Source organism: Pseudomonas sp. SWRI77 (genome assembly GCF_014269105.1).
Classification (GTDB): Bacteria; Pseudomonadota; Gammaproteobacteria; order Pseudomonadales; family Pseudomonadaceae; genus Aquipseudomonas; species Aquipseudomonas capeferrum.
This window is the reverse complement of record NZ_JABWRV010000001.1, coordinates 171,464-227,173: the sequence shown is the minus strand read 5'-3', so window position 1 is coordinate 227,173 and position 55,710 is coordinate 171,464. Positions and strand designations below refer to the sequence as shown.

Sequence of the window (55,710 nt, the reverse complement as noted above, 5' to 3'; positions counted from 1 at the left end):
TGCGCGTGATCCATGCCTGCGGCATGGTCGAGGCCATCGACGGCTTGCAGTTCTCCGAAGGGGCAGGCCGCGCCGGGCGCGAGGCCCTGGCCAAGGGCGCGCCGATTCTGTGCGATGCGCACATGGTTGCTGAAGGCATTACCCGCGCCCGGCTGCCGGCGAACAACCCGGTGATCTGCACCCTGCGTGACCCGAGCGTGCCTGGCCTGGCCAAAGACGCCGGCAATACCCGTTCTGCCGTGGCCCTGGAGCTGTGGCGCCCACACCTGGAAGGCAGTGTGGTGGTGATCGGCAATGCCCCGACCGCACTGTTCTACCTGCTGGAAATGCTCGACGCCGGTGCGCCCAAGCCTGCGCTGATTCTCGGCTTCCCGGTCGGCTTCGTGGGTGCGGCCGAATCCAAGGCCATGCTGGCCGCCGACAGCCGCGGCGTGCCGTTCGTGATCATGCAAGGCCGCCTGGGCGGCAGCGCGATGGCCGCTGCCGCGGTCAACGCCCTGGCCACGGAGGTGGAATGATGACCCCACGTGGACGTCTGCTCGGCCTGGGCGTAGGCCCCGGCGACCCTGAACTGATCACCGTCAAGGCCCTGCGCCTGCTGCGCGAGGCGCCGGTTGTCGGCTACTTCGTGGCCAAGGGCAAGCGCGGCAACGCGTTCGGCATCATCGAGGCGCACCTACAGGCCGAGCAGACACTGCTGCCGCTGGTCTACCCGGTCACCACCGAAGCGCTGCCGGCGCCGCTGTCCTATGAACAGGTGATCAGCGATTTCTACGATGAAGCCAGTGTGCAGGTTGCCGAGCACCTGGATGCAGGCCGCGACGTGGCGGTGATCTGCGAGGGCGACCCGTTCTTCTACGGCTCCTACATGTACCTGCATGACCGCCTGGCGCAGCGCTATGAGGCCGAAGTGATCCCTGGCGTCTGCTCGATGCTGGGGGGGGCGTCGGTGCTGGGCGCGCCGCTGGTCTACCGCAACCAGAGCCTTTCGGTGCTGTCGGGCGTGCTGCCGGCCGAGGAACTGAAGCGGCGCCTGGCCGATGCCGATGCTGCCGTGATCATGAAGCTTGGCCGCAACTTCCCCAAGGTGCGTGAGGTGTTGGCCGAGCTGGGCCTGGACAGCCGTGCGCTGTATGTCGAACGGGCAACCATGGCCAACCAGAAGATCGTGCCGCTGGCGGAGGTCGACCCGCTGTCGTCGCCGTACTTCTCGCTGATCATCGTACCGGGTGAAAAATGGCAGGGATGAGCATGCACAAGGCACCGGCAATCGTCGTGCTTGGCCCTGGCAGCCTGGCCACGGCGCAGCGCATTCAGCTGTGTTATCCACAGGCCTCGATCCATGGCCTGAGTGGCCGGGTCGAGGGCGCCGATCAGCTTTACGCATCGTTTGGCGACACCCTGCGCACGTTGTATCAGCAGGGCACCCCGATCATCGCCCTGTGCGCCGCTGGCATCGTTATCCGCAGCCTGGCCAGCCTGCTCAGTGAAAAAGGCGTCGAGCCGCCGGTGCTGGCAGTGGCCGAGGATGGCAGTGCGGTAGTGCCGCTGCTCGGTGGCCTGGGTGGGGTGAATGTGATGGCGCGTGAGATCGGCGAAGCACTGGGCGTGGCCGCAGCCATCACCACCAGTGGCGAACTGCGCTTTGGCACCTGCCTGCTGAACCCGCCACAGGGCTATGCCCTGGCGGACATCGAGCAAGGCAAGCGCTTTGTCTCTGACCTGCTGGCCGGTGAGGCGGTGCGCGTCGAAGGCGATGCACCTTGGCTTGAGCAGGCGCAGCTGCCCGCGAGCGAGAGCGCCCGGCGCACCATCCATGTCGGCCATCAGGCACGCCCGAGCAGCCGTGATGAGCTGTTGATCCACCCGCGTTCGGTCGTGGTGGGCGTCGATACCGCTGACCTGCAAGGCATCCGCGCCGCGCTGCAGGCGGCGGGTATCGCCGAGCAATCGCTGGCCTGCCTGCTAGCTGGCGAGCACGCCATGGCCGATGCCGCCCTGCACGAGGCTGCACAGGCCCTTGGCGTGGCGCTGCGTTTTGCAGCCAAGCCTGGCGACCTGCGTGACATGTTGGCCCAGGCGCTACCCGGCGCCGAGTTGATCGCGCAGGCGGGTACCGTCATCGCCGTGGCCCCGGCGCCGGTGGATGCCGCGCAGGTCGGCCGCCGCCGTGGTCGGCTGGCGGTGATCGGCCTTGGCCCTGGCGCTGCCGAGCTGATGGTGCCGGCGGTCAAGGCCGAGCTGGCCCGCGCCGAGGACATCCTCGGCTACGAAACCTACGTGCGCATGGCCGGGCCGTTCCGCGCCGATCAGGTGCAGCATTGCACCGACAACCGCGAAGAGATGCAGCGCGCTCGGCATGCCTTCGAACTGGCCGCCCAAGGGCGTTCGGTGGTGGTGGTGTCGTCGGGTGACCCGGGCGTGTTCGCCATGGCCGCAGCGGTGCTCGAAGCGTTGCACGAATCCAGTGACCCGGCCTGGCATCGGGTCGATCTCGAGATCCTGCCGGGGGTTTCGGCCTCGCTGGCCACTGCCGCTCAGGCGGGGGCACCGCTGGGGCACGACTTCTGCGTGATGTCGCTGTCGGACAACCTCAAGCCGTGGTCGATCATTGAAAAACGTCTGGACCTGGCCGCCCAGGCGGACCTGGTGCTGGCCTTCTACAACCCGATTTCCAAATCCCGACCGCATCAGCTTGGGGTGGCACTGGAGGTTGTGCGTCGGCACCGCGATGGGAGCACGCCTGTAGTCCTTGGCCGTGACATCGGTAGGCCGGGGCAGACGCTGAAGGTAGTCACTTTGGCCGAGCTGCTGCCGGAAATGGTCGACATGCGCACCATGGTCCTGCTCGGGTCGTCCACGACCTGCCAATTTCCGAGGGCCGATGGCGAACAGTGGGTGTACACCCCGCGCTGGTACCCGGCCCCGGGTTGAGGCACCGAGGGAACCTGTTCATGCCTGTTACCCGGCCCTTTGCAGCATAGGGTGAAGGCCCCTCGACGATACCCGTCGGGGCCTTCAAGGACCCTGCAAATGACCGATGAAAACACTATCAATGGCGATAGCATCGCCGTTGTCGAGCAATCGCTGCTCGCGCTCAGCGCAGGCATGTCGGTGCAAAGCCGGCGCGATGCCAAGACAACGTTCCAGTTTGCCTCTCGTGTAGCGTCCAAGCTGCATGATCGCGATGGCGAATCCGAAGCCTGGTTCAACAAGTTCGTGGAGGTGATGCTCACCTTGGGTTGGGCGGTGGGTAAACGCTCCTACGAGCGCGACTATGACCAAAGCCGATCGCTGACGTTGGGGCCGATTGCTTTCAAAGTCGCCAGCACCGCAGGCCAGGCCTTGCTCGGCGGCCCCATGGGCGCGGCCATGGCCAAGCTGGCGGGCAAGGCCCTTTCGGCACTGGGCAACATCGAGGAAGCCCAGCAGATCTACAAGCAAAACCTCAAAGGCCACCCTGTCTCGACCACGGGGCTGGCGGCCTGCATCGAAACGCCTGAAGGCGAACTGTTCATGCTGGTGAATGCCTTCAGTGCCTCGCCGAGTGAAAACGACCTGAATACCACCGTGTTCGAATGGAAGAGTTCGAGCAAGGAGCGCTATTGCGGTTCGGTTGTGCTCAGTCTCAACGAAGTGGTCTACACCGACGAGGTGCGGGCAACGACCGAGCAGAAGCTGATCGACAAGGCGGTCAAGGCTGTCAGCGAATTTGAAATCTGACAGCGGAGCGGGGCTTTCAGGCCCCGTTTTTCTTCTCATGTGATTGAACATCGAGGTATTGCGATGAGTAAGGATGCCTATTCCTTATGGCTCGTTGGCGGCACGGCTTTGTTGGTCGCAGAAGTGGCATTGCCGTCTCGGCAATATGCACTGGACTCGTTGCTGTTTGCACAGTTGCGTTCGGACAAACTGAATGGCTCACGCTTTGCCGATTATGCACGCTGGTACAGCGGTTACCGTGAAGCGTTGGAAGCGCGTGGGTGGGTCATCCCAGGCAGTCGCAGTGATTATCAGCCCTTGCAGGGCAGCGTCCCGCTGACTCAGCGTCTTACCGATGAATTGCAGGCCCGTCATCCGGGGCTCACGCCCTATTTGCAGGCAGCCATCGCCAGGCTGTCTCAGAAAGAGGTGCAGCAGTACCTGCGGCCTTTCACCCTGGACGAGCACGGTCAGGCAACCCATGTGGTCTACGAGCTGGGGGTGATGCTGCCAGGCCCTTCCCTGGATCTGTGTGGGTTGGCCTTGACCACTGCCACGCCTGCCACCCAGATCCACCCTGGCGCGGTATTGGCGTCGTCACCCACCGATAAGGTCGATCTGCGCACTACCCTCGCAACCCTGGGCGAGCAACTGACCGAAGTTGACCGTGAAAGCCTGCACGTGCTGCTTGAGCGCAAGCAGTACGCAGAACGCATCAGGAACTTGGGCGTGCTGAACCCGGAGGGCAGCCATGCAAACCTATGAAGCCGCAGTGGTCGGTGCCAGCCTGGTCTCTTTCATCCCCGGTATCAGCTTAGGACAGCGCAAGGCCGTCAAGCTCGCCGCACTGTGGGCTGAGACTGTGACGTTGCAGGATATGGCCAAAGAGACTGCCCAGGAACAGTATCAGTACTACCGCAAGAAGTTGATGTACCTGGGGTGGGACGCGAAGTCGGCTGAAGAAGTGCATTGGCCGGACCCTGAGCGGCCGAAAATCGTTGATCAGGCGCTGAGCAAGATCGACGCCATCGCCGGGGTTCGGCATTCCAGCCATATGGCACTGGCGCTTGAGGCACTGAATAAGAACAGCAAGCCGTTGCTGCATTTTGAAGCGCGCAGTATGGATAGGGCGCAGTTTCAGCTTCTGTCCTGCGCGCCGGTGAGTGGTAGCTACGTGGACATCGTGGTGTATCACGAGGCCGGTAAAACCGCAGCGTTCACGGCAGGATTTGTGTTTCGTGAGCGCCGCGACATGCGCGTGAACGCAGAGCTGGTGCGGTTCAATACACGTCTGTTCGACCAGGAACGCCGCAGTGCGGTTGAGCGTGCGTTGGTGAGCATCGCGCTGAAGGAAATCCATGAAATGGAGGTCTAGAGCACGAGGTAACCCTTGATCCCGGTAAAGATGATCTGCGCCGCCAGGGCACAGACGAACAGCCCCATCAGGCGGCTGACGATCTGCAGGCCCTGGTCGCCGAGCAGCCGCTCGATGCCGTGCGACAGGTACAGCACCAGGCCCACGGTAAAGCTGGCCAGCGCGATACTGACGATGGCCAGCAGCTTGTCGTCCCAGTGCGGCTGGCCCACGCCCATCACCAGCAGCGCACCGATGGTGCCGGGGCCGACGGTCAGCGGGATGGTCAGCGGCACGATGGTCACATCCTGCTGCACGTTGTCGGCTTGCACGGCGGGTTTGCCCTGGGCCATGCCCAGCGCAGAGATGAACAGCACACTGCCGGCGCCGATGCGGAAGGCGTCGGCGGTGATGCCGAAAATACCGAATATCGCCCGCCCGAACAGGTACAGCAGTATGCTGGCGACCAGTGCGGCGAAGGCCACCTTCCAGGCCAGTTGCTTGCGTTCCTTGCTGGAGTGGCCGCGGGTCAGGCTGATGAAGCAGGACAGCACGAAGAACGGGCTGTAGAGCACGAGCATCTTCAGGTAGACGCTAAACAACTCATGGAGCATGGGCGTTGATCCTCGGCTGCGGTGCAGGCCTGTTGGCACTTCATCGGCATGGGTTACGGGATAGGCGCAGGGTCCGTCTTGGCTTCCCGGTGATTCGCCCAATACTGGATCAGCTCGCGCAACTGCGACAGCTCCACCGGCTTGGCCATGTGCCCATCCATGCCCGCCAGCTTGGCGCGCTCCTTGTGCTCGGCAAGGATATGCGCAGTCAGCGCCACCACCGGCGTGCGCTGGCGCTGCTGTGCGGCTTCCCACGCGCGCAGTTGCTGGGTCGCCGAGAAACCGTCCAGCACAGGCATCTCGCAGTCCATCAGCACCAGGTCATAGCGTTGCGCTTTCATCGCTTGCAACGCCTCTTCACCGTTGCAGGCCGTGTCCGGCTCAAGGTTGAGCTTGCCGAGCATGCCACGGATGACCTTGGTGGAAATACTGTTGTCCTCGGCGACCAGCACGCGGAAGTCGCTGGGCAGGTCCAGTGCTTGCGGGGTACCGGGCAGGCTGGCGGGCACCGCTTGCTCACGGCCGCGTTGGGCCAGCTCTTCAGCCAGCGTGGTCTTGAGTGTATAGCCCGCCACCGGTTTGGCGAGAATCCGCTTGACCCCGGCATTGCGCGCGATGACCTTGCTCGGCGCATTGCTGATGCCGGTGAGCATCACCACCAGGATGTCGTGGTTGAGGCTGGGGTCTTCCTTGATCTTGGCCGCCAGTTGCATACCGGTCATGCCGGGCATGTTCTGGTCCAGCAGCACGGCATCGAAGTAATCACGCAAGTGGGCCTTGGTGCGCAGCAACGCCAGCGCCTCCTTGCCTGACGGCACCGCGCTGACATTCATGCCCCAGGCGCTGCACTGCTGTACCAGCACCTTGCGGCAGGTGTCGTTGTCGTCCACCACCAGTACCCGAGCGTCGCGCAGCGGGCCGTCGAGGTCGGCGGGTGGCTGTTCAAGGCGCGAAGGGTCCAGCGGCAGGGTCAGCCACAGGGTGTTGCCCATGCCGCTGCTGCTCTTGATGCCGAATTCGCCCTGCATCAGGCCGATCAACTGCTTGGCGATGACCAGCCCGAGGTGGCCGCCCAGCTTGTTGCTGGAGAGGAAGTGGTGGCTGTGCAGCTCGGCTTGCAGCAGCGCTTCGCGCTCGGCGGCGGGCAACGGTTCGCCGCTGTCTTGCACGGCAATGCGCAAACGCGGGGTCGCGCCGCGCTGGTCGAGCGCCACCACCAGCAGGATCTCGCCCTGGTCGGTGTTTTTAAGAGCATTTTCCAGCAGGCTCGACAGCGCCTGGCGCAGGCGTGTCGGGTCGCCACTGATCACCCGTGGCACTTGCGGCTGGGTAAAGCTGATCAGCTCGATGTTCTGCTGCTCGGCCTTGGCCCGGAAGATGTTCAGGCAGTCCTCGATCAGGGCGTTGAGGTCGAACTGCACATCGTCCAGCTCGATCTGCCGTGACTCCAGCTTGGAGATGTCGAGAATCTCGTTGATCAGCGTCAGCAACTCGTTGCCGGCACTATGGATGGTTTGCACATAGTCGCGCTGCTTGACCGACAACGGCGTGCCGAGCAGCAGCTCGGTCATGCCCAGCACGCCGTTCATGGGCGTACGGATTTCGTGGCTGATCTTGGCCAGGAACTCGGCCTTGGCGTTGATCTCGGCATCGCTGGCGGCCAGTGCACGGCTGGCGCTGAAGCGCTCTTCGCTCATGCGCCGCAGGCGTTCGCTGACCGCCAGGTTCAGCAGCAGGCCGCTGATGACGGTGAGGCCCATGAGCACGCACAGCAGCCAGGGCGTGGAGGTGCGGGTCAGGCCCAGCAGCGCCGGCAGCAGTACCAGCCCGCCAAGGTTATAGACCACCATGGCGAGGCTGAACAGACGGGCTGGCGCATAGCCCTTGTACCAGTGGAAGGTGCTGACCAGCAGCATGCTGACGCTGCCCAGGGCCAGCAGCGCATAGGTCATCAGGTTGAGCGGCAAGGTGTCGACGAACAGCAGCACCAGGCCACTGACTGCTGCCACCAGCATCTCGCCTTGCAGCAGGCGGTTCAGCCGCGGCGAATTGCGCGGCGAGAAGAAATGCAGGGTGAAATACAGCCCGGCCAGGCCCGCGAGCACCAGGGTGAGATAGGCAGCGGGCGTTTGCGCACTGTGCCACACATGCCACCAGGGGCCGCTGAGGTTGAGCAGGATCAACCCGCTGAGCAACATCAGCCCGTGGTACAGGGCCAGAATCAGGGTAGTGCTGGAGCGGCTATAGAGGAAGCGGATCAGGTTGTGCAGGATCAGCATCACCAGGCCGCCAAAGAGCATGCCGAACAACAGTGGCCGGCTTTGGTCCGAGGCAGCCACGGCGGCGGGCTCCAGGCTGATCGCCGGGCGCAGTTGATGCTCTGAGACCAGGCGCAGGTAGATGTCCAGCGGCTGCTTGCTGTTGGGCAGGGGCAGTACATGGTCGCTGCCGCGCAGGGTCGGGCTGGCATTGCCGGCCTGGCGCCCGTGGTGCAGCTGACGGAGTAATTTGTCGCCCTCGAGGGCGTAGAGGTCCAGGCCAGACAGGTCTGGCGCGAAGACCCGCAGCAGTTGCTCCTGATCGCCGGGTTGCAGGCGATAGTGCAGCCACAGGGCTTGTTCTGCGGGGGCAGCGTCCAGGTCAGCGAGCAGCAGGGGGCTGAACTGGTTGCGGTAGCGGTCGGAGCGCACGTCGCTCAATTGCAGGTTGGCCTGTTCGTCGAGCAGCACGGACCAGCCTCCGCCTTCTTCGGCCGAAGCCGGGAGCAGGCAGAGCAAGGTCAGCAAGCTGACGATCAGAGCTGTGGCAATCCGAAGCCGACGCACTACGAAATCCCTTCTTAGCCGATGTGCCGGATACTAACTATGCGCGGCGCGCCAAGTCGAAGGCAAGGCCCACACAGGGCCCTGTCGACGAGCCGAAGGCCGTGGGCGCAAGGCGTCACGGCGCTTCGGTAAAGGTTACTGCTGGTGTTCACCGCGCTCGCGGGCGATGGCCCGGTAGCCGATGTCGGTGCGGTAGAAGCTGCCGTCCCATTTGACCTGCTCTGCCAGGCGGTAGGCCTGCTGCTGAGCGGCTTCGACGGTCTCGCCCAGGGCGGTCGCGCAGAGCACACGGCCGCCGGCGGTCACCACCTGGCCATCTTTGAGGGTGGTGCCAGCGTGGAACACCTTGCCTTCGAGCTTGGCAGCCGCGTCCAGGCCGCTGATTGCGTCACCCTTGGCGTAGTCGCCCGGGTAGCCGCCGGCGGCCAGTACTACGCCCAGGCTCGGCCGTGGGTTCCACTGCGCTTCGACCTTGTCCAGGGCCTTGGCGAAAGCGGCCTCGATCAGCAGCACCAGGCTCGATTCCAGGCGCAGCATGACGGGCTGGGTTTCCGGGTCGCCGAAGCGGCAGTTGAACTCGATGACCTTGGGGTTGCCCGCCTTGTCGATCATCAGGCCCGCGTAGAGGAAGCCGGTGTAGACGTTGCCTTCCTCGGCCATGCCGCGCACGGTCGGCCAGATGACCTGGTCCATCACGCGCTGGTGCACGTCGGCGGTGACGACCGGGGCAGGGGAGTAAGCGCCCATGCCGCCGGTGTTCGGGCCGGTGTCGGCGTCGCCGACGCGCTTGTGGTCCTGGCTGGTGGCCATTGGCAGCACGTTGTGGCCGTCGACCATGACGATGAAGCTGGCTTCCTCGCCGTCCAGGAACTCTTCGATCACCACACGCGAGCCAGCGTCGCCAAAGGCGTTGCCAGCCAGCATGTCACGCACGGCGTCTTCGGCTTCCTGCAGGGTCATGGCGACGATCACGCCTTTGCCCGCAGCCAGGCCGTCGGCCTTGATCACGATCGGCGCACCCTTTTCCTGCAGGTAGGCCAGGGCTGGCTCGATTTCGGTGAAGTTCTGGTAGTCGGCGGTCGGGATCTTGTGACGCGCCAGGAAATCCTTGGTGAAGGCCTTGGAGCCTTCCAGCTGGGCCGCGCCCTTGGTGGGGCCGAAGCAGTCCAGGCCACGGCTGCGGAACAGGTCGACCACACCGATGACCAGTGGCGCTTCCGGGCCGACGATGGTCAGGTCGACGTTCTTCTCGGCGAAGTCGGCCAGTTGCTCCAGGGCGCACACGTCGATGGCAACGTTCTCGCACTTGGCTTCAATGGCGGTGCCAGCGTTGCCTGGGGCAACGAAGACTTTCTCGACGCGTGGGTCCTGGGCAACTTTCCAGGCCAGGGCGTGCTCACGGCCGCCGCTGCCGATGATCAAAACTTTCATGTCAAAACCTCGAATTCTTTCGGGCGTAAGGCAAAGCCTCACGCTGTACGAGGTCGCAATGAAGCAGATGCCTGCTTCAGTGCGGCCGATTGCCGTAAATCAGTGGCGGAAGTGGCGCATACCGGTGAAGACCATGGCGATACCGGCTTCATCAGCGGCAGCAATCACCTCGGCATCGCGCATCGAGCCACCTGGCTGGATCACGGCGCTGATACCCACTTTTGCTGCATTGTCGATGCCGTCACGGAACGGGAAGAACGCATCCGATGCCATGACCGCGCCTTGTACCTGCAGGCCAGCATGCTCGGCCTTGATTGCAGCAATGCGGGCGGAGTTGACGCGGCTCATCTGGCCGGCGCCGACGCCGATGGTCTGGCGCTGCTTGGCGTAGACGATGGCGTTGGACTTGACGAACTTGGCCACTTTCCAGGCGAACACCAAGTCATGGACTTCTTGCTCGGTCGGTGCGCGTTTGGTGACGATTTTCAGGTCATCGGCGGTGATCATGCCGATGTCGCGGCTCTGTACCAGCAAACCACCGTTGACCCGCTTGAAGTCCCAGCCGGCAGCACGCTCGGCAGGCCACTCGCCGCACTCCAGCAGGCGTACGTTCTGCTTGGCAGCCACCACGTCGCGGGCGGCCTGGGAAATTTTCGGGGCGATGATCACTTCGACGAACTGGCGCTCGACGATGGCCTTGGCGGTTTCGCCGTCCAGCTCGCGGTTGAAGGCGATGATGCCGCCAAACGCCGACTCGGTGTCGGTGGCGTAGGCCAGGTCATAGGCCTTGCGGATGCCGCCTTCTGCTTCCGGTACCACGGCCACGCCGCACGGGTTGGCGTGCTTGACGATGACGCAGGCCGGCTTGACGAAGCTCTTCACGCACTCCAGTGCGGCGTCGGTGTCGGCCACGTTGTTGAACGACAGCTCTTTGCCTTGCAGCTGGATGGCGGAGGAGATGCTCGCCTCACCCTTGCGCGCTTCGACATAGAACGCCGCGCTCTGGTGCGGGTTCTCGCCGTAGCGCATTTCCTGAGCCTTGACGAACTGGCTGTTGAAGGTGCGCGGGAATTCGCTGCGGTCGGACGTCGACAGGGTTTCTTTGGCCTGGTCGATGGTGCCCATGTAGTTGGCGATCATGCCGTCGTAGGCAGCAGTGTGCTCGAAGGCCTTGAGCATCAGGTCGAAGCGCTGGGCGTAGGTCAGGCCACCGGCTTTCAGGCCGTCGAGGACGCTGGCGTAGTCGCTGGCGTTGACCACGATGGCGACATCCTTGTGGTTCTTGGCGGCCGAGCGGACCATGGTCGGGCCACCGATGTCGATGTTCTCGATGGCGGTCGGCAGGTCGCAGCCTGGCTTGGAGATGGTCGCTTCGAAGGGGTACAGGTTGACGGCGACCAGGTCGATCGGCTTGATGCCGTGCTCGTTCATGATGGCGTCGTCGACGCCGCGACGGCCCAGAATGCCGCCATGGATTTTCGGGTGCAGGGTCTTGACCCGGCCATCCATCATTTCGGCGAAGCCGGTGTAGTCGGCCACTTCCACCGCGTTCACGCCGTTATCCTTGAGCAGCTTGTAGGTGCCGCCGGTGGACAGGATCTCGACACCGAGCTGCTGCAGCTCACGGGCGAATTCGAGGATACCGGTCTTGTCGGAGACGCTGATCAGGGCGCGGCGGATCGGCAGGCGGGTAGTCTGGTCGGTCATTTCGGATTCCATAACGCGGTGGAGTCAGCAAAAAAGGCGTCCCTTTGCAGGAGCCGCCTTTTCTGATTGGGATTCTGGCTTACAACAAGTCGTACTGCTTGAGCTTCTTGCGCAGGGTGCCTCGGTTGAGCCCGAGCATCTCGCTGGCCTTGGTCTGGTTGCCCTTCACGTAGTTCATCACGCTTTCAAGCAGGGGCGCCTCGACTTCGGAGAGCACCAGGTTGTACACGTCCGTGACGGTCGCGCCTTCCAGGTGGGCGAAGTAGTTGTGCAGCGCCTTCTCGACGCTGTCGCGAAGGGTCTGGCCCTCTTCGCTCGGCGTGTTGAGGTGCTGTTTCAGGTTGGCGTTGTCGCTCACGGGCGTTGTTCCACTCACAAATGTCTCGGTCATCATCGTCATGCGGCCACCCCTTGTCCGTCCTCTGTCTCAAGGCTCTGTCGACGTTCACTGAAAAACGCGCGAACGTTGGCGCACTGCGCTTGTGTGTCTTCCAAAGCATTGAACCGGGAGCGAAACTCCTTGCCGCCGGGTCGTGTCGCCAGGTACCAGCCAACGTGCTTGCGGGCAATACGTACGCCCATCACATCGCCATAGAAGGCATGCAGCGCGGCCAGGTGCTCCAGCAGGATGCGTTCCACTTCGTCCAGCTGCGGGGCTGGCAAGTGTTCGCCAGTACGCAGGTAATGCTCGATCTCGCGAAAGATCCATGGCCGCCCCTGGGCGGCGCGGCCGATCAACAGGCCATCGACGCCAGTGGCGTCCAGTACCGCCCGGGCCTTTTCTGGCGAAGTGATATCGCCGTTGGCAAATACCGGGATAGACACCGCCTGCTTGATGGCAGCGATGGTGTCGTATTCTGCTTCGCCTGTGTACAGGTCGGCGCGTGTGCGGCCATGCACCGCCAGCGCCTGGATACCGGCCTGCTCGGCGATCTTCGCCACATTCAGGCCGTTCTTGTTCGCCCGATCCCAGCCAGTGCGGATCTTCAGCGTCACCGGGACGTCCACGGCGCCTACCACGGCGTGGAGAATCTCGCTGACCAAGGCTTCATCTCTCAATAAAGCAGAGCCTGCAGCTTTGTTGCAGACTTTTTTTGCCGGGCAGCCCATGTTGATATCGATGATCTGGGCACCCGCTTGTACGTTGGCCTTTGCCGCCGCCGCCATCATCTGTGCGTCACCACCGGCGATCTGTACCGAGCGTGGCTCGGGATCACCTTCGTGGATGCGGCGCAGGCTCGACTTGCGGCTGTTCCACAGGTTCATGTCGCTGGACACCATCTCCGATACCACCATGCCTGCGCCAAGGCGCTTGCAAAGTGTTCGGAAAGGCTGGTCCGTGACCCCGGCCATGGGGGCGAGGATCAGGTTGTTGCGCAGTGTGTATGGGCCGATGCGTACCGCCGACATAGGTGATCCCTGTTGTGGGGCCGAATCTTGGAGTTCGAAAAAGGGTGGGCATGATACCCGCTCTCGGTGACTGGATAAAGATGGATTTGGATAAAATCTGAACAGTTGTCGGCTTATGACTTTGAGCTTCAAGCCGCAAGCCGCAAGCGGCAAGACAAAAGCGGGCGCGGTCTGGGCCTCTTGTCTTGTAGCTTGCGGCTAGCCGCTTGTCGCTTATTCCGGCGAGCGGAAGCTGAGGCTGTAGTTCACGGCCTTGGGGCCCGGGTCGAGGATGTCCAGGGCGATGTGGATCGGGGTCTGGCTGGGCATTTCGCCACGCCCGGCCAGTTCGCCGGAGAGGTACTCGCTCGGCTTGAAGCGCCGGCTGGCGATCAATTGGCCATTGAGGTCGGCGAAACGCAGCTCCAGCAGCGGGAACGGCTGGGCGAAGGGCGCGCGGTTGTAGATGATCGCATCGACGATCAGCGCACCCTTGAAGTCCGGATGGCTGCGCACCACCAGGTTGCTGCTCTTGATGCGGGCGATGTCGACGCGGGTCGGCACCTTGCAGCCCAATACCGGGCACAACTGCTGGAAGATCGGCCGGTACTGGTCTTGGCGGGCCATTTCGTCGAAGTGGAACCAGACGTACTGGAACGCCAGCAGGCCGGCGGCCAGCAGCGTCAGGCAGCCCCACAGCAGGCGCTTGCCCCAGTTCGGCTGGGGTTTTTCCCAGCCCAGTTGCAGCGGGTCGTCGACCACGTCGACCAGCGGCTCCTTGCGCGGTGCACGCTCGGGTCTGCTGGACAGGCCTGGCTCCAGGCGTTCGCCGGGCAGCGGCGCGTCAGGGTCGTCGTGATGGGCCGACAGGTGCAGGTCCAGTTCGTCGTCGTCGCGGGCGCTCAGGCCCTTTTCCGGGGCGGCATCATCGCTGGCGGCGAAGTGCTCGCTGACGAACGCATGGTGCTCGTCGGCCTCGATGTCCCGGCGTACAGGCGGCTCATCGTCGATGTCCAGGTCCAGATGGCCGCCCAGGGTCGGCTCGGTGCGATCGCCCGGGGCCGGCTCCAGGTCCAGAGGTTCCTGTTCCAGCAGCACCGGTGCAGGCGCGGGCGCCTGCTGCGGCTCGAAGCGGTCGTCGGTGGCGTTGCCGAACAGGGCGTCGGCATGCGTGTCCGGCTGATGCTCGTCACGGCGGGCCTGCAAGCCGTTGTCCGGCTTGACCGGGCGAGCGGCGGCAGGGTCGCCGCGACGTTCAAGGCGGGCAAGCTCCTGGTCCAGGTCCAGTTCATCCAGGGCCTGGGCGGTGAGCGCCCAGTCTTCCTCGATGGCCGCTGGGCGCTCGCTGATGGGCGGATCGGGCGTAACCGCAGGCGCGGCGACCGGTTCGGCAGGCGCGGCCGGTGCTGGCGGCACCACGGGGGTGCTGGCGGCATCGGTACGGTTCTGCTCCAGCAGTTGCTTTGCGGCGTTGAACACCTGCAGGCAATGGCCGCAACGCACCACCCCGCGCGCCACACTCAACTGGTGATGGGTGACGCGAAAGCTGGTCTGGCAATGCGGGCACTGGGTGACGAAACTGTCGGTCATGCGGCGATCCGGGGTTGTACAGAGGTTATTCTAGGCCCGCTTAACGGCGGCGACCACTGATGCGCACCCAACCATCGCGTACGGCGATCGGGTCCAGCTCGAAGTCGGCGGCGTAGGCAGCGGCCACTTCCTCGCCTTGTTCGGCAAGGATGCCCGACAGTGCCAGCAGGCCGCCAGGGCGAACCAGGCCAGACAACTGTGGCGCCAGCGAGACCAGCGGGCCGGCCAGGATGTTGGCGACCAGTACGTCGGCTTGCATGGCCGGCATGTGCTCGGGCAGGTACAGGGGGAACTGTGCGTCAGCGATGCCGTTGCGCCCGGCGTTGTCGCGCGAGGCTTCCAGCGCCTGCACGTCGATGTCGGTGCCGACCGCTTCGCGGGCGCCCAGCAGCAGCGCCGCGATGGCCAGAATCCCCGACCCGCAGCCGAAGTCCAGCACGTGGGTGCCTTCGAGTTGCTGGCCGTCGAGCCATTCCAGGCACAGGGCGGTGGTCGGGTGCGTGCCGGTGCCAAACGCCAGGCCCGGGTCGAGCAGCAGGTTGACTGCGTCCTTCTCCGGGGCTTCGTGCCAGCTTGGCACGATCCACAGGCGGCGGCCGAAGCGCATCGGCTGGAAGTTGTCCATCCAGCTGCGCTCCCAGTCCTGGTCTTCGATCACTTCGGCCTGATGCTCGGGCAGCTCGGCGCCGGTCAGCAGGCGGACGTGGGCGAACACCTGCTCGGGTTCGGCATCGGCCTCGAACAGGGCCAGCAAATGGGTGTGCGACCACAGGGGCGTGGTGTTGAGGTCGGGTTCGAAGATCGGTTGGTCTTCTGCGTCCACGAACGTGACCGAGACGGCGCCGACTTCAAGCAGCGCGTCTTCGTAGGTTTCGGCTTGTTCCGGGCTGATGGCCAGGCGTACTTGCAGCCAGGGCATGGCGGGCACCTTTGGTAAATCGACAGGGGCAGCCCGAGGCTGCGCGAAGGCTGGCAGTTTACGCGAGTGCGCAGGGTTTGTAGAGAAGACCAGGCGCGGACCCTGTAGGAGCGGCCTTGTGTCGCGAAAGGGCCGCAGAGCGGCCCCGGCGATGGCCGAGCAAGCACCAGGCAGTTGCTCCCACAGTTTATCGTGGTACCTAGACGAAGCAGAGCGAAAGCGACTCAGCTATATAGGCAGGCTTGTCTTGATCCTCGATTTCCAACGTTGCAATCGCCTTGAGCAACCATTGCCCCGGCTTCTTCTCCACCACTTCAGCCAGGTCCACCTTCAGCCGCACCTTGCTGTTGACCTTGACCGGCTGGATGAACCGTACGCTGTCCAACCCATAGTTCACCACCATCTTCAGCCCTTGCGGCAGGACCAGGATGTCCTCCATCAATGTCGGGATCAGCGACAACGTCAGAAAACCATGGGCAATGGTGCCGCCAAAGGGTGTTTTCGCCGCCTTTTCCGGGTCGACATGAATGAACTGGAAATCGCCTGTGGCCTCGGCAAACAGGTTGATGCGCTGCTGGTCGATCGTCAGCCATTCGGAACGTCCGAGTTCCTTGCCAACGTACTGCGAAAGCTCTGTAACCGGTACATAAGGCATCGCGACTCTCCAGGTTGTCATTTGGTACGAAAGTGCAAGGTCAGCACGGCGAACCGTTTCAGTCAAGTTATGCGTTTTTCGGCGAATATCGGCTTATAGCTGCGGCGTGCTTATAATGGCCGCCATGCCCGAGGGAGATGCTTATGCTGTTGCGTGGTTTGACCTGGCTGGTGTTGTTCCAGCTGTTGGGTACGGCGATCAATCACCTGTTTGTGCCGTTTTTACCGGGGCCGATCATCGGCTTGCTGTTGCTGCTGGCCTTTCTGATGGCCCGGGGTGAGGTGGGCAAGCCGCTCAACGAGGCTGCCGGCAGCCTGCTGCGTTACCTGCCTCTGTTGCTGGTGCCTCCGGCGGTGGGGGTGATGGTGTATGCCAAGGATATTGCTGCCGACTTTTGGGCGATTGCCGGTGCGCTGTTCATTTCGTGCCTGCTGACCTTGGTATTCGTCGGCGTGCTGATGCAAAAGCTCATCCATCGCCAGGGCAAGCGCGAGGAGCAGCCATGATGCTCGACTGGCAAGGCGCGCTCGACGCAGTCATCCACCACCCCTTGTTTGGTATCGGCATTACCCTCGGGGCTTACCAGGTGGTGCTCGCGGCGTACGAGAAGACCCGCTGGATCTTCCTGCAGCCGGTGCTGGTTTCGATGCTGCTGGTGATCGGGGTGCTGCTCGTGTGTGGCATCGACTACAGCGAGTACCGCAAAAGCACCGAGATCATGAACACGCTACTGGGGCCTGCCACCGTGGCTCTGGCTGTGCCGCTCTATCTCAACCTACGGCGGATCCGCCAACTGTTCTGGCCGACATTTACTACGCTGGTAGTCGGGGGCCTGTTCGCCACCGTCTGCTGCCTGCTGCTGGGCTGGTGGTTCGGTGCCGAGCACATGATCCTGATGACCATGGCGCCAAAATCGGTGACTTCGCCGATCGCCATGCTGGTGGCTGAGCAGATCGGCGGCGTGGCCGCACTGGCTGCGGTGTTCGTGTTGATCACCGGTGTGATTGGCGCAATCTTCGGCCCAGCGCTGCTGACCCGGCTGGGTGTGCACAGCCCCGAAGCGCGTGGCATGTCGCTGGGCGTTACCGCGCACGCGGTGGGCACTTCGGTAGCCTTGCAGGAAAGTGACGAATGCGGCGCTTTTGCCGCGCTGGCGATGAGCCTGATGGGGGTGGCCACGGCGGTGTTCCTGCCGCTGGCGGTCAGCCTGGTGGCTTGAGGAGTTGTGATGACGCTACCGCTGTTTCCCCTCAATACCGTGCTGTTTCCCGGCTGTTTTCTCGATTTGCAGATTTTCGAGGCGCGTTACCTGGACATGATCAGCCGCTGCATGAAGCAGGGGGCGGGCTTTGGTGTGGTGTGCATCCTTGAAGGCGAGCAGGTCGGCAAGGCGCCGCCGGTGGTGGCTTCGATCGGCTGCGAAGCGATGATCCGCGACTTCGTGCAGCAGGATAACGGCCTGCTGGGGATCCGCGTCGAAGGGGTGCGGCGTTTCAGCCTGGAGCAGACCGAGGTGCAGAAGGACCAGTTGCTGGTGGGCCAGGTGCAATGGCTGCCGGAGTTGGCGGACAGCCCGGTGGGCGAGCCGGACGAAGACCTGCTGGCGTTGCTGGTTGCCTTGGGCGAACACCCGATGGTCGAGGCGCTGGACATGCCGCGACCGGTGGACGGGCGGCAGGCGTTGGCCAATCAGTTGGCGTACCTGCTGCCGTTCATGGAAGAGGACAAGCTCGATCTGCTGGCGATCGATTCGCCGCAGTTGCGCCTGGAAGAGATCCAGCGGCTGTTGGAGCGCATCCAGGGCGAGTTGTTTGCCTGATGCTGCGGTGCTTTAGCGGGCCTCAGTACTGATAGCGCAGCAGCGCCTGCGGCAATGCATGCATGGCAAAGAACGCCAGCAACGCAATGCACGCCGGCAGCACCAGCCACCACACCCGCAGCGGCAGGGCGGTAAGCGGTTGGCGGTACTGCGACAGGGTCAGGCTCAACGCACAGACGCAGCACGCCAGCAGGGCGCCGGCCAGAATGTCGGTCGGCCAGTGCGCCCCCAGGTATACCCGCGACAAGGCAATCGCCAGGGCGGGGATGCACCCCAGCATCACCCAGGTCAGGCGCATCCGCGGCGGTTGGCCGCGCCCGGCGAGCACCGCCATCACCAGAAAGAACGCGAACGACGCCGAGCTGTGGCCGCTGGGCATGCTGTAGCTCGTCAGCGGGTCGGTCAGCACCTCGGGGCGCGCGCGGGCGAACAGCCATTTCAGCGTGCCGTTGGCTAGCGCCGTCCCCATCAAGGCGCCGCCGGCAAACAGGGCGTGGCGCCATTGCCGGGCGAGCAGCAGCAGGCCGGTCAGCAGCCCGCCGAGAAAGAACTGGGTGCGAAAATCGCCTAGCCGGGTCACCAGCACCACAACGCCGTCGACGGCCTGGCTGCGGTGCTCCTGCACCAGTGTCATCACGCCCTGGTCGAATTCGTGCAGGTACGGCCAGCCGAGGAATACCCCGGCCAGGGCTGCGAAGCTCATGCCGGCGATCAGTCGTGTTCCATGGCGCTGGTCACGAATGCTGGTGGTCAGGCTGAGGCCGATGATGACTGCCAGGGTGCCGGCGATGATGCCGGCATCCAGCCAGAAGCCTTCCGGTAGCGGTAGACGCATGGCCGCGCCGGTGGCCCAGCCTGGCAGCAGGTAGGCGACCGACCAACCGGCGCCGGCCACCAGGCTGACGGCGATGAAGCGCGGCAGCGGCATGTCGAACATGCCGGCGACCATTGGCAGCATGGGCCGCAGCGGCCCGATGAAGCGCCCCACCAGCAGGCTGGCGATGCCATAGCGCTGGAAGTAGGCCTCGGCGCTGCCGATCCATTCCGGGTGATGGCGCAGCAGCGGCAGACGCCGGATGTTCTGATGGAAATACTTGCCCACGGTGTATGACAGCGCATCGCCCAGCAAACCGCCGAGAAAACCCAGCAGCAGGGTTTCGCCCAGGCTGAAGGTACCGCTGCCGGCCAGCACGGCGACCGCGAACAGCAGCACCGTGCCAGGCACGATGATGCCGGCAATGGCCAGGCATTCGATGCAGGCCACCAGGAAAATCGCCAGGCCAAGCCACTGTGGGTTGGCGCTTAGCCAGCCGGTCAGGCTGTCGAGCCATTGGCCCATGTGTCAGCTTCCTTGTTCGAGTATGAAGAAGTCTTGGCCTTCGACTTGGCCACGACGCAACGGGTTCCGCGTACAGACGCGGGCGTATTCGGCGTCGACGAAGCGGTACGGCAGGTGTTCGTCGCGCCCGTGTGGGATGCCCAGGCGGGCGGCCTGGATCACTCGCGGTACGGCGATGCCGCAATCGTCGACGTAGAACCGCTCGGGGTCGAACCGTTGGGCGTCCCAGTGCGGCACTTTCAAGCCCAGTGCGCGGCACAGCAGGGTCTGGCCGGCGCAAAGGCGCTCGGCCGGGCGCAGGTTGCCGCTGGCATCGGGGTTGTTCAACTGCATCTGTGCCAGGCTGTTGGCGCCTGAGGTCGCATCCTGCCAAGGGTAGGCGGATTTGATCAGCACGGCGTTGCCCGGGCCTTGGGCGCTGAAGTTCAGTGAGTCGCCACCGCGGGCGTAGTACATATAGATGTGCCCGCCGTCGAGGAACAGCGCCTTGCGTTTTTCGGTGTAGCCGAGCGAAGCATGGCTGCCTTTGTCGGTAAGGTAGTACGCCTCGGTCTCGATGATGCGTGCCGCCAGCCACAGGTCGCCTTGGCGATGGCGGATGACCTTGCCCAGCAGGGCCTTCGCCAGAATTTGGGCGTCACGGTCGAAAAAGCTGTCGGGCAGGGCTGGCATGCTGGCAGTTCGTCGGTGGAAAGGCGGGGATAATAGCAATGAATGGCTTAATCGAGGCTGAACCAGTGCCCTGATTCATTGGTATCTATATGTTTCGCGCCAGGGTGATGTTTGCCTTGGGAGGGGTGGCGCTCGACCTCACAGGCACCGAAAAACCCAAGTCGTGAACTGCCATTTTCTACCATCCGCCAGCCGCCGCTGGGCGTATACCTGCGCGCCAGTTATAATCAGCCGATTTCCCCTTCGCCAAGACACCGAACCCATGACTGAGTCCGTTCTTGACTACATGACCCGTTTGGGTCGCGCTGCTCGCCAGGCTTCCCGGGTGATCGGCCGCGCCAGCACCGCGCAGAAGAACCGCGCCTTGCAAGCGGCCGCCGACGCTTTGGACGCCGCACGCGCCGAGCTGACCGCCGCCAACGAGCTGGACCTGGCCGCCGGCCGCGGCAATGGCCTGGAGCCAGCGCTGCTCGACCGCCTGGCGCTGACCCCGGCGCGTATCGACGGCATGATCACCGGCCTGCGCCAGGTGGCCAGCCTGCCGGACCCGGTCGGTGCCATCCGCGACATGAGCTACCGCCCATCGGGTATTCAGGTCGGCAAGATGCGCGCTCCGCTGGGGGTGATCGGGATCATCTACGAATCACGCCCGAACGTGACCATCGACGCTGCCAGCCTGTGCCTTAAATCCGGCAACGCGACCATCCTGCGTGGCGGCTCCGAAGCAATCCACTCCAACCGTGCCATCGCCACCTGCATTCAGCGTGGCCTGGCCGAGGCCGGCCTGCCGGCGGCAGTGGTGCAGGTGGTCGAGACCACCGACCGCGAAGCCGTGGGCGCGCTGATCAGCATGCCCGAGTTCGTCGATGTCATCGTGCCGCGCGGCGGCCGTGGCCTGATCGAGCGTATCAGCCGCGATGCGCGGGTGCCGGTGATCAAGCACCTGGACGGCATCTGCCATGTCTACGTCAGCGAGCACGCCGACCTGGACAAGGCCTGGCGCGTCGCCTTCAACGCCAAGACCTACCGCTACGGCATCTGTGGCGCCATGGAAACCCTGCTGGTCGACCAGCGCGTAGCCGAACGGTTCCTGCCGGAAATGGCCCGCCGTTTCCAGGAAAAGGGTGTCGAACTGCGTGGCTGCGAGCGCACGCGTGCGTTCATCGACGCCAAGCCGGCCGGCGAAGACGACTGGCACACCGAGTACCTGGATGCGATCCTGTCGATTCGTGTGGTCGATGACCTGGACCAGGCCATCGAGCACATCAACCACTATGGTTCGCACCACACCGATTCGATCATCACCGAGCACCAGGGCCAGGCCCGCCAGTTCATGGCCGAGGTCGACTCGGCGTCGGTGATGCTCAATACCCCGACCTGCTTTGCCGACGGTTTCGAGTACGGCCTGGGTGCGGAGATCGGTATTTCCACCGACAAGCTGCATGCCCGCGGCCCGGTCGGCCTGGAAGGGCTGACCTGCGAGAAGTACGTGGTGATCGGCGACGGCCAGCTGCGCGGCCAGGAGTCCTGCTGAGTTGAGCAAGGCCCAGGCAGTCCGGCGCATCGGCATTCTAGGCGGCACCTTCGACCCCGCGCACATCGGCCACTTGCGCAGCGCGCTGGAAGTGGCCGAGCTCATGGCGTTGGACGAGTTGCGCCTGCTGCCCAACGCCCGGCCGCCGCACCGCGACACGCCGCAAGTGGCCGCGCAGGATCGCCTGGCGATGGTGCAAAGTGCCGTGCAGGGTGTCGAGCGCCTGAGTGTCGACGCCCGCGAGCTCGCGCGCGACAAGCCGTCGTACACCATCGACACACTGGAGTCGATCCGCGCCGAACTGGGCATGCACGACCAGTTGTTCCTGGTGCTGGGCTGGGATGCCTTTTGTGGCTTGCCAGGCTGGCACCGCTGGGAAGAACTGCTGCAACACTGTCACATCCTGGTGCTGCAACGCCCGGATGCCGACGTAGAACCCCCTGACGAGCTGCGCAACCTGCTGGCTGCGCGCTCCGAGAGCGATCCCACCGCCATGTCCGGCCCGGCGGGAAATATTTCGTTCGTCTGGCAGACCCCGCTTGCGGTGTCGGCTACACAGATCCGACAGCTGCTGGCCAGCGGCAAGTCGGTGAGGTTCCTGGTGCCGGACGCCGTACTGGCCTACATCGAGGCGCACGAACTGTATCGTGTGCCTAACTGACGGTGCTCCGGCACCTCATCCAACAAGTTGAACGAGTTTTATATGAACAAGCAGAAAATTCACGGCGAAGCACTGGTCCAGCTGACCATTACCGCGCTGGAAGACGTCAAGGCCCAGGACATCCAGGTCATCGACGTCAGCGAAAAACACAGCCTGACCGATTACATGATCATTGCCACCGGTACCTCCAACCGCCAGATCAGTGCGATGCTGGAAAAGGTCCGCGAAGCGGTCAAGAGTAAGGGCGTTCAGCCGCTGGGCGAAGAAGGCAAGGGCGACAGCGACTGGGTGCTGCTCGACCTGAACGATGTCATTGTGCACATGATGACTGCCGCTGCCCGCCAGTTCTACGACCTGGAGCGCCTGTGGAAGGGTGCTGAGCTGAGCCGTGCTGCCGATGGCAAGCACCACAACCCGGAGCACGCCCACGAGTACTCCGACAAGCTCAAAGACCGGGAATAAGGAAACGTCGTGCGTCTGCGCCTGATCGCGGTCGGCTCGCGCATGCCCAAGTGGGTCGAGGACGGTTGGCATGAATATGCCAAGCGCCTGCCCCCGGAGCTGTCGCTCGAGCTGGTGGAAATCCCGCTGAATACCCGTGGCAAGAATGCCGACGTCGCTCGCCTGATCCGTCAGGAGGGCGAGGCCATGCTGAGCAAGGTGCAGCCTGGGGAACGCATCGTTACCCTGGAGGTCCATGGCAAGCCTTGGAGCACCGAGCAACTGGCGACCGAGCTGGACCGCTGGCGCCTGGATGCGCGCACGGTGAATTTGATGGTTGGCGGCCCCGAAGGGCTGGCGCCTGAGGTCTGCGCGCGCGCCGAGCAACGCTGGTCGCTGTCGCCGCTGACGTTGCCGCACCCGTTGGTAAGGATACTCATCGGCGAGCAGATCTACCGCGCCTGGACCGTGTTGTCCGGGCACCCTTACCACAAATGAGCCTGTAAGCAGTCCGATGTCGCAGCCGATCCGTCTCAAGGACCACGAGAAAGACGCCCGCCTGGTGCGTAACCGCGTCGTGGTCGGCGCGGTGGCGATCATGCTGCTTATCTGCGTCTTGATCGCGCGGCTGTATTACCTGCAGATCATCCAGTACGACTACCACTCGACGCTGTCGGAGAACAACCGGGTGCATGTGCAGCCGATCCCGCCGACCCGCGGGCTGATCTTCGACCGTAACGGGGTGATCATCGCCGATAACCGGCCCAGCTTCAGCCTGTCCATGACCCGTGAACGCGCAGGGGACTGGCAGGTGGTGCTGGACAACATCGTCGAAGTGCTGGAGCTGACAGCGGACGACCGCGCCCTCTTCGAAAAACGCATGCGCCAAGGCCGCCGGCCGTTCGAGCCGGTGCCCATCCTGTTCGAGCTCAACGAAGAGCAGATTGCCCGTGTGGCAGTGAACCAGTTCCGCCTGCCGGGCGTGGAAGTGGTCGCGCAGTTGGTGCGGCACTATCCGCAGGGTGCGCACTTCGCGCACTCGGTGGGGTATGTCGGGCGCATCAACGAGAAAGAGCTGAAAACCCTGGACCCGGTGAATTACAGCGGCACGCACCATATCGGCAAGACCGGTATCGAGCGCTTCTACGAAGATGCCCTGCACGGCCAGGTCGGTTACGAAGAGGTCGAGACCAATGCCCGCGGCCGGGTACTCCGGGTGCTCAAGCGTACCGACCCGAAGCCGGGCAAGGACATCGTCCTGAGCCTGGACATCAAGCTGCAGGAAGCCGCCGAGGCGGCCCTGGGTGGCCGGCGCGGCGCAGTAGTTGCGCTCGAACCGCGCACGGGTGAGGTGCTGGCAATGGTCAGCCAGCCGAGCTTCGACCCCAACCTGTTTGTCACCGGCATCAGCTTCAAGGCCTATGCCGAACTGCGTGATTCGATCGACCGGCCGCTGTTCAACCGCGTGTTGCGCGGGCTGTACCCGCCCGGCTCGACCATCAAGCCGGCGGTGGCCATCGCCGGCCTGGACAGTGGCGTTGTCAATGCCGGCAGTCGGGTGTTCGACCCAGGCTATTACCAACTGCCCAACTACGATCACAAGTACCGTAACTGGAACCGTTCTGGCGATGGCTGGGTCGACCTGGATACCGCGATCATGCGCTCCAACGACACCTACTTCTACGACCTTGCCCACAAGATGGGCATCGACCGCCTGTCCACCTACATGAACAAGTTCGGCATTGGCCAGAAAGTGTCCCTCGACATGTTCGAAGAGTCCTCCGGGCTCATGCCGTCGCGTGAATGGAAACGCGCCACCCGCCGCCAGGCCTGGTTCCCCGGCGAAACCCTGATTCTCGGTATCGGCCAGGGCTACATGCAGGCCACGCCGCTGCAGCTTGCCCAGGCCACCGCGTTGATCGCCAACAAAGGCGTGTGGAACCGCCCGCACCTGGCCAAGACCATCGAAGGCCAGCCACCGGTGGACGACAACCCCATGGAAAACATCATCCTGCGGGACAAGTCCGACTGGGCCAAGGTTACCCATGGCATGGAGCAGGTGATGCATGGCGCACGGGGTACCGCGCGCAAGGCTGCGGTCGGCGCCCAGTACCGTATCGCCGGCAAGAGCGGTACCGCCCAGGTGGTGGCGATCAAGCAAGGCGAAAAATACGACCGCAACAAACTTCAGGAACGCCACCGCGACCACGCCCTGTTCGTCGCCTTTGCACCGGCCGATGACCCGAAGATCGTGATTTCGGTGATGGTCGAGAACGGTGAGTCAGGCTCTGGCGTCGCCGCACCGGTGGTGCGTCAGATCATGGACGCCTGGTTGCTCGACGAGCACGGCCGGCTCAAGACCGAGTTCGCTCCCGCCACCGTTACTCAGGAATCGGCCCTGTGATGAACAATTTCGATCGCATGCTCTCCAGCGAGGATGTGATGCGTCGGCGCGCCAGTTTTCTGCAGCGCATTCATATCGACGGACCGTTACTGGTCATTTTGCTGGCCCTCGCGGCCGGCAGCCTGTTCGTGCTCTATTCGGCCAGTGGCAAGAACTGGGACCTGCTGCTCAAGCAGGCCACCTCGTTCGGCATCGGCCTGGTGTCGATGTTCGTCATCGCCCAGCTGGAGCCGCGTTTCATGGCGCGCTGGGTGCCGTTGGCGTACCTGACGGGGGTGCTGTTGCTGGTGGTCGTGGACGTCATGGGCCACAACGCAATGGGCGCGACGCGCTGGATCAACATCCCGGGGGTGATCCGCTTCCAGCCCTCGGAGTTCATGAAGATCATCATGCCGGCGACCATCGCCTGGTACCTGTCCAAGCGCACCTTGCCGCCGCACCTCAAGCATGTGGCGATCAGCCTGGTGCTGATCGGCGTGCCGTTCATTCTGATCGTCCGCCAGCCTGACCTGGGCACGGCGCTGCTGATTCTCGCCTCCGGTGCCTTCGTGCTGTTCATGGGGGGGCTGCGCTGGCGCTGGATCGTCAGCGTGGTGGCCGCCGCGGTGCCAGTGGCGGTGGCCATGTGGTTCTTCGTCATGCACGACTACCAGAAGCAGCGCGTGCTGACCTTCCTCGACCCGGAAAGCGACCCGCTGGGCACCGGCTGGAACATCATCCAGTCCAAGGCCGCGATCGGCTCGGGCGGCGTCTTTGGCAAGGGCTGGCTGCTGGGCACCCAGTCGCACTTGGACTTTTTGCCCGAGAGCCACACCGACTTCATCATTGCGGTGCTGGGTGAGGAGTTCGGCCTGGTCGGCATCTGCCTGCTGCTGATCGTCTACCTGCTGCTGATCGGCCGCGGGCTGATGATCACGGCCCAGGCGCAGACCCTGTTCGGCAAGCTGCTGGCGGGCAGCCTGACGATGACTTTCTTTGTATACGTGTTCGTCAATATCGGTATGGTCAGCGGCCTTCTGCCCGTGGTGGGCGTGCCGCTGCCCTTCATCAGCTATGGCGGAACTTCGTTGGTGACGCTGCTGTCAGCGTTTGGCGTTCTGATGTCGATCCATACGCACCGCAAATGGATCGCACAGGTTTGAATAAGGTGAAGAATTTAATGCAAGCAGTGCGTAACTGGGCTGCCCGTTGTACGCCGTGGATCGGTGCGGTGGGCCTGTTCGGCGCTGTCCAGCTGGCCCATGCGGGCGACTACGATGGCTCGCCCCAGGTGGCCGAGTTCGTTGGCGAAATGGCCCGTGACTATGGCTTTGCCAGTGAGCAGTTGACCGGCGTGTTCCGCGAAGTGCAGCGTAAGCAGTCGATCCTCGATGCCATCTCGCGGCCGGCCGAACGGGTCAAACCGTGGAAGGACTACCGGCCGATGTTCATCACCGACGCGCGCATCGCCCGTGGTGTGGACTTCTGGCGCCAGCACGAAGCGGTGCTGGCCCGTGCCGAGCAGGAATACGGGGTGCCGGCGCAAGTCATCGTCTCGATCATCGGCGTAGAGACCTTCTTTGGCCGCAATACCGGCAATTACCGGGTGATCGACGCCCTGTCGACGCTGGGCTTCGACTACCCGCCGCGGGCCGAATTCTTCCGCAAGGAGTTGCGCGAGTTCCTGCTGCTGGCCCGCGAAGAGCAGCTTGACCCGCTCACGCTCAAGGGTTCCTACGCCGGTGCCATGGGCCTGCCGCAGTTCATGCCGAGCAGTTTCCGCAACTATGCCGTGGACTTCGACGGCGATGGTCACATCAATATCTGGAACAACCCGGACGATGCCATCGGCAGTGTCGCCAGCTACTTCAAGCGCCATGGCTGGGTGGCCGGCGAGGGCGTGGTCAGTCGTGCCATGGTGCAGGGCGAGCGTGCCGACGAAGGCCTGACCACCGGTATCGAGCCGGTGAAGACGGTCGGGGAGTTGCGGGCGCTGGGCTGGTCAAGTCATGATGCGCTGCGCGATGATCTGCCGGTTACCGCCTTCCGCCTGGAGGGCGAAAACGGCCCCGAGTACTGGATGGGCCTGAAGAACTTCTACGCGATCACTCGCTACAACCGCAGCGTGATGTATGCCATGGCGGTGCATCAGCTTTCGGAACAGCTGGTCCAAGCACGGGGCGTCAAGTAATGCGCGCAATGATCTCTACCAACGCTTTCAAGCTGCTGACCTGCCTCGCCGTCGGCGTGGCCCTGGCCAGCTGTTCTTCCAGCCGCCCGACCCCGCAAAGCAGCGGTAACACCGTGCGCACGCAGCCCGGGCTGGACATCAACCGTGCCCACAAGGACGGTGCGCCGTGGTGGGACGTGGATGTGAACAAGATCCCCGACGCCACGCCGACGGTGCACACCGGCAACTACAAGGCCAACCCGTACACGGTGCTGGGCAAGACCTACTACCCGATGCAGGAATCGCGCAACTACCGCGCCGAGGGTACCGCGTCGTGGTATGGCACCAAGTTCCACGGGCAGAACACCGCCAACGGCGAGCTCTATGACCTGTACGGCATGAGCGCCGCGCACAAGACCTTGCCGCTGCCGGCCTATGTGCGGGTGACCAACCTGGCCAACGGCCGCAGCGTGGTCCTGCGGGTCAACGACCGTGGCCCGTTCTATTCCGACCGCATCATCGACTTGTCGTACGCAGCGGCGAAAAAGCTCGGCTACGCCGAAATCGGCACCGCGCATGTGCGCGTCGAAGGCATCGACCCGCAACAATGGTGGGCCCAGCGTGGCCAACAGCCACCGTTGGTGCTGAAGGAGCCTCAGGTCGCGCAGACCCAGTCGATCCCGGCCAGCACCGGCCGCGTCGAGCAGTGGACCCCGCCACCGCAGCAGCACGCGGCGCCTGTCGTGCCCGTGCAAGTCGGCGGCAACAATGTGCCGGCGGGCAACGGCGGCAGCTTCCTGCAGGTGGGCGCCTTCGCCAACCCGGACGCCGCCGAGTTGCTGCGTTCTAAGCTGAGCACCATGGTCAGCGCACCGGTGTTCATCAGCTCCATCGTGCGTAACCAGCAGACGCTGCACCGCGTGCGTCTGGGGCCGATCGGCAGCCAAGGTGAGATCCAGCAGGCGCAAGACAGCATTCGCCTGGCGAACTTGGGGCAGGCCAAGCTGGTCACAGCTGACTGACCGAGTCGGCTTCTTCGCGGGTAAACCCAAGCGGTTTACCCGCGAAGCGGGCTACACCAAACTGTCGGTTTTGTCATGAATTGCCGGGCGCGCGCATGTACAATGGCCGTTTTTGCCCGCAGCGACATAAAGCCGCACTTCGTGGGCACGGCCCAAGGCCTTAAAACTAGACTGACTGGCGCTGGGTACACGACGTGGCCCAGGGAACATCTCAGACCATTAGCGATTTTCGAGAGACGGATGAACATCACCAACCTTGCCAAACGACTTTGCCTGCCCGTACTGCTGATGATCACGCCTGCTGCTTTCGCGGCAGAGCAAATGATGCCGGCACCACCGCAACTGGCAGCCAAGTCCTACGTACTCATGGACGCGTCCAGCGGCAACGTGCTGGTCGAGAACAACGGTGACGAACGCCTGCCACCGGCCAGCCTGACCAAGCTGATGACCGCCTACATCGCCACCCTGGACATTCGCCGTGGCCAGATCGGTGAAAACGATCCGGTTACCGTTAGCGAAAACGCCTGGCGTACCGGCGGTTCGCGCATGTTCATCAAGGTCGGCAGCCAGGTCACGGTCAGCGACCTGCTGCACGGCATCATCATCCAGTCGGGTAACGATGCTTCGGTCGCCCTGGCCGAGCACATCGCCGGCAGCGAAGACGCCTTCGCCGACATGATGAACAAGACAGCCGCCGACCTCGGCATGTCCAACAGCCACTTCATGAACCCGACCGGCCTGCCGAACACGGAGCACTACTCCTCGGCGCATGACATGGCCCTGCTGGCGCGTGCGATCATCGACGTCGACCCGGCCCACTATGCGATCTACTCGCAGAAAGAGTTCTTCTGGAACAACATCAAGCAGCCCAACCGCAACCTGCTGCTGTGGCGCGACAAGACCGTCGATGGCCTGAAGACCGGCCACACCGACGAAGCCGGTTACTGCATGGTGGCTTCGGCCGTACGTGACGGCCAGCGCCTGATCGCCGTGGTGTTCGGCACCAACAGCGAGCAGTCCCGTGCCGCCGAAACCCAGAAGCTGCTGACCTACGGCTTCCGCTTCTTCGAAACCCAGACCTTCTACCAGAAGGGCACCGAGCTGACCCAGGCCCCGGTCTGGAAGGGCGCCACCAGCCAAGTCAAGGCGGGCCTGGCCAACGACCTGACCATGACTATGCCTAAAGGCCAATTGAAGCGCTTGCAAGCTTCGATGACCATGAACCCGCAGCTCACCGCGCCGATCGCCAAAGGTGACGTGATCGGCAAAGTGGAAGTCAAACTGGACGAGAACGTGGTTCACAGCGCCGACCTGATCGCCCTCGATGGCGTCGAGGAAGGTGGTTTCTTCCGCCGTATGTGGGATAGCATCCGTCTATTCTTCTACGGGTTGTTCAACTGATAACGTGACCTGCCACGCTCCCGCTGTTCATGCGGGAGCGTTGTTGTTGCCACGGCTTACGAGGCCGTTTCCGCCATGAGCGAACCTGACGTCAAGTCGCACAAGATCGAATTCCCCTGCGCCGATTACCCGATCAAGGTGATCGGTGACACCGTGGTCAATTTCAAGGACACGGTCATCGAGATCTTGAAGAAATATGCTGAGGTCGACATGCAGACCTTGGCCGAGCGCCAGAGCAAGGAAGGCAAGTACACCACGGTGCAACTGCACATCGTTGCCACCAGCGAGGATCAGTTGCACGATATCAATAGCGCCCTGCGTGCTACCGGCATCGTGAAAATGGTGCTCTGATGTCCGCCTGTCTCGGTTTTCGCGATCTCGGCCTGCAGCCCTATGAACCGGTGCTGGAAGCCATGCGTCGCTTTACCGAGCAGCGTGGGCCCGACAGCCAGGACGAAATCTGGCTGGTCGAACACCCTTCGGTCTTTACCCAGGGCCAGGCTGGCAAGGCCGAGCACCTGCTGATCCCGGGCGATATCCCGGTGGTACAGACCGACCGCGGTGGCCAGGTGACCTATCACGGCCCCGGGCAGTTGGTGGCTTACCTGCTGCTGGATGTACGGCGGCTGGGGTTTGGTGTACGTGAGCTGGTCAGCCGCATCGAGCAGGCGCTGATCGACCTGCTTGCCAGTTACGATGTCCAGGCCGCGGCCAAGCCCGACGCCCCGGGTGTCTATGTCGATGGAGCGAAGATCGCCTCCCTCGGCCTGCGAATCCGCAATGGCCGTTCTTTCCACGGCCTTGCCCTGAACGTGGACATGGACCTTGCGCCATTCCGCCGAATCAACCCCTGCGGCTATGCGGGGCTGGCCATGACCCAGCTACGCGATCAGGCAGGCCCGATCGAACTCAACGAGGTCAGGACAAGGCTGCGCGGACAGCTGGTCAAGCACCTCGACTACGCTGAGCAGACGACCCTCACGGGCGGAATCGACTGAATATGACAACTGTGCAAGAAGCCGTGCCGAACCTGATACCTACCCTGGATGCCACCCCGCGCACTGCGCCGAAGAAGGTGGAAGCTGGGGTCAAACTGCGTGGCGCCGACAAGGTGGCGCGCATCCCGGTGAAGATCATCCCCACCGATGAGCTGCCGAAGAAGCCTGACTGGATCCGTGTGCGCATCCCGGTTTCGCCCGAGGTAGACCGCATCAAGCAACTGCTGCGCAAGCACAAGCTGCACAGCGTCTGCGAAGAGGCCTCCTGCCCGAACCTGGGCGAGTGCTTCTCTGGCGGTACCGCGACCTTCATGATCATGGGTGACATCTGCACCCGTCGTTGCCCATTCTGCGACGTTGGCCACGGCCGACCGAAGGCACTGGACGTCGATGAGCCGAAAAACCTCGCGGTCGCCATCGCCGACCTGCGCCTGAAGTACGTGGTGATCACCTCGGTGGACCGCGACGACCTGCGTGACGGTGGTGCCCAACACTTCGCCGACTGCATTCGCGAGATCCGCGCCTTGTCGCCGGGCGTGCAGCTGGAAACGTTGGTCCCGGACTACCGTGGCCGTATGGATGTCGCCCTGCAGATCACCGCGCAAGAGCCGCCGGATGTGTTCAACCACAACCTGGAAACCGTACCGCGCCTTTACAAGGCAGCGCGTCCCGGTTCGGACTACGACTGGTCGCTGGACCTGCTGCAGAAGTTCAAGCAGATGGTGCCGCACGTGCCGACCAAATCGGGCCTGATGCTCGGCCTGGGCGAGACCGACGAAGAAGTCATCGAAGTGATGCAGCGCATGCGCGAGCATGAGATCGACATGCTGACCCTCGGCCAGTACCTGCAGCCCTCGCGCAGCCACTTGCCGGTGCAGCGTTTCGTGCACCCCGACACCTTCGCCTGGTTCGCCGAGGAAGGCTACAAGATGGGCTTCAAGAACGTCGCCTCCGGCCCGCTGGTGCGTTCTTCGTACCATGCCGACCAGCAGGCTCACGAAGCCAAGATCAAGCTCTGAGCCTGGTCTGAGCCACACATGCCGATGCGCGCCGAAAGGCGGCATCGGCATTTTTGTTTAGGCTTTTTTCCTACTGTGTTGGAAAGCCTTGCGTATTTAGATTTGGGCGGCCCTATACCTGCAAGGAGTTGCACGATGTACTGCACTGAACGCACTGAGTCACGCCTGCCTGTTGCACTGCCAGGCAATGCCTGCTTTGCCATCGTCGCCCCGGCCGGTCCGGCACGGCTGGATGCGCAAAAGGCCAGCCAATGGTTTGCCGGGCGTGGCTACCGTTGCCGTATCTACCCGGGTGTGGAAGAGGCCCAGGGTTACCTCGCAGGTACTGATCAGCAAAGGCTGCAGGACCTTCACGATGCCTTCGCCGATCCAGCCATCGATGCGATTGTGTGCATGCGCGGGGGTTACGGCAGCATGCGTTTGCTCGATAGGCTCGATTTTGAGCTCATTCGCCGTAATCCCAAGCCGCTGATCGGCTACAGCGACATCACCGCGCTGCACACGGCCATCTACCGCAAGACCGGGTTGATTACCTTCCATGGGGCGATGCTCAATGCCGACCTGCTAGGCGCCAAGCAGCAACCGACCGAGTCGTCGCTGGTGGCCCAGTTGATGGGGCAGGTAGGGGCGGGGGATGCGATCGCTCATCCGGCAGACTTTGCCCTGAGCTGCGTGGTGCCGGGTGTTGCCAGCGGGCGTTTGTTGGGCGGCAACCTGTCGATGCTGGGTGCGACCCTGGGCACTGTGGCCCAGATCGATACCCAGGGCTGCATCTTGTTCATCGAAGACGTCAACGAGCCGCTGTTTCGCGTCGACCGTTTGCTGACCCAGTTACGCCTGGCGGGCAAGTTTGCGGGGGTGAAGGGGGTGCTGGTGGGGGATTTCGCCGGTATTACCGTGGCGGCTATGACGCCGTTGCTGCAGGACATTTTCGGGCCGCTGGGTGTGCCGGTGCTGGCCGGGTGGCGCAGTGGGCACTGTGACCCGAATGTGTGCTTGCCGTTGGGAGCCGAGGTGGTGCTGGACAGCGAGAAGATGAGCCTGGTGTTGCAGCAGGATCTGTTCAGGGCTTGATGGGGCTGCGCCGCAGCCCCAACTGCCTCAACGCTGACGCAAGCGCTCAAGCAGCTTGTGCGTCGGATACCCATCCGCCGGCCAACCCAACCCCTGCTGGGCGGTGCGAATGGCCTTGCGGGTATTGGCGCCAATGATGCCGTCGGCATTGCCCGCGTCATGCCCGCTGGCATTGAGCAGGTGCTGCAGCTCCATGCGTTCGCTGCGGCTCAGGGGCAGGTCCTCTTTCGGCCAGCTGCCGGCAATGAACCCCCAGCCTGAGAACCGATCACCCAACAGGCTCACTGCCAGGGCATAGGACGATGAGTTGTTGTACTTGAGGATCGCGCGGAAGTTGTCCAGTACCAGGAACGCCGGACCGCGAGCGCCCGCAGGCAGCAGCAGGGCGGCGGACAGCTGATTGCTGTTGGCGGGCAGTTGGGTGCCGGCTGGCAGTGTCACGCCCAGTTGCAGCCACTCGCTCACCGGCTTGCGCAGCGAACCATCGGCCAGCCAGAAGTCGAAACCTGCCGGCACCTGCACTTCAAAGCCCCAGGGTTGGCCACGCTTCCAGCCGGAGCTTTGCAGGTAGTGCGCGGTCGAGGCCAGGGCGTCCGGGGTGCTGTTCCAGATGTCCCGGCGGCCATCGCCGTCGAAATCCACCGCATGGGTGTTGTAGGTAGTCGGAATGAACTGGGTCTGGCCCATTGCACCGGCCCACGAACCGCGCATGGCCTCCGGCTGGATGTCACCGTTCTGCAGGATCTGCAGGGCGGCAATCAGTTGGTCCTGGGCGAACTGCGGGCGGCGGCCTTCGTAGGCCAGGGTCGCCAGCGAGCGAATGACCGACTTGCTGCCCTGGAACTGGCCGAAGTTGCTTTCCATGCCCCAGACCGAAACCAGCACCTGGCGATCCACGCCATAGCGCTGTTCGAGGCGGGTCAGCAGCTCTGCATTCTGCTCCAGCAGTTTCTTGCCGTTGCGCACACGCAGTGGCGACAGGGCGCCTTCAAGGTACTCCCACACCGGCCGGCTGAACTCAGGCTGGCTGCGGTCGGCCTTGATCACGTCCAGGTCGGGGGTAACACCGAGGAATGCACGGTCGAAGGTGTTCGGCGAAATACCGGCCTGCAGCGCTTGTTGGCGGAAGCCAGCCTGCCATTGCGCGAAGGTTTGCAGGGGTTGGATCTCAGTGCTGGCGTCGGGCGTTGCACCGGGCAGGTTCACCACTGGAGCGGGCTGGGCAGGGGCCAGCGGCAAGGCATCGGCGGCGGTGGGTTTTTCCGCGCAGGCGACGAGCAGGATGAAGCTGGAGGCCGCGATCAGCTGGCGGGATTTCCAACGGGGGAGAAGACTGAAGAGCATGCACAGATCCAGAATTTCAGGTCAGGTGCCGACCATACCATGCCTGCGCTTTCGATGCTTTCATGCGGCCAAAAAGTAAGAAGCCTCCCAATCTCTCGATTGGAAGGCTTCGCGGCGGTAGCTGCCTTTGCCCTTGTCTGGTTGTTCCTGTCGGCAGCGGAACAAGGGCTGGGCGACGATCGACTTGGCCTTGTTGGGGCCGTGCTTTTTCGGCTTTTTGCTCATGGTGCAGGTTCCCGATGGGTGGCTTTCGGGGCGCACTGTAGGCCCCAGGGCTACTACGGGCCAATTGATTGTGTTTATGGGTGGCAGTACGCGACGCTCGTAGGAGCGGCCTTGCGTCGCGAAAGGCGTGCGCAGCGCGCCCGGCTATTGCGAAGGAAGCGCCAATCGCTGCCCCGCCATCAACAACGAAAGCCGCGCCAGCCCGGTCCAAGGCGACCCCTCGGCCTGCCCCTTGATCTGCGCATCGATACGTTGGGCATCCTGCAACAGCTGGGCCCAACGCTGCGCGGAAAGGCGCTGCAGTGCTTTGCTGACCAGCGGGCGGCGTTTATCCCACACCGGTGGTCGTGCTTGGCTGAAGGCTTTGTCCAGCGGTACGCCCTGGCTGAACTGCTGAGCCAGCCCGGCCAGTTGCCGCAGCTCGCGGGCCAGTGCCCACAGAATCACCGGTGGCTCCACGCCTTCACCGCGCAGCCCTTCGAGCATGCGCAGGGCATGCGCGGCTTCGCCATTGAGAATGGCATCGACCAGCCCGAAGACATCGAAGCGGGCGCTGTCGGCGACTGCCGACTGCACGGTCTCCACGGTGATCTGGTTACCCTCGGCCAGCAGCTTGAGCTTTTCGATTTCCTGGGCGGCGGCCAGCAAGTTGCCTTCGACGCGTGCGGCAATCAGGTCGACCGCATCACGCTGCGCCGAAAGGCCCGCCTGTGACAGCCGCTGGTTGATCCACTGGGGTAGCTGGTGGGCATCTACCGGCCAGATCTGGATGAACTGGCAGTGGGCGCCTTCGATCAGGGCCTTGCCCCATTTGGTCTTCTGCGCGCTGCCGTCGAGCTTGGGCAGGCTGATCAGCAGCAGCGTGTCCTCGGCCGGGTTGGCGCAGTACTCCATTAACGCGGCGGCGCCCTTGTCCCCGGGTTTGCCAGAGGGCAGGCGCAGCTCCAGCAGGCGGCGCTGGGCGAACAGGGAAAGGCTGGCACCGGCCTGAAGCAGTGTGCCCCAGTCGAAATTGGCGTCGGCGCTGAACACCTGGCGTTCGTCGAAACCCTGCTGGCGTGCGGCGCCACGGATGGCGTCGGCGGCTTCCTGGCACAGCAACGGGTCGTCGCCACTGACCACGTAGACCGGTGCCAGGGCGCCTTGCAGGTGCTTGTTGAGTTGGGCGGGGGCGAGTTTCATTGGAAACAGGCGGGGCACCGGGGTGCCCCGCGCGGGCTCAGTTGCCCGGAACTTCCAGTGGCGACTGCTGCGGCGTTTCAGCCTGCTGGCTGCGGGCCGCTTCCAGCGCGTCGGCTTCGGCCTTGGCGCGTTCGTCGGCTTTGACCTGCAGCTCGTCCAGTTGGGCCGGGGTCAGCATTTGCAGGCGTACAACCATGGCGTTGACCAGGTCGCGGCGCATTTCTTCACGTGCCCGATTGGCTTCCTGCTCGGAACCGGTGATGTTGGAGGCGTCACGCACGTAGATCTTGCGCACTTCCAGCTTGTCGCTGAGCAGTTCCAGGTTGTTCAGGCCCTGGATGCTGTAGTTCAGCACCGTGGTCAGCTCGTACTCGGCCGAGCGGCTGCCACCGCTGTAGGTTGCGGCGCGCTGGTTTTCCTGCTCGTTGGTCAGGACCAGGCGGTACGGTGCGCCGGCGTGCACGTTGACGCCGCTGCGCTCCAGCACCTGGCGCAGTTCGGTCACGGTTTCGCCATAGGCATTACGTGCACTGACGTCCATCTCCTTGACACTCAGCTCGGTAGAGCCAGTGCCGCGCAGCTGGAAACCGCAGGCGCTGAGCAAAACGGCCAGGCCGATTACCAGCAGATTGCGTTTGATCATGTTGTTGCTCCCTCTTGGGCCTGTACCGCCCGCCCGCAGTGGCTGCGGGCGGGCGTGCCATCAATTGGCGACGATGTTGACCAGCTTGCCCGGCACCACGATGACCTTGCGGATGGTCAGGCCATCGATGAAGCGCAGGACATTCTCGTTGCTGCGGGCGGCGGCTTCGATTTCCTCGCGGCTGGCGGCGGCCGGCATTTCGACCTGGCCACGCAGCTTGCCGTTGACCTGTACCACCAGGACGATGCTGTCCTGCACCAGCGCGCTCTCGTCGACCGCTGGCCAGCCAGCATCGATGACCGCCTGGTCGTGGCCCAGCGCCTTCCACAGCTCGTGGGAGATGTGCGGGGTGATCGGTGCCAGCAGCAGCGTCACGGCTTCCAGGCCTTCCTGCAGCAGGGCGCGGTCCTGTTCGGTGGCTTGCGGGGCCTTTTCCAGCACGTTCATCACGGTCATCACCTGGGCGATGGCGGTGTTGAACTTGTGGTACTGGCCCACGTCGGTGCTGGCCTGCTTGATGGCGGCATGGATGGCGCGACGGATGGTTTTTTGCGCGTCGTCCAGCGCGGCGACATCCAGCGTGCCCGGCAGGCCCTGGTTGACGTGGCCCTGGGCCAGGCGCCAGACACGGCGCAGGAAGCGGCTTGCACCTTCGACGCCGGAGTCGGACCACTCCAGGCTCATGTCAGGTGGCGAGGCGAACATCATGAACAGGCGGCAAGTGTCGGCGCCGTAGGCTTCGATCATTGATTGCGGGTCGACGCCGTTGTTCTTCGACTTCGACATCTTCTCGGTGCCGCCGATTTCCACCGGCAGGCCGTCGGTCTTCAGGCGCGCACCAATGATCTTGGCCTTGGCGTCACGCTCGATTTCGACGTCGGCCGGGTTGAACCAGTCCTTGCCACCGTTGCTGGCGACGCGGTAGTAAGTCTCGGCGACCACCATGCCTTGGGTCAGCAGGTTCTTGAACGGCTCGTTCGACGTGACCAGGCCTTCGTCACGCATCAGCTTGTGGAAGAAGCGCGCGTACAGCAGGTGCAGGATCGCGTGCTCGATGCCGCCGATGTACTGGTCGACCGGCAGCCAGTGGTTGGCCGCTTTCGGGTCGACCAGGCCCTGATCGTAGTTTGGCGAGGCGTAGCGGGCGAAGTACCAGGACGACTCGACGAAGGTGTCCATGGTGTCGGTTTCGCGCTTGGCCGCAGTGCCGCATTTCGGGCAGGTGCATTCGTAGAATTCTGGCAGGCGCGCCAGTGGCGAGCCGGCGCCGTCCGGTACCACGTTCTCCGGCAGGGTGACCGGCAGCTGGTCTTCCGGTACCGGCACGTCGCCGCAGGACGGGCAGTGGATGATCGGGATCGGGCAGCCCCAGTAGCGCTGACGGCTGATGCCCCAGTCGCGCAGGCGGAACTGGGTACGCGACTTGCCGAGGTCCTTGCGGATCAGGGCGGCCTCGATGGCGTCGAAGGCGCCGGCGAAGTCCAGGCCGTCGAACTCGCCGGAGTTGATCAGCTGGCCATGCTCGCCATAGGCGGCCAGCCACTCGTTGCCGACGTCATCGCCAGCGCTGGTGCGCACCACGGCCTTGACCGGCAGGTTGTACTTGTGGGCGAACTCGAAGTCGCGCTCGTCGTGGGCCGGCACGGCCATCACCGCGCCATCGCCGTAATGCATCAATACGTAGTTGGCGACCCACACCGGCAGCTTCTCGCCGGTCAGCGGGTGGTCGACGAACAGGGAAGTGGGCATGCCCTTCTTCTCCTGGGTGGCCATGTCGGCCTCGGCGACGCTACCGCTCTTGCACGCGTCGATGAACGCCTGCAGCGCCGGGTTGCCCTGGGCGGCCTGGGTGGCCAGCGGGTGTTCGGCGGCGACTGCGACGTAGGTGGCGCCCATCAGTGTGTCGGGGCGGGTGGTGAAGACCTTGAGGGTGCCTTCGTGGCCGATGCTGGCCTGGTCGAACGGGAACTGCACTTCCATGCCGCGCGACTTGCCGATCCAGTTGCGCTGCATGGTCTTGACCTGTTCAGGCCAGCCCGGCAACTCGTCGAGGCTTTCCAGCAGCTCGTCTGCATAGTCGGTGATGCGGAAGTAGTACATCGGGATTTCGCGCTTTTCGATCAGCGCGCCCGAACGCCAGCCGCGGCCGTCGATGACCTGCTCGTTGGCGAGCACGGTCTGGTCGGCCGGGTCCCAGTTGACGGTACCGTTCTTGCGGTAGATGACGCCCTTTTCGAACAGGCGGGTGAACAGCCACTGTTCCCAGCGGTAGTAGTCCGGCTTGCAGGTGGTGACTTCACGTGCCCAGTCGATGGCCAGGCCCAGGCTCTTGAGCTGGGTCTTCATGTAGTCGATGTTTTCGTAGGTCCACTTGGCCGGGGCGACGTTGTTTTTCATCGCCGCGTTTTCCGCGGGCATGCCGAAGGCGTCCCAGCCCATCGGCTGCAGGACGTTTTTGCCCAGCATGCGCTGGTAGCGGGCAATCACGTCACCGATGGTGTAGTTGCGCACGTGGCCCATGTGTAGCTTGCCGCTCGGGTACGGGAACATCGATAGGCAATAGTAAGTGTCTTTGCCTGGCTGTTCGGTAACAGCGAACGATTGTTGCTCGTCCCAGAAGTTCTGGGCGGCGGCTTCGATATCACGGGGCGTGTATTGTTCGTGCATGGCTACTTTTGGCTGAGAGAGAAGAGACCTTGTTCCAGGCAGCGGAACCTCGCTGCAACCGGTACTCCGGTGTCGTTTAGAGTGAACGCCGTAGCATACAGCAGCGCCGCGCATCGTGGGAAACCTTGATTGCTAATGGCCGCTGGTCGCGGCAAACGGCTGCTTTTTAGAGTGACGCTAAGCTCAGATGTGGGGGGAGATATTCTGACCTTCAATGAGGTGAACGGATGGGAGAGACGCAGCTACCCGCAATCAAACCGGAGCTTTACGAACGCCTGATCGACCGCCTTGGCCTGGCGCTGGAAGTTGCCAGGACATCGGTAAGATTGCGCGACGAGATGCCAGCCGAGCTGGAGTTGCGTGGCCTTAGCCACGCAGAGTTCGAAGTGATCAAGGCGTACCTGGACACCCTCCCGGAGCGCCAAAATGCCTGTGCCGGCAGTTACCCGCAAGCGGAGCCGACATCGGCCAAGATCATCTGGCTCAAGGACAAGAAACGCCCCGCCAGCACGGCGAGATCCAGGACGCTGCCACATCGTTAGCCGTTCAGGACGCCAGCCGCATGCCATCGCGCGCCGGTTCTTCAATACACTTCTCACGATCGTCGCCGGCCGCACACTTGTTGCCCGGCGTCGATCCTCTTAGGCTGCACGCCTTCCATGGAGGTGTGGCCGATGCCGATCCGATTCTTCATCAAACAATGGCTGATGCCGCCTGGCGTCCTCTTGCTGCTGCTGTTGGCGGCGTGGTGGCTGCGCAAGCGGCGCCCACGGCTGGCCGGGCTGTGCTTCGCCGTGGGCCTTGGCAGTTTGTGGCTGATGAGCCTGCCGCTTGCCGTGCAGGAATCGGCGCGCCTGCTGGAGACCGAGCCGCCGCTGGCGGTCAGCGAATGGGCGGGCCTTGCGGGCAGGGCGGATGCCATTGTCGTGCTGGGCGCAGGGCGCGAGCGCGGTGACCCGGCCTGGGGTGGCGATGACCAGCCCACTGCAACGGCCCTTGAGCGCATGCGCTTTGCCGCACGGTTGGCCAAGGCCTCGGGTTTGCCGGTGCTGACCAGTGGTGGCTTGCACTATGGCACGCCGCCCAGTGAAGCGCGGTTGATGGCCGATCGCTTGCGTGAGGATTTTGCGGTTGAGGTGAAATGGCAAGAGCAGGCCAGCCGCACCACCTGGGAAAATGCCCGGTTCACGGCGGACATGCTGCAGCCGCTGGGTATTCGCCGGGTGGTCGTGGTGACGCAGGCCTGGCATATGCAGCGTTCGCGCTGGAGCTTCGAGCAGGCAGGGTTCGACGTGGTGCCGGCGCCGATGGGCTTCCTCGGGCGCGAGCATGCCCGCCCGTTTGCCGGGTTGCTGCCGGAAAGCCGGGCGATGTGGCAGAGCGGGCAGTTGCTTAATGAAGCGGTGGGGTTGGTGGGGTATCGGTTGTTCTACTGATCTCGGAGGTGCTCGGTCTTTGTAGGAGCGGCCTTGCGTCGCGAAAGGGGTGCGCAGCAGCCCCAGCGATCTTCTTTGCGCCACAGAACCTGGGGCCGCTACGCAGCCCTTTCGCGACGCAAGGCCGCTCCTACAAGACTGCGCCGGTCATTAAGGAGGGCGCAGTCAAACAGTCTTGGCAATCCGCCCTGCCAGCAACGCCCACCCGAGCAACAGCACACAGACAATCGCCAACGGCCACGAACGCCACTGCAGATAAGGCGTCAGCTGCTGCATCGGCACCACCTCGCCATACAGCACCGCCGGCTGGAACTGCGGGATCTGCGTGGTAATGCGCCCAAACGGGTCGATCAGCGCGGTCACACCGTTGTTGGTGGCGCGGATCATCCAGCGGCCGGCTTCCAGTGCGCGCATCTGTGCCATCTGCAGGTGCTGCAGCGGGCCGATCGAGGTGCCGAACCAGGTGTCGTTGCTGATCGTCAGCAGCAGGTCGCTGCGCGCTGCCAGGCTGGCGGCAAACTCGGGGTAGACCACTTCATAGCAGATGTACGGTGCGACCTGATAACCCTTGGCCTGCAGCAACGGCTGGTCTTCCGGGCCCCGGGCGAAGTCCGACATGGGCAGGTTGAAGAACTCGATCACGCCGCGCAGCATGTCCTGCAAGGGCACGTACTCGCCGAAGGGCACCAGCTTCTGCTTGAGGTAGGTGCCGTCACCTTCGCCGGTTACGGTAATGCCGTTGTAGTAGCGGCGCTGGTGGTGCACCACCTCACGCACCGGCACGCCGGTGATCAGCGCCGAATGGCGCTCGGCGGCAAAGCGCCCCATCACGTCGATGTAGCCCTGGGCCTGGTCCTTGAGCACCGGTACCGCAGTTTCGGGCCAGATCAGCAGGTCTACCGGCTTTGAGGTGAAGCTCATGTCACGGTACAGCGCCAGCTGGGCGTCGATGTGGGCCGGGTCCCACTTCAGGTCCTGCGCGACGTTGCCTTGGATGGCGGCCACCTTCAGCGGCTCGCCGGCAGGCTTGGTCCAGGCGTGGCCCTTGAGTGCCATGCCCAGTAGCCAGGGGGCCAGCAGCAGCACGCCGGCGACGGCCAGGAACGAGGGCCGGGCACGCAGGCGGGGCAAGTTGCACAGCAACGCGGCGCTAAGCGCCAGGGTGAACGAGATCAGCCATACACCCCCCAGCGGCGCAAGGCCCGCCAGCGGGCCGTCGAGCTGGCTGTAGCCGGCATAAAGCCAAGGGAAGCCGGTGAGGAACCAGCCGCGGAAGGCCTCCTGCAGCAGCCACAGGGCCGCGAAGCACAAGGCATCAGCCAGTGGCGCCTCATTGCGCCGCAGCCAGCGCGCCCACAGCCACGCGGGCAGGGCGAAGAACCAGGCCAGGGCGGCGAAGAACGCCAACAGCAGCAGGATCGCCAGCAGCGGCGAGGCGCCGCCGTAGGTGGTCATGCTGACGTAGATCCACCAGGTGCCGGCGCCGTACAGGCCGAAACCGAAGCACCAGCCACGGCCCATGGCCTGGCGCGGGCTGAGCTCGCGTAGGCCAAGGTAGAGCAGGGCGATGGACAAAAGGGCCAGCGGCCAGATGTCGAATGGCGCCAGGGCCAGGAGGGTGGAAGCGCCGGCCGCCATGGCCAGCAGGTTACCGGGCCAGCCGGGGCGGGTGATCCAACGCATGATTGTCCTTAGCGGGTGATCGGTGTCAGGCGCAGCAAGTGTACCCGCCGGCTGTCGGCATTGAGAATGCGGAACTTGTAGGCGCCGATCTCGGTGGTTTCGTTGCGCTTGGGCAGGTGCCCGAATGCGCTCATCACCAGGCCGCCAACGGTGTCGAATTCGTCATCGGAGAAGCTGCTGTCGAAGAACTCGTTGAAGTTCTCGATCGGCGTCAGTGCCTTGACCAGGAAGTCGCCGCTGGGCAGCGGCTTGATGTAGCTGTCTTCCTCGACGTCATGCTCGTCTTCGATGTCGCCGACGATCTGTTCCAGTACGTCTTCGATGGTCACCAGGCCCGCCACACCGCCGTATTCGTCGATGACCACGGCCATGTGGTTATGGTTGGCACGGAACTCGCGCAGCAGCACGTTCAGGCGCTTGGACTCGGGCACGAAGGTAGCCGGGCGCAGCAGGTCCTTGATGTTGAAACTGTCGCCGTTCTCCTTGAGGATCAGCGGCAGCAGGTCCTTGGCGAGCAGGATGCCCAGCACATCGTCGTGGCTTTCGCCGATCACCGGGTAGCGCGAGTGCGCGGCGTCGATCACCGCCGGCAGGAACTCGCGAGGCGACTGGCTGGCCTTGATGCTGATCATTTGCGAGCGCGGCACCATGATGTCGCGCACTTGCAGGTCAGCGACCTGGATGGCGCCTTCGACGATGGTCAGCGCTTCGCTGTCGAGCAGCTTGTTCTGATGGGCTTCGCGCAGCAGCTCAAGGAGCTCCTGGCGGTTTTTCGGCTCATGGGCAAAAGCCTGGGTCAGTTTACCCAACCAGGACTTTTGCCCGTTGCTCGATCGATCTTCGCTCATGGCGGTTACTCGTGATCCTTGCAGTGTCAGTGTGTGATTGAATCGGTTTCGTCGTCGGCATAGGGGTCCGGGTGGCCCAGTTCTGCCAGCAATTCTCGTTCCAGGGCTTCCATTTCCTCGGCTTCTTCATCGTCGATGTGGTCGTAACCGAGCAGATGCAGGCAGCCGTGTATTACCAAGTGCGCCCAATGCGCCTCCAGGGCCTTGCCCTGTTCGGCGGCTTCGCGCTCGACCACCGCCACGCAGATCACCAGGTCGCCCAGCAATGGGATATCGAGCAGGTCATCGGGCACGTCGGCGGGAAACGACAACACGTTGGTCGCGTAGTCCTTGTGCCGGTAGGTGTGGTTCAGCTCGCGGCCTTCGGTTTCATCGACCAGGCGAATGGTCATTTCCGAGTCGGCTGTGCGCTGGCGAAGGGCCAGCTCGCACCAGCGACGGAAGGCGGCATCATCAGGGGCGGCGGCGTCCGTGGCCCGTTGCAGGTCGAGTTCAAGCATCTTTGCCGGGTGCCTCTAGCTGGGCCTGACGGCCTTCGAAGCGGTCGTAGGCCTCGACGATGCGTTGCACCAGTGGGTGACGAACCACATCTTTGGGTTGGAAATGGGTAAAGCTGATACCCGGAACATCCCTGAGCACGTCGATCACATGCGCCAGGCCCGACTTGGTGCCACGCGGCAGGTCGACCTGGGTGATGTCACCGGTGATCACCGCAGTCGAGCCGAAGCCGATGCGGGTAAGGAACATCTTCATCTGCTCAAGCGTGGTGTTCTGGCTCTCGTCGAGGATGATGAAGCTGTTGTTCAGGGTGCGGCCACGCATGTAGGCCAGCGGGGCGATCTCGATCACTTGGCGCTCGATCAGCTTGGCCACGTGCTCGAAGCCCAGCATTTCGTAGAGCGCGTCATACAGCGGGCGCAGGTACGGGTCGATCTTCTGTGCCAGGTCGCCGGGCAGGAAGCCGAGCTTCTCGCCCGCCTCGACCGCCGGGCGCACCAGCAGGATGCGGCGCACCTGTTCGCGCTCCAAGGCATCCACGGCGCAGGCCACGGCCAGGTAAGTCTTGCCAGTACCGGCCGGGCCAACGCCGAAGTTGATGTCGTTGGCCAGGATTTCCTTGACGTAGCGCTGCTGGTTGACGCCGCGCGGGCGAATATTGCCCTTGCGCGTGCGCAACGAGACGCTGACCTCGTTGACCGCCGGGTTGTCGATGTTCTCGACGGTCGACTCCTGCAGGTACAGATGGACGGTTTCCGGCGACAGGTCAGTGGCCTTGGCCTCGCGATAGAGGCGGCGCAGCAGCTGTTCAGCAGCGGAAGTGGTCTTGGGCTCGCCGATCAGTTCGAACTGATTGCCGCGGTTGCGGATCTCGATGGCCAAGCGTTGTTCGATCAGGCGCAGGTGCTCGTCGAACTGGCCGCACAAGTTGGCGAAACGGTGGGCCTCGAAAGGTTCGAGGATGAAACGATGGGGTTCTATGGGTGCGTTCAAGGTCGTTTTTAGCCGCCCGACGGCAATGGATGTGAGCTCAAGAATAACCCTTGAATGGCAGTGGCGAAAGCACTGAAACGATCAAGGGTCTTGCGGCCTGTGCCGGCCCATCGTGGGCTTGCCTGCGAAGCGGCCGGCACTGCTATGATGCGCGCCTTTTCTTACACATGGGTTATCCCGCCAAACATGAGCAAACGCGAACCCGCCATCTATAAAGTGATCTTCCTCAACCAGGGGCAGGTCTTCGAGATGTATGCCAAGCAGATCTTCCAGAGCGACCTGTGGGGCTTTCTGGAAATCGAAGAGTTCGTCTTCGGCGAGCGCACCCAGGTGGTGGTCGACCCCAGCGAGGAAAAACTCAAGAGCCAGTTCGAAGGTGTGATCCGCAGCTTTGTGCCGATGCATTCGATCGTGCGCATCGATGAGGTCGAGCGCCTGGGCACGGCGAAGATCAGCGAAGCCAAGGGCGGCGGCAACGTGATGCCGTTCCCCATGCCGATGCCGGAGAAGTAGGGCGGTTCAGGGCAGTGGCGAGAACGGCGTGCGGCCTTCGGCGTTCTGCAGTTCGAGCAGGTACTTGCGGAAGATCTGGCCGAGCACCTGGGTGGCATGCTCCAGTTCGTCGCGGGGCATCTGTTCGGTGACTTCGTCGGCCATATCCAGCGCATCCTCGGCACCGTTGACTGCCGCCATTTTCAGCAGAATGTAGGCCTGCACGTTGTTGGCCTTGACCCCTTCGCCCCGGTAGAACATGGCGCCAAGGCGATATTGCGCCTGGGCGTGGCCTTGCAGCGAGGCCTTCTGGAACCAGTTCAGCGCCTTGTTCAGGTCTTTTGGCGTCTGGGTGTAGTAGTACTCGCCCAGTTCGAACTGCGCCTGGGCATCCCCCGTCGTCGCCGTCTGCTCGCAAGCCTTTAGGGCATTGGCGAGGTCTTCTGGCTGAACATTCAGGGTGCAGCGGCCCGTCGCTGGAATCAGCAACGAGTTACCGCCCTCCGCCAGGGCCAGCAGGGGCTGAAGAAGCAACAGGCAGCCCAGGGTCAGGGCGCGGCCGGTGCGGTTCATGGGGATCGACTTACCTCTGCAAAGCTGCGGCCAATGTCTCTGGTGGCACATTATGGGATAAGCAACGCCAACCTTACAAAGTTTTACTCGAATTTCTGCATGGGTGGGGGAGTTGGCTGATTGTCTCGGGCTTTTTTGCGCCTGCACCCGCCGCCTGGTGGGTGCAGGCAATGCCACTTACTTGAGTTTCGCGAACGCTCGCTCAGCCGCATCCAGGGTGATCTGCAGCTCTTTGTCACCGTGGGCGATGGAGGTGAAGCCGGCCTCGAACGCACTCGGCGCCAGGTACACGCCACCTTCGAGCATCAGGTGGAAGAAGCGCTTGAAGCGGTCTGCATCGCTGGCCATCACGTCGTCGAAGGTGACGATGTCGTCGGCGCCACTGAAGTACAGGCCGAACATGGCACCCGCCTGCGTGGTGACGAACGGCACGCCAGCGGCATCGGCGCGTTGCTGCAGGCCGTCGAGCATGCGGCTGGTGAAGTCGGTCAGCTCGGCGTGGAACCCAGGGCGGCTGATCAGCTTCAGCGTGGTCAGGCCGGCGGCCATGGCCAGCGGGTTGCCCGACAGGGTGCCGGCCTGGTAGACCGGGCCGAGCGGGGCGATGCAGCCCATGATCTCGCGCTTGCCGCCGAAGCAGCCGACGGGCATGCCGCCGCCGACGATCTTGCCGAAGGTCGACAGGTCAGGGGTGATGCCATAGTGGCCTTGGGCGCCGCCCAGCGAGACGCGGAAGCCGGTCATCACCTCGTCGAAGATCAACACCACACCGTGCTTGTCGCACTGCTCACGCAGGCCTTCGAGGAAGCCTGGCGCGGGCGGTACGCAGTTCATGTTGCCGGCGACCGGCTCGACGATGATGCAGGCCACGCTCTGGCCGACGTCGGCCAGGGTCTTCTCGACCGCGGCAATGTCGTTGAACGGCAGGGTCAGGGTGTGTTTGGCGAAGTCCGCCGGTACGCCCGCCGAGCTTGGCACGCCTTGGGTCAGCAGGCCCGAGCCTGCCTTGACCAGCAGGCTGTCGGAGTGGCCGTGGTAGCAGCCTTCGAACTTGATGATGGCGTCGCGGCCGGTGTAGCCACGGGCCAGGCGGATGGCGCTCATGGTGGCTTCGGTGCCGGAGCTGACCATGCGCACCATCTCCATCGATGGCACGAGCGAGCAGACCAGGTCGGCCATCTCGGTCTCCATGGCCGTCGGTGCGCCATAGGACAGGCCGTGCTGCAGCTGGTTACGCACCGCGTCGAGTACTTCAGGGTGGCCGTGGCCGAGGATCATCGGGCCCCAGGAGCCGACGTAGTCGACGTAGCGCTTGTCATCTTCGTCAACGACATAAGCGCCTTCGGCATGCTTGAAGAACAGGGGCGTGCCGCCAACGCTCTTGAACGCGCGGACCGGCGAGTTGACGCCGCCCGGGATGTGCTTCTGGGCTTGGGCGAACAGGGATTCGGAACGGGACATGGGATCTTCTCTCGAAATCAGGAAGCGAACAGGGCATTGAAGGCACGGGCGCGGCGGGTGACTTCCGGCGCGCTATCGGTACCAAACAAGCCGTGGATCACTGCCAGCAGGTCGGCGCCATGGGCGACCAACGGGGCAGCGTTGTCGAGGGTGACGCCGCCGATCACGGCGATCGGCAGCTTGACCTGGGCGCGGGCCTGCTCCAGCAGGTCGAGGCTGGCGGCCGGCGCGCCCGGCTTGGTCACGGAGTTGAAAAACCGCCCGAAGGCCACGTAGCTGGCGCCTTCGCTGGCGGCCTGCCGGGCCAGGTCGAGCTGGGCGTGGCAGGTCGAGCCGATGATGGCGTTGCGACCGAGCAGGGCGCGGGCCGGGGTGAGTGGGCCGTCGGTCTGGCCCAGGTGTACACCCACGCCCAGGCGGGCGGCCAGTTCGGCATCATCGTTGATGATCAGTTGGGTATCGTAGCGCTCGCACAGGCGCATCAATGCTTCGGCTTCACGCAAGCGGCGGGCCGCATCGTCACTCTTGTCGCGGTACTGCAGCAGGCACACGCCGCCCTCCAGCGCCGCTTCGACATGAGACAGGAAACGGCCGGCGAGCAGCTGGCTGTCGGTGATTGCATACAGACCGCGTAGCTTCATCTGAAAGCCTCGTATCAGGAGCAGAAGTCCAGGGGCAGACGGCGTGGTACGAACTGGCCGCGGCCCAGTTGCTCGGCGTCACGCAGGGTCCGCCAGGTGTAGTCCAGGGCGCTGCGTACAGCGCTTTGCAGCTGTTCGCCGAGGGCCAGTCGGCCAGCCAGGGCACTGGCCAGGGTGCAGCCCGAGCCATGATAGCTGCCAGGCAGGCGCTGGCAGGTCCAGGTATGGGGCTGGCCGTCGCGGCTGTACAGGCGGTTGTGGATTTCGTCTTCGTCGCCGTGACCGCCGGTAATCAGCAGGTGTCTACAGAACGGCAACAGTTTCTCGGCACACTCGTCAGCCGTGCCTTCCGGCAGTTCGGCCAGAATGCGCGCTTCCGGCAGGTTGGGCGTGGCGATGGTCGCCAGCGGCAGCAGGCGCTCGCGCACGGCATAGCCGACCTCGTCCTTGCCCAGGCGGCCACCGCCGCCGGCACGCAGCACCGGGTCGCAGACCAACGGCAGGTGCGGGTGGGCAGCCAGCAGTTCGGCGACGGTGTCGACCATGTCGATCGAACCGAGCATGCCCAGCTTGACGGCGGCCACCGTGGAGTCGGCCAGCACGGCGTTGGCCTGGGCCAGCACCCACTCGCGGTCGAGTACGCGGAAGTCGGAAACGTTGACGGTATCCTGGACGGTCAGGGCGGTCACCGTAGGTGCGGCGTGACAGCCTTGGGCGATCAGGGCTTCGATATCTGCCTGCAAGCCGGCGCCGCCACTGGGGTCGTGGCCGGAGAGACAGAGGACAACGGGGCGGGAGCTGTAGGTATTCATGGGCGGCGAGCTTACCACCAAACCTATTTGTGGGGATCGTCCTACAAACGGGTTTTGTTGATCGAGTGGTCAGATTTATTTGTGTGAATCTTCTGAAAGTATTGATTTAGAGCTGTTTTATCGTGATTTCAGGTGGTCGATTGCCAGGTGGGAAAGCTATGCTAGAGTGCTCGGATAACTCGACAAACGGGTTCTGCCGGATTACGTCGTCTCAAACGGATGGGAGGCAACCGCGACGCGACCGGACAGGCCATGCTGGGGCTGTATGCGCTATTTGCTGATTGTGCTTCTGGGCTTGTTGCCTGTGCTGGCCGGGGCGGTCGAATTCGACGATGCCACCCGCCACCTTCCGTTGGGCCAGGCCATGCAGGTCTTCGAGGACCATGATGGCAGCGCCAGCATCGCCGAGGTCAGTGCGCCTGCGTTCGCCAAGCGGTTTCGCGCGCACCACGAGCCGGTGTTGAACGCCGGTTACTCCACATCGGTGTTCTGGCTGAAGATCGACTTGCACTACCTGGCATCGGCCACTGCCTCGCCCCGTGAATGGCTGCTGGAACTGGCCTACCCACCCCTGGACCACCTTGAGCTGTACCTGCCCGACAGTGCCGGCGCTTACCGCCTGGCCCAGCGCACGGGCGACGCCTTGCCCTACGCCAGCCGGCAGATCCGGCAGAACAACTACCTGTTCGAGTTGCCGCTGCGCCCTGGCCAGGCGCTTACCGTCTACCTGCGCCTGCACAGCCAGGGGTCGGTGCAGGCACCGCTGGCGTTATGGTCCGCCGAAGCCTATATGGAGGACCAGCCGACTCGCCTGTACGTGTTGGGCATGATCTACGGCGTGCTGCTGGTGATGCTGGTGTACAACCTGTTCATCTACCTCAGCGTGCGGGATGTCAGCTACCTCTATTACATCCTCTATATTGCGTCGTTCGGCCTTTACCAGGTTTCGGTGAACGGTGCGGGGGTCGCCTACTTCTGGCCGGACAGCCCCTGGTGGGCGAATGCTTCGACACCGCTGTTCATTGGCGCCGCCGGCTTGTTTGGCTGCCAGTTCGCGCGGCATTTTCTACAACTGGGCACGATCAGCCGAGGCTTCGACCGGTTGCTGCAACTGTTGATGCTCGGTGGCGCGGTGGTGATGGTGCTGGCCGTGAGCATGCCGTATGGCATCGCCCTGCGCATGGCCACGGTGCTGGCGCTGCTGTTTACGGTCAGCATCTTTACTGCCGGTGTGTATGCCTGGTCGCGCGGCTTGCGGGTGGCGCGCTGGTTCATCATCGCCTGGTCGGCGTTTTTGCTGGGCGGGCTGGTCAACACCTTGATGGTGCTGGGTTACCTGCCGAACCTGTTCATCACCATGTATGCCAGCCAGTTGGGTTCGGCCCTGGAAGTGGCACTGCTGTCGCTGGCGCTGGCCGACCGTATCAACAGCCTGCGCGAGCAGCAGGCGCAAACCTTGCGTGAAACCGGGCGAACGCTGGAGCAACTGAACCTTGAACTGGCCCGGAGCAACCGCATGAAGGACGAGTTCCTGGCCAGCGTGACCCATGAGCTGCGCACACCGATGAATGGTGTGATCGGTTCGCTGGAGCTGATGCACACGCTGCCGATGGACGCCGAGATGGCCCAGTACCATCGCACGGCGGCAGGTTCGGCGCAGGGCATGATGGACATGGTCGACGACATCCTCACCCTTTCCGAATTGCAAGGTGGTCGCCTGCGTGCGCAGCCTGCGCCGTTCAGTTTGCGCAACCTGCTGCAGGGCCTGCGTGCCGCGCATGCCGGCCAGGCGCTGGGCAAAGGGTTGTACCTGAGCCTGGACATCCCCGCCGAGCTGCCGGATGCGCTGTTGGGTGATGCGCAAAAACTCAGCCGCTGCCTGGGTTGCCTGCTCGACAACGGCCTGAAGTTCACCCATCAGGGCGGGGTCATGCTGCAAGTGCGCGGTCGACACCTGGGGCCGGACAACCTGGCGCTCACCTTCACGGTCAGCGACAGTGGTATCGGCTTTGATGATCTTGACCAGGCGGCCCTTTATCAGCGTTTTTATCAGCTCGATGGTTCCATGACCCGGCGTTATGGCGGGCTGGGGATTGGCTTGTCGATTTGCCGGCAGATGGGGGAGTTGTTGGGGGCGACGTTGTCGCATGACTCGACACGGGGGTTGGGGAGCCGGTTCGAGCTGACGATGAAAGTCGCGATATCGCAGGTGCAGTTGCCTGCGCACTCGCTGCAGACGCGTCGCTCGTTCTAGGTATATCGATAGCGGGGACGACGCGTTTGGGGCTGACAGTTCAGCGATCGGGGGACTTGTCGATGACCGGCTTGATGGATGGTGATCGGCAGATGCTCTGGGCTTCGCGCTACTTCACAGCCATGGCCAAGGCGTTGCTGGATGATGCCGAGTTGGGCTTGATGCGCTGATTTTTGTATCGGTTGTACCGCCCCTTGCGCGGGTGAACCCGCTCCCACAGGAGTTGTGCTTAGTCTGGAAGATGCGCGCTCCGTGTGGGTGTGGGTTTATCCGCAAAGTAGCTTTACGATCAGCTAATCTGGTGGGGATCGACCAGTAAGTAGCTTAGCTATATGGTCGGCGTCTTTGGGCACATGGGCTTGTGATTTGGTGTTGTGCTTTTTACGTTTGGTCTCTTATTTTATCAGCTTTATGAGGTAATATCCCGCTACCCAGGCAACGCCAAGGGTGTTTAATGAAGATGCAATGAGTATTTTTCTTCTCAAATGTCTGGGGAATTGTAAGTGGTCTTGCTCATCCAGTAGCCCTCTACGAATGCTTGAGGCGGGGGATCCAATGGCGCCAGCGATTACAGAAATAACTAGAATTCTGGAACCTATTTTTTTCTCTCCCCACATGCCGGTCGCAAATGGAAGGCACGCGCTCCGTTGGAGTGCTGAGGTCATTTCATTATACTGGCGAGAGCAAGCGATGTGAAGGTCAGATACAATCCCGATCAAGGCGAGGCAGATAGGAGTACCTAACAAAAAAAGCCTTAGTTTTACGTCAAGGTGATCAATCATCCCCAAAGACCTCGAAGACTAATTCGCCGAACTCCTCACCCGCTTCCATACCACCGATGCTGCCGGCCAAAGCGCCTCCACCCGTGATCACTATTCCGCATGCTACGGCGTAGGGTCCGAATCTCCAGCAAACCTTCGCAGAGATTCTGCCCGCAAATTTTCCTCCCAACCAGCCACCCGTTAAGCCACCGGAGAAATTACCTGCCTCAGTAACGCTGACTTTTTCACAGGCATTTGTATTGCCCTCTTTGCATGCCTCAGAAATTTTCAAAGCAGATCCGCCACCGCCAATAGCAATGCCAATATGTCCTCCGGCCTTTAAATATTTAGCCATCTTGGCAAGCTTGTCCAAATGTGTCGAGTAACCAGGTATGTGTGTCGGTCCTCCCGCTTTACTCCAGTGGTGCACCAAGCTTCTCGACGAGATCCCCAAGTCCCGGCGCAGACTTTCATAGTTTCCGAGATTGAGGCGTTTGTTCAGAACGGTGGCTTTTAAGTTCGTACTCAATTGCGTGAACAGCTTTTGACGCTCCGCAAAAAACTTAGGGTGCCTAAGATGCCCATGTTTGATGAATTGATTTTTATGCAGGTCTTCTATTTTTCGCAATATGTCGCTGAGCTCATCCAGCGACTTGCCAACCATCGCCTCGCTAACCCCCATCGCCAGGCTCACATCGCTGAGCAGCCCGGCAATTTCGGCCTGATGACGCATCATGAATTCGGCTTCCTCCGGCGTCAGCGTCTGCCAACGCTTCCCGTGCCTGTTTCGCCGCACTCATCGCATGCAGCTCTTCACGGTTGCAGACCGGGCGCCTCTGGCCGTCGCCAATGACAAGCGACTGCTTATCGGGTTACTCGTTGGGGGCTGGGGCTGTGCATCATGGACGGTCGTAGGTGCGGGCGCTCTGCGCGGGGCCGGCCCATTGTGTGCACGCGCAACCAGACGATTGCTGCCTAGAGGGCAGCCGCACTGGACCAGTGCGCCATCCACGGCGGTCGGTATCCCGTCCTGCTTCCATCGGCTTTCGCCTTCAACGATGGTCCCCTCGTTACCGCAGAGTGGGCAGGGTGTTGTTTTGTCGCCCACCAGCAGCCAGCCTCTCCCGTGTACACGCCCACGTGCCTGGCCGGCGATACAGAGGGCACCTGTGGTGGTCTGGTCACCGTCGAGCCCCTGGCCTTTGCCAAGGATATTGAGACGCTGGCTCATGGTTCGTTTCTTCCTGAAAGGGTGGAAGCCCGAACCTAGCACTCTGGAAACAGCCCTTTTCACTGGAAGAATGGTTTGGGAAACTTCTTACGCGAAATGCAGATTTGGATGTCGTCCAGTAATCACCGCCGTAGCCAATTGCCATCCCGATTAGTCATTTTTGTCACTTTGACTGACCCTTAGGGAGTGCTTCACTGGTCCTTTCAAGCATGCCCGGCTCCAGGAGCTCCCGATGAACCTGCACCAGTACGCTGAAACCCACGAAGTCACCAACCAGCCGCCGTCGCTTGATGGCGCCAACCTGTACCGCCTCGACCTGCCATTGCAGGAATGGTCGCGGCGCTTTGGCGCCGGCTGGGCCGAGTCGCGGGTCGATGCCTACGGTGCCTTGGCCGGCGGCCCGCTGATGCGCGCGGGCTTCCTGGCCAACGCGCACAAGCCGGAGTTCAGCAGCCACGACCGCTATGGCCATCGTATCGACCTGGTCGAGTTTCACCCGGCCTATCACGAACTGATGCGCACCGCGGTCGAACATGGCCTGCCATCATTGCCCTGGGCCGAGCCGCGCCCCGGTGCCCATGTGGCGCGGGCTTCGATGACCTACCTGCACACCCAGGCCGAAGCCGGTACCGGCTGCCCGCTGACGATGACGTTTGCCGCGGTGCCGGCGCTCAGGCTGCAGCCTGAGCTGGCCGAGTACTGGCTGCCCAAAGTCCTGGCGCGTGAATACGACCCGCGCAATGTCGGGGACCGGCACAAGGCGGGGGTCACCCTTGGCATGGCCATGACCGAGAAACAGGGCGGCACCGATGTGCGGGCCAACACCACGCGCGCTTATCCTGTGGGTGCGCCTGGGCCGGGCCAGGCCTATGAACTGGTCGGCCACAAGTGGTTTTGCTCGGCGCCCATGTGCGACGCCTTCCTGACCCTGGCCCAGACCGAAAAAGGCCTGAGTTGCTTCCTGTTGCCACGCCATCGCCCGGATGACAACCGCAACCAGTTCTATATCCAGCGGTTGAAAAACAAGCTGGGCAACAGCTCCAATGCCTCCAGCGAAGTGGAGTTTCGTGGCGCCCTGGCGTGGATGGTCGGCGAAGAAGGGCGCGGGGTACCGACCATCATCGAAATGGTCGCCATGACCCGTTTCGACTGCATGGTCGGCTCCAGTGCCTTGATGCGCCAGGCCTTGACCCAGGCGGCCCATCATTGCGCGTATCGCAAGGTCGGCGGCCGGGTGCTGAACGAGCAGCCGCTGATGCAGAACGTGCTAGCCGACCTGGCGCTGGAAAGCGAGGCGGCGCTGGCCCTGAGCCTGCGCATGGGGCAGGCGCTGGAACAGCTCGATGACCCGCAGCAGGCGCATTTTGCCCGGCTGGTCACGGCGGTGGGCAAGTACTGGATCTGCAAGCGTGCGCCGGCCATGATCAATGAAGCCGCCGAATGCCTGGGCGGCGCCGGGTATGTCGAAGACAGCATCCTGCCACGGTTGTACCGTGAGGCGCCGGTCAACTCGACCTGGGAAGGCTCGGGCAATGTGCAGTGCCTGGATGTGCTGCGGGCCTTGTCCAAGGAACCCGGGGTGCTCGATGCGCTGTTCGCAGAACTGGGGGACGGCCATGGCGACCCTCGGTTGGCCGCCCACATCGGCAACCTCAAGGGGGCGTTCGCCGACACCGCCGACATCCAGTATCGCGCCCGTCAGTTGACCGAGGACATTGCCCTGGCACTGCAGGCCAAACTGCTGCTGGAAGCGGGCAATGCGGTGGTCAGCGATGCCTTCATCGGTAGCCGCCTGGCCGGTGGCGGCCGGGCCTATGGGGCGTTGCCGCGGGGTGTGGATGTGCACGCGCTGGTGGCCAGGGCTACGCCAGCCTGGCAACACTGATCAATGGGGGTGTATTTACCCTCGAAGGCAGGCAAGATGGTCCACATGCATGTCCAGACAGGAAGCACAGTGTGAGCCACGCTTTTGTAGTCGTTGATACCCCAGAACAGGCCGTCGACCGTCTGGCGGCCCTGCATGCTCAGGCCACCGGTGCCCTCAGCCAGGCCCTCAAGCAATACCTCAAGGACCGAACCGAACCAGACGCCGAGGAACGCGGGCTGTTCCGTTACCCGGCGCTGCGCCTGACCTACTACAGCCAAGGTGAAGTCGCGGCCACCACGCGTGCTTACGCCAAGGTGCAGGTAGCCGGTACCTATAGCGTTACCGTCACCCAGCCGGCCGCCTTCCGCGGCTATTTGCTGGAGCAGTTGCGCCCCCTCATGCACGACTACACCGTGACGGTTGAAGTCGGCGTCAGCGAGCAGAACATCCCGTACCCCTACGTGGTCGACCAGGGCGACGAACTGGCCGGCAGCGGTATCACCGCGGCGCAGCTGGCGCGGGTGTTCCCCAGCACCGACCTGTCGGCAGCCACCGACAATATCGCCGATGGCCTGTACGACTGGGACAGCACCGAAACCCTGCCGTTGGCCTTGTTCGATGCCGCGCGCGTGGACTTCTCGCTGCGCCGGCTGGTGCATTACACCGGCAGCGACTGGCGCCACGTGCAGCCGTGGATCTTGCTGACCAACTACCACCGTTATGTCGACCAGTTCATCAGCCATGGCCTGGAGCAGTTGCGTGAAGACCCGCGCTTCGTGCGCATGGTGTTGCCGGGCAATGTGGTGATCGAAAAGGGCATGGACCATGGCGAGACCCAGGCCCTGGTGGCCAGCGTGGTCTGGCACCGTTACCAGATGCCGGCCTATCACCTGATTGCGGGCGACGGCGACGGGGTCACCCTGGTCAACATCGGCGTCGGCCCTTCCAATGCCAAGAACATCACCGACCACCTGGCCGTGCTGCGCCCGCACTGCTGGCTGATGATCGGCCACTGCGGCGGCCTGCGCCAGTCGCAGACCATCGGTGACTATGTGCTGGCGCACGCCTACATGCGGCGCGACGGTATCCTCGACCGCGTGGTGCCGCCGAACATTCCCATCCCGGCCTTGGCCGAGGTGCAACTGGCCTTGCAGGAAGCGGCTGCACAGGTGACCGGTGAGCGTGGCGAAGAGCTGAAGAAACGCCTGCGCACCGGCACCGTGCTGACCTACGACGACCGTAACTGGGAGCTGCGCTGGGCCCAGGAGCGGCCATTGATCAACCTGTCACGTGCGGTGGCCGTGGACATGGAGAGTGGCACCATTGCCGCCCAAGGCTACCGGCTGCGTGTGCCGTACGGCACCTTGCTGTGTGTGTCCG

The 55,710-nt window shown here is 63.3% G+C and carries 55 protein-coding genes (2 of these 55 only partly in view); 29 read left to right on the top strand and 26 right to left on the bottom strand.

Translation table 11 applies throughout. The features are described 5' to 3' along the window. The 6 genes from HU766_RS01040 to HU766_RS01015 all read left to right on the top strand — a co-directional run. A protein-coding gene (locus tag HU766_RS01040) for a precorrin-8X methylmutase (RefSeq protein WP_033701746.1) crosses the window boundary here: on the top strand, positions 1-518 show its 3' portion. It extends 109 nt beyond the left edge of the window; 518 of the gene's 627 nt are visible here — the last part of the coding sequence; its start codon lies off the left edge, out of view; the stop codon is at positions 516-518. After that, positions 515-1,249 (top strand): precorrin-2 C(20)-methyltransferase, encoded by a 735-nt coding sequence (locus HU766_RS01035; protein WP_033701745.1) that lies wholly within the window; start codon positions 515-517, stop codon positions 1,247-1,249. The genes HU766_RS01040 and HU766_RS01035 overlap by 4 nt, the downstream gene beginning before the upstream one ends. Then, complete coding sequence (cobJ, locus tag HU766_RS01030) at positions 1,237-2,934, top strand: precorrin-3B C(17)-methyltransferase (RefSeq protein WP_186652703.1); 1,698 nt, start codon at positions 1,237-1,239, stop codon at positions 2,932-2,934. The genes HU766_RS01035 and cobJ overlap by 13 nt, the downstream gene beginning before the upstream one ends. A 99-nt stretch (positions 2,935-3,033) precedes the next feature. After that, the gene (locus HU766_RS01025) at positions 3,034-3,723 is read left to right on the top strand and encodes a hypothetical protein (protein ID WP_186652701.1); all 690 of its coding nucleotides are present in this window, start codon (positions 3,034-3,036) and stop codon (positions 3,721-3,723) included. A gap of 63 nt (positions 3,724-3,786) precedes the next feature. Continuing rightward, a complete protein-coding gene (locus HU766_RS01020) occupies positions 3,787-4,467 on the top strand; it encodes a hypothetical protein (protein ID WP_186652699.1) in 681 nt (226 codons plus the stop codon). Then, positions 4,454-5,077, top strand: a complete 624-nt coding sequence (locus HU766_RS01015) for a hypothetical protein (protein WP_186652698.1) — start codon at positions 4,454-4,456, stop codon at positions 5,075-5,077. Before HU766_RS01020 ends, HU766_RS01015 begins: the two co-directional genes overlap by 14 nt. On the opposite strand, the gene HU766_RS01010 is transcribed toward HU766_RS01015, so the two are convergent. The 9 genes from HU766_RS01010 to HU766_RS00970 all read right to left on the bottom strand — a co-directional run bounded on the left by HU766_RS01010 (position 5,074) and on the right by HU766_RS00970 (position 16,186). Beyond that, the gene (locus HU766_RS01010; protein ID WP_033701739.1) at positions 5,074-5,670 is read right to left on the bottom strand and encodes a MarC family protein; all 597 of its coding nucleotides are present in this window, start codon (positions 5,668-5,670) and stop codon (positions 5,074-5,076) included. The two genes, HU766_RS01015 and HU766_RS01010, sit on opposite strands and share 4 nt — an antisense overlap. A 53-nt stretch (positions 5,671-5,723) precedes the next feature. Further along, positions 5,724-8,495, bottom strand: coding sequence for a response regulator (locus HU766_RS01005; RefSeq protein ID WP_186652696.1), 2,772 nt, complete (start codon positions 8,493-8,495; stop codon positions 5,724-5,726). Between the two features lie 135 nt (positions 8,496-8,630). Continuing rightward, positions 8,631-9,926 (bottom strand): phosphoribosylamine--glycine ligase, encoded by a 1,296-nt coding sequence (purD, locus tag HU766_RS01000; protein WP_033701736.1) that lies wholly within the window; start codon positions 9,924-9,926, stop codon positions 8,631-8,633. Positions 9,927-10,025: 99 nt separating this feature from the next. Further along, positions 10,026-11,633 (bottom strand): bifunctional phosphoribosylaminoimidazolecarboxamide formyltransferase/IMP cyclohydrolase, encoded by a 1,608-nt coding sequence (purH, locus tag HU766_RS00995; RefSeq protein WP_186652694.1) that lies wholly within the window; start codon positions 11,631-11,633, stop codon positions 10,026-10,028. 79 nt (positions 11,634-11,712) lie between these two features. Continuing rightward, positions 11,713-12,033: a DNA-binding transcriptional regulator Fis gene (fis, locus tag HU766_RS00990; RefSeq protein ID WP_012274390.1), complete on the bottom strand. Its 321-nt coding sequence runs from the start codon at positions 12,031-12,033 to the stop codon at positions 11,713-11,715. After that, entirely contained in the window at positions 12,030-13,043 is a 1,014-nt protein-coding gene (gene dusB / locus HU766_RS00985) for a tRNA dihydrouridine synthase DusB (RefSeq protein ID WP_033701734.1), read from the bottom strand. The genes fis and dusB overlap by 4 nt, the downstream gene beginning before the upstream one ends. A 213-nt stretch (positions 13,044-13,256) precedes the next feature. Then, a complete protein-coding gene (locus HU766_RS00980; protein WP_186652690.1) occupies positions 13,257-14,612 on the bottom strand; it encodes a DUF3426 domain-containing protein in 1,356 nt (451 codons plus the stop codon). 40 nt (positions 14,613-14,652) lie between these two features. After that, positions 14,653-15,531, bottom strand: coding sequence for a 50S ribosomal protein L11 methyltransferase (gene prmA, locus HU766_RS00975; protein ID WP_033701732.1), 879 nt, complete (start codon positions 15,529-15,531; stop codon positions 14,653-14,655). Positions 15,532-15,730: 199 nt separating this feature from the next. Beyond that, entirely contained in the window at positions 15,731-16,186 is a 456-nt protein-coding gene (locus HU766_RS00970) for a MaoC family dehydratase (RefSeq protein WP_186652687.1), read from the bottom strand. Positions 16,187-16,329: 143 nt separating this feature from the next. Between HU766_RS00970 and HU766_RS00965 the strand changes: the two genes are divergently transcribed. The 3 genes from HU766_RS00965 to HU766_RS00955 are packed head-to-tail and all read left to right on the top strand — an operon-like array spanning position 16,330 to position 18,005. Next, positions 16,330-16,692, top strand: coding sequence for a CidA/LrgA family protein (locus HU766_RS00965; RefSeq protein ID WP_033701729.1), 363 nt, complete (start codon positions 16,330-16,332; stop codon positions 16,690-16,692). Beyond that, positions 16,689-17,405 carry an LrgB family protein gene (locus HU766_RS00960; RefSeq protein WP_186652685.1) on the top strand — a complete coding sequence of 239 codons (717 nt, stop codon included), beginning with the start codon at positions 16,689-16,691 and terminating at the stop codon, positions 17,403-17,405. Before HU766_RS00965 ends, HU766_RS00960 begins: the two co-directional genes overlap by 4 nt. Before the next feature lie 9 nt (positions 17,406-17,414). After that, a complete protein-coding gene (locus HU766_RS00955) occupies positions 17,415-18,005 on the top strand; it encodes an LON peptidase substrate-binding domain-containing protein (RefSeq protein ID WP_033701727.1) in 591 nt (196 codons plus the stop codon). A 22-nt stretch (positions 18,006-18,027) separates the two neighbouring features. Here HU766_RS00955 and HU766_RS00950 read toward each other — a convergent pair whose 3' ends face one another. Together HU766_RS00950 and HU766_RS00945 are read right to left on the bottom strand one after the other, a co-directional pair. Beyond that, positions 18,028-19,344, bottom strand: a complete 1,317-nt coding sequence (locus HU766_RS00950) for a bifunctional DedA family/phosphatase PAP2 family protein (protein WP_095063862.1) — start codon at positions 19,342-19,344, stop codon at positions 18,028-18,030. A 3-nt stretch (positions 19,345-19,347) separates the two neighbouring features. Further along, positions 19,348-20,016 (bottom strand): DNA-3-methyladenine glycosylase, encoded by a 669-nt coding sequence (locus tag HU766_RS00945; RefSeq protein WP_186652684.1) that lies wholly within the window; start codon positions 20,014-20,016, stop codon positions 19,348-19,350. A 262-nt stretch (positions 20,017-20,278) separates the two neighbouring features. Between HU766_RS00945 and HU766_RS00940 the strand changes: the two genes are divergently transcribed. The 13 genes from HU766_RS00940 (at position 20,279) to HU766_RS00880 (ending at position 32,719) form a co-directional block, all read left to right on the top strand. Further along, on the top strand, positions 20,279-21,550 hold the full coding sequence (locus HU766_RS00940) for a glutamate-5-semialdehyde dehydrogenase (RefSeq protein WP_186652682.1): 1,272 nt from the start codon (positions 20,279-20,281) through the stop codon (positions 21,548-21,550). Between the two features lies 1 nt (position 21,551). After that, a complete protein-coding gene (nadD, locus tag HU766_RS00935) occupies positions 21,552-22,211 on the top strand; it encodes a nicotinate-nucleotide adenylyltransferase (RefSeq protein ID WP_186652679.1) in 660 nt (219 codons plus the stop codon). A 42-nt stretch (positions 22,212-22,253) separates the two neighbouring features. Further along, the gene (rsfS, locus tag HU766_RS00930; protein ID WP_186652677.1) at positions 22,254-22,673 is read left to right on the top strand and encodes a ribosome silencing factor; all 420 of its coding nucleotides are present in this window, start codon (positions 22,254-22,256) and stop codon (positions 22,671-22,673) included. A gap of 9 nt (positions 22,674-22,682) precedes the next feature. Beyond that, positions 22,683-23,150, top strand: coding sequence for a 23S rRNA (pseudouridine(1915)-N(3))-methyltransferase RlmH (gene rlmH, locus HU766_RS00925; RefSeq protein WP_023382530.1), 468 nt, complete (start codon positions 22,683-22,685; stop codon positions 23,148-23,150). A gap of 16 nt (positions 23,151-23,166) precedes the next feature. After that, positions 23,167-25,056: a penicillin-binding protein 2 gene (gene mrdA, locus HU766_RS00920; RefSeq protein ID WP_186652670.1), complete on the top strand. Its 1,890-nt coding sequence runs from the start codon at positions 23,167-23,169 to the stop codon at positions 25,054-25,056. A 38-nt stretch (positions 25,057-25,094) separates the two neighbouring features. Next, entirely contained in the window at positions 25,095-26,198 is a 1,104-nt protein-coding gene (rodA, locus tag HU766_RS00915) for a rod shape-determining protein RodA (protein WP_050506153.1), read from the top strand. Positions 26,199-26,215: 17 nt separating this feature from the next. Next, positions 26,216-27,226 (top strand): lytic murein transglycosylase B, encoded by a 1,011-nt coding sequence (gene mltB / locus HU766_RS00910; protein ID WP_033701719.1) that lies wholly within the window; start codon positions 26,216-26,218, stop codon positions 27,224-27,226. After that, positions 27,226-28,227: a septal ring lytic transglycosylase RlpA family protein gene (locus HU766_RS00905; protein WP_186652668.1), complete on the top strand. Its 1,002-nt coding sequence runs from the start codon at positions 27,226-27,228 to the stop codon at positions 28,225-28,227. The genes mltB and HU766_RS00905 overlap by 1 nt, the downstream gene beginning before the upstream one ends. Positions 28,228-28,467: 240 nt before the next feature. Then, positions 28,468-29,628, top strand: a complete 1,161-nt coding sequence (locus tag HU766_RS00900) for a D-alanyl-D-alanine carboxypeptidase family protein (protein ID WP_033701717.1) — start codon at positions 28,468-28,470, stop codon at positions 29,626-29,628. 75 nt (positions 29,629-29,703) lie between these two features. Continuing rightward, positions 29,704-29,979, top strand: a complete 276-nt coding sequence (locus HU766_RS00895) for a DUF493 domain-containing protein (protein ID WP_033701716.1) — start codon at positions 29,704-29,706, stop codon at positions 29,977-29,979. Then, positions 29,979-30,626, top strand: a complete 648-nt coding sequence (gene lipB / locus HU766_RS00890) for a lipoyl(octanoyl) transferase LipB (protein ID WP_033701715.1) — start codon at positions 29,979-29,981, stop codon at positions 30,624-30,626. Before HU766_RS00895 ends, lipB begins: the two co-directional genes overlap by 1 nt. Before the next feature lie 2 nt (positions 30,627-30,628). Further along, positions 30,629-31,645 carry a lipoyl synthase gene (lipA, locus tag HU766_RS00885; RefSeq protein ID WP_033701714.1) on the top strand — a complete coding sequence of 339 codons (1,017 nt, stop codon included), beginning with the start codon at positions 30,629-30,631 and terminating at the stop codon, positions 31,643-31,645. A 135-nt stretch (positions 31,646-31,780) separates the two neighbouring features. Continuing rightward, a complete protein-coding gene (locus HU766_RS00880; RefSeq protein WP_186652666.1) occupies positions 31,781-32,719 on the top strand; it encodes an LD-carboxypeptidase in 939 nt (312 codons plus the stop codon). A gap of 27 nt (positions 32,720-32,746) precedes the next feature. Here the strand turns inward: HU766_RS00880 and HU766_RS00875 are convergent, their stop codons facing one another. The 5 genes from HU766_RS00875 to leuS form a co-directional block, all read right to left on the bottom strand. Beyond that, positions 32,747-34,063, bottom strand: coding sequence for a lytic murein transglycosylase (locus HU766_RS00875; protein ID WP_186652664.1), 1,317 nt, complete (start codon positions 34,061-34,063; stop codon positions 32,747-32,749). Positions 34,064-34,123: 60 nt separating this feature from the next. Then, positions 34,124-34,288 (bottom strand): alternative ribosome rescue factor ArfA, encoded by a 165-nt coding sequence (arfA, locus tag HU766_RS00870; RefSeq protein WP_016501800.1) that lies wholly within the window; start codon positions 34,286-34,288, stop codon positions 34,124-34,126. Between the two features lie 144 nt (positions 34,289-34,432). Next, positions 34,433-35,470 (bottom strand): DNA polymerase III subunit delta, encoded by a 1,038-nt coding sequence (gene holA, locus HU766_RS00865; protein ID WP_033701710.1) that lies wholly within the window; start codon positions 35,468-35,470, stop codon positions 34,433-34,435. Positions 35,471-35,507: 37 nt separating this feature from the next. After that, positions 35,508-36,113, bottom strand: a complete 606-nt coding sequence (lptE, locus tag HU766_RS00860; RefSeq protein ID WP_033701709.1) for an LPS assembly lipoprotein LptE — start codon at positions 36,111-36,113, stop codon at positions 35,508-35,510. Positions 36,114-36,173: 60 nt separating this feature from the next. Further along, the gene (gene leuS / locus HU766_RS00855) at positions 36,174-38,780 is read right to left on the bottom strand and encodes a leucine--tRNA ligase (RefSeq protein WP_033701708.1); all 2,607 of its coding nucleotides are present in this window, start codon (positions 38,778-38,780) and stop codon (positions 36,174-36,176) included. Between the two features lie 227 nt (positions 38,781-39,007). Here leuS and HU766_RS00850 point away from each other — a divergent pair, with 227 nt between their 5' ends. Both HU766_RS00850 and HU766_RS00845 read left to right on the top strand, forming a co-directional pair. After that, positions 39,008-39,322, top strand: coding sequence for a hypothetical protein (locus HU766_RS00850; RefSeq protein ID WP_047582388.1), 315 nt, complete (start codon positions 39,008-39,010; stop codon positions 39,320-39,322). Between the two features lie 132 nt (positions 39,323-39,454). Further along, entirely contained in the window at positions 39,455-40,216 is a 762-nt protein-coding gene (locus HU766_RS00845) for a YdcF family protein (protein WP_186652662.1), read from the top strand. A 165-nt stretch (positions 40,217-40,381) separates the two neighbouring features. Here HU766_RS00845 and lnt read toward each other — a convergent pair whose 3' ends face one another. Genes lnt through HU766_RS00825 form a run of 4 tightly spaced genes read right to left on the bottom strand, consistent with a single transcriptional unit; the run spans position 40,382 to position 44,238 of the window. Then, entirely contained in the window at positions 40,382-41,899 is a 1,518-nt protein-coding gene (gene lnt, locus HU766_RS00840) for an apolipoprotein N-acyltransferase (protein WP_186652660.1), read from the bottom strand. Positions 41,900-41,907: 8 nt separating this feature from the next. Continuing rightward, complete coding sequence (locus tag HU766_RS00835) at positions 41,908-42,747, bottom strand: HlyC/CorC family transporter (protein ID WP_033701704.1); 840 nt, start codon at positions 42,745-42,747, stop codon at positions 41,908-41,910. A 26-nt stretch (positions 42,748-42,773) separates the two neighbouring features. Continuing rightward, positions 42,774-43,247, bottom strand: coding sequence for an rRNA maturation RNase YbeY (gene ybeY, locus HU766_RS00830; RefSeq protein ID WP_047582393.1), 474 nt, complete (start codon positions 43,245-43,247; stop codon positions 42,774-42,776). Then, a complete protein-coding gene (locus HU766_RS00825) occupies positions 43,240-44,238 on the bottom strand; it encodes a PhoH family protein (RefSeq protein ID WP_033701701.1) in 999 nt (332 codons plus the stop codon). Before HU766_RS00825 ends, ybeY begins: the two co-directional genes overlap by 8 nt. Positions 44,239-44,424: 186 nt before the next feature. Between HU766_RS00825 and HU766_RS00820 the strand changes: the two genes are divergently transcribed. After that, positions 44,425-44,751, top strand: coding sequence for a DUF1820 family protein (locus HU766_RS00820; RefSeq protein ID WP_033702578.1), 327 nt, complete (start codon positions 44,425-44,427; stop codon positions 44,749-44,751). Positions 44,752-44,757: 6 nt separating this feature from the next. On the opposite strand, the gene HU766_RS00815 is transcribed toward HU766_RS00820, so the two are convergent. The 4 genes from HU766_RS00815 to HU766_RS00800 form a co-directional block, all read right to left on the bottom strand. Then, on the bottom strand, positions 44,758-45,303 hold the full coding sequence (locus HU766_RS00815) for a tetratricopeptide repeat protein (RefSeq protein ID WP_033701700.1): 546 nt from the start codon (positions 45,301-45,303) through the stop codon (positions 44,758-44,760). A gap of 177 nt (positions 45,304-45,480) precedes the next feature. Continuing rightward, the gene (gene hemL, locus HU766_RS00810) at positions 45,481-46,764 is read right to left on the bottom strand and encodes a glutamate-1-semialdehyde 2,1-aminomutase (protein WP_186652658.1); all 1,284 of its coding nucleotides are present in this window, start codon (positions 46,762-46,764) and stop codon (positions 45,481-45,483) included. A gap of 17 nt (positions 46,765-46,781) precedes the next feature. Beyond that, on the bottom strand, positions 46,782-47,405 hold the full coding sequence (thiE, locus tag HU766_RS00805; protein WP_186652656.1) for a thiamine phosphate synthase: 624 nt from the start codon (positions 47,403-47,405) through the stop codon (positions 46,782-46,784). A gap of 14 nt (positions 47,406-47,419) precedes the next feature. Beyond that, positions 47,420-48,217, bottom strand: coding sequence for a hydroxymethylpyrimidine/phosphomethylpyrimidine kinase (locus HU766_RS00800; RefSeq protein ID WP_186652654.1), 798 nt, complete (start codon positions 48,215-48,217; stop codon positions 47,420-47,422). A gap of 265 nt (positions 48,218-48,482) precedes the next feature. Here HU766_RS00800 and HU766_RS00795 point away from each other — a divergent pair, with 265 nt between their 5' ends. After that, complete coding sequence (locus HU766_RS00795) at positions 48,483-50,471, top strand: hybrid sensor histidine kinase/response regulator (protein WP_033701696.1); 1,989 nt, start codon at positions 48,483-48,485, stop codon at positions 50,469-50,471. A 62-nt stretch (positions 50,472-50,533) separates the two neighbouring features. Beyond that, positions 50,534-50,641 (top strand): DUF3077 domain-containing protein, encoded by a 108-nt coding sequence (locus tag HU766_RS00790; RefSeq protein WP_186652957.1) that lies wholly within the window; start codon positions 50,534-50,536, stop codon positions 50,639-50,641. A 604-nt stretch (positions 50,642-51,245) separates the two neighbouring features. Here the strand turns inward: HU766_RS00790 and HU766_RS26535 are convergent. Together HU766_RS26535 and HU766_RS26530 are read right to left on the bottom strand one after the other, a co-directional pair. Next, entirely contained in the window at positions 51,246-51,968 is a 723-nt protein-coding gene (locus tag HU766_RS26535; RefSeq protein WP_346656643.1) for a hypothetical protein, read from the bottom strand. A 60-nt stretch (positions 51,969-52,028) separates the two neighbouring features. Next, entirely contained in the window at positions 52,029-52,463 is a 435-nt protein-coding gene (locus HU766_RS26530; protein ID WP_346656642.1) for a PAAR domain-containing protein, read from the bottom strand. 232 nt (positions 52,464-52,695) lie between these two features. Between HU766_RS26530 and HU766_RS00780 the strand changes: the two genes are divergently transcribed. Together HU766_RS00780 and amn are read left to right on the top strand one after the other, a co-directional pair. Further along, positions 52,696-54,348: an acyl-CoA dehydrogenase family protein gene (locus HU766_RS00780; protein ID WP_186652652.1), complete on the top strand. Its 1,653-nt coding sequence runs from the start codon at positions 52,696-52,698 to the stop codon at positions 54,346-54,348. A 71-nt stretch (positions 54,349-54,419) separates the two neighbouring features. Beyond that, positions 54,420-55,710, top strand: the 5' portion of a protein-coding gene (gene amn, locus HU766_RS00775) for an AMP nucleosidase (RefSeq protein ID WP_033701693.1). Its footprint extends 173 nt past the window's final position; only the first 1,291 of its 1,464 coding nucleotides appear in the window; the start codon lies at positions 54,420-54,422; its stop codon lies off the right edge, out of view.

Bases quoted from the DNA above. Each gene is read 5' to 3' on its own strand.
- HU766_RS01035 (WP_033701745.1), top strand. From the start codon at position 515: ATGATGACCCCACGTGGACGTCTGCTCGGCCTGGGCGTAGGCCCCGGC.
- cobJ (WP_186652703.1), top strand. From the start codon at position 1,237: ATGGCAGGGATGAGCATGCACAAGGCACCGGCAATCGTCGTGCTTGGC.
- HU766_RS01025 (WP_186652701.1), top strand. From the start codon at position 3,034: ATGACCGATGAAAACACTATCAATGGCGATAGCATCGCCGTTGTCGAG.
- HU766_RS01020 (WP_186652699.1), top strand. From the start codon at position 3,787: ATGAGTAAGGATGCCTATTCCTTATGGCTCGTTGGCGGCACGGCTTTG.
- HU766_RS01015 (WP_186652698.1), top strand. From the start codon at position 4,454: ATGCAAACCTATGAAGCCGCAGTGGTCGGTGCCAGCCTGGTCTCTTTC.
- HU766_RS01010 (WP_033701739.1), bottom strand. From the start codon at position 5,670: ATGCTCCATGAGTTGTTTAGCGTCTACCTGAAGATGCTCGTGCTCTAC.
- purD (WP_033701736.1), bottom strand. From the start codon at position 9,926: ATGAAAGTTTTGATCATCGGCAGCGGCGGCCGTGAGCACGCCCTGGCC.
- purH (WP_186652694.1), bottom strand. From the start codon at position 11,633: ATGACCGACCAGACTACCCGCCTGCCGATCCGCCGCGCCCTGATCAGC.
- fis (WP_012274390.1), bottom strand. From the start codon at position 12,033: ATGACGATGATGACCGAGACATTTGTGAGTGGAACAACGCCCGTGAGC.
- dusB (WP_033701734.1), bottom strand. From the start codon at position 13,043: ATGTCGGCGGTACGCATCGGCCCATACACACTGCGCAACAACCTGATC.
- HU766_RS00980 (WP_186652690.1), bottom strand. From the start codon at position 14,612: ATGACCGACAGTTTCGTCACCCAGTGCCCGCATTGCCAGACCAGCTTT.
- prmA (WP_033701732.1), bottom strand. From the start codon at position 15,531: ATGCCCTGGCTGCAAGTACGCCTGGCCATCAGCCCGGAACAAGCCGAA.
- HU766_RS00970 (WP_186652687.1), bottom strand. From the start codon at position 16,186: ATGCCTTATGTACCGGTTACAGAGCTTTCGCAGTACGTTGGCAAGGAA.
- HU766_RS00965 (WP_033701729.1), top strand. From the start codon at position 16,330: ATGCTGTTGCGTGGTTTGACCTGGCTGGTGTTGTTCCAGCTGTTGGGT.
- HU766_RS00960 (WP_186652685.1), top strand. From the start codon at position 16,689: ATGATGCTCGACTGGCAAGGCGCGCTCGACGCAGTCATCCACCACCCC.
- HU766_RS00955 (WP_033701727.1), top strand. From the start codon at position 17,415: ATGACGCTACCGCTGTTTCCCCTCAATACCGTGCTGTTTCCCGGCTGT.
- HU766_RS00950 (WP_095063862.1), bottom strand. From the start codon at position 19,344: ATGGGCCAATGGCTCGACAGCCTGACCGGCTGGCTAAGCGCCAACCCA.
- HU766_RS00945 (WP_186652684.1), bottom strand. From the start codon at position 20,016: ATGCCAGCCCTGCCCGACAGCTTTTTCGACCGTGACGCCCAAATTCTG.
- HU766_RS00940 (WP_186652682.1), top strand. From the start codon at position 20,279: ATGACTGAGTCCGTTCTTGACTACATGACCCGTTTGGGTCGCGCTGCT.
- rsfS (WP_186652677.1), top strand. From the start codon at position 22,254: ATGAACAAGCAGAAAATTCACGGCGAAGCACTGGTCCAGCTGACCATT.
- mrdA (WP_186652670.1), top strand. From the start codon at position 23,167: ATGTCGCAGCCGATCCGTCTCAAGGACCACGAGAAAGACGCCCGCCTG.
- rodA (WP_050506153.1), top strand. From the start codon at position 25,095: ATGCGTCGGCGCGCCAGTTTTCTGCAGCGCATTCATATCGACGGACCG.
- mltB (WP_033701719.1), top strand. From the start codon at position 26,216: ATGCAAGCAGTGCGTAACTGGGCTGCCCGTTGTACGCCGTGGATCGGT.
- HU766_RS00905 (WP_186652668.1), top strand. From the start codon at position 27,226: ATGCGCGCAATGATCTCTACCAACGCTTTCAAGCTGCTGACCTGCCTC.
- HU766_RS00900 (WP_033701717.1), top strand. From the start codon at position 28,468: ATGAACATCACCAACCTTGCCAAACGACTTTGCCTGCCCGTACTGCTG.
- HU766_RS00895 (WP_033701716.1), top strand. From the start codon at position 29,704: ATGAGCGAACCTGACGTCAAGTCGCACAAGATCGAATTCCCCTGCGCC.
- lipB (WP_033701715.1), top strand. From the start codon at position 29,979: ATGTCCGCCTGTCTCGGTTTTCGCGATCTCGGCCTGCAGCCCTATGAA.
- lipA (WP_033701714.1), top strand. From the start codon at position 30,629: ATGACAACTGTGCAAGAAGCCGTGCCGAACCTGATACCTACCCTGGAT.
- HU766_RS00880 (WP_186652666.1), top strand. From the start codon at position 31,781: ATGTACTGCACTGAACGCACTGAGTCACGCCTGCCTGTTGCACTGCCA.
- HU766_RS00875 (WP_186652664.1), bottom strand. From the start codon at position 34,063: ATGCTCTTCAGTCTTCTCCCCCGTTGGAAATCCCGCCAGCTGATCGCG.
- arfA (WP_016501800.1), bottom strand. From the start codon at position 34,288: ATGAGCAAAAAGCCGAAAAAGCACGGCCCCAACAAGGCCAAGTCGATC.
- holA (WP_033701710.1), bottom strand. From the start codon at position 35,470: ATGAAACTCGCCCCCGCCCAACTCAACAAGCACCTGCAAGGCGCCCTG.
- lptE (WP_033701709.1), bottom strand. From the start codon at position 36,113: ATGATCAAACGCAATCTGCTGGTAATCGGCCTGGCCGTTTTGCTCAGC.
- leuS (WP_033701708.1), bottom strand. From the start codon at position 38,780: ATGCACGAACAATACACGCCCCGTGATATCGAAGCCGCCGCCCAGAAC.
- HU766_RS00850 (WP_047582388.1), top strand. From the start codon at position 39,008: ATGGGAGAGACGCAGCTACCCGCAATCAAACCGGAGCTTTACGAACGC.
- HU766_RS00845 (WP_186652662.1), top strand. From the start codon at position 39,455: ATGCCGATCCGATTCTTCATCAAACAATGGCTGATGCCGCCTGGCGTC.
- lnt (WP_186652660.1), bottom strand. From the start codon at position 41,899: ATGCGTTGGATCACCCGCCCCGGCTGGCCCGGTAACCTGCTGGCCATG.
- HU766_RS00835 (WP_033701704.1), bottom strand. From the start codon at position 42,747: ATGAGCGAAGATCGATCGAGCAACGGGCAAAAGTCCTGGTTGGGTAAA.
- ybeY (WP_047582393.1), bottom strand. From the start codon at position 43,247: ATGCTTGAACTCGACCTGCAACGGGCCACGGACGCCGCCGCCCCTGAT.
- HU766_RS00820 (WP_033702578.1), top strand. From the start codon at position 44,425: ATGAGCAAACGCGAACCCGCCATCTATAAAGTGATCTTCCTCAACCAG.
- HU766_RS00815 (WP_033701700.1), bottom strand. From the start codon at position 45,303: ATGAACCGCACCGGCCGCGCCCTGACCCTGGGCTGCCTGTTGCTTCTT.
- hemL (WP_186652658.1), bottom strand. From the start codon at position 46,764: ATGTCCCGTTCCGAATCCCTGTTCGCCCAAGCCCAGAAGCACATCCCG.
- thiE (WP_186652656.1), bottom strand. From the start codon at position 47,405: ATGAAGCTACGCGGTCTGTATGCAATCACCGACAGCCAGCTGCTCGCC.
- HU766_RS00800 (WP_186652654.1), bottom strand. From the start codon at position 48,217: ATGAATACCTACAGCTCCCGCCCCGTTGTCCTCTGTCTCTCCGGCCAC.
- HU766_RS00795 (WP_033701696.1), top strand. From the start codon at position 48,483: ATGCGCTATTTGCTGATTGTGCTTCTGGGCTTGTTGCCTGTGCTGGCC.
- HU766_RS00790 (WP_186652957.1), top strand. From the start codon at position 50,534: ATGACCGGCTTGATGGATGGTGATCGGCAGATGCTCTGGGCTTCGCGC.
- HU766_RS26535 (WP_346656643.1), bottom strand. From the start codon at position 51,968: ATGATGCGTCATCAGGCCGAAATTGCCGGGCTGCTCAGCGATGTGAGC.
- HU766_RS26530 (WP_346656642.1), bottom strand. From the start codon at position 52,463: ATGAGCCAGCGTCTCAATATCCTTGGCAAAGGCCAGGGGCTCGACGGT.
- HU766_RS00780 (WP_186652652.1), top strand. From the start codon at position 52,696: ATGAACCTGCACCAGTACGCTGAAACCCACGAAGTCACCAACCAGCCG.